At 70.0% G+C, this 57,671-nt stretch carries 52 protein-coding genes, 2 tRNA genes and 1 pseudogene (1 of these 55 running past the window's edge); 37 read left to right on the top strand and 18 right to left on the bottom strand.

The genetic code is table 11. From position 1 onward, the window contains the following. Positions 1–733 carry the 3' portion of a cytochrome P450 gene (locus AB0B61_RS41485; protein ID WP_358444430.1) on the top strand. Its footprint begins 443 nt before the window's first position, so 733 of the gene's 1,176 nt are visible here — the last part of the coding sequence; its start codon lies beyond the left edge, outside the window; it ends in the stop codon at positions 731–733. 3 nt (positions 734–736) lie between these two features. Here AB0B61_RS41485 and AB0B61_RS41480 read toward each other — a convergent pair whose 3' ends face one another. The 4 genes from AB0B61_RS41480 to AB0B61_RS41465 all read right to left on the bottom strand — a co-directional run bounded on the left by AB0B61_RS41480 (position 737) and on the right by AB0B61_RS41465 (position 5,576). Further along, the gene (locus tag AB0B61_RS41480; RefSeq protein WP_358444427.1) at positions 737–1,570 is read right to left on the bottom strand and encodes an NUDIX hydrolase; all 834 of its coding nucleotides are present in this window, start codon (positions 1,568–1,570) and stop codon (positions 737–739) included. After that, positions 1,563–3,623, bottom strand: a complete 2,061-nt coding sequence (locus AB0B61_RS41475; protein WP_358444424.1) for an RNA degradosome polyphosphate kinase — start codon at positions 3,621–3,623, stop codon at positions 1,563–1,565. Before AB0B61_RS41475 ends, AB0B61_RS41480 begins: the two co-directional genes overlap by 8 nt. A gap of 53 nt (positions 3,624–3,676) precedes the next feature. Continuing rightward, complete coding sequence (locus tag AB0B61_RS41470) at positions 3,677–4,543, bottom strand: TetR/AcrR family transcriptional regulator (protein WP_358444685.1); 867 nt, start codon at positions 4,541–4,543, stop codon at positions 3,677–3,679. A 94-nt stretch (positions 4,544–4,637) separates the two neighbouring features. After that, positions 4,638–5,576 carry an acyl-CoA desaturase gene (locus AB0B61_RS41465; RefSeq protein WP_358444421.1) on the bottom strand — a complete coding sequence of 313 codons (939 nt, stop codon included), beginning with the start codon at positions 5,574–5,576 and terminating at the stop codon, positions 4,638–4,640. Positions 5,577–5,808: 232 nt separating this feature from the next. Between AB0B61_RS41465 and AB0B61_RS41460 the strand changes: the two genes are divergently transcribed. The 13 genes from AB0B61_RS41460 (at position 5,809) to AB0B61_RS41400 (ending at position 17,728) form a co-directional block, all read left to right on the top strand. After that, positions 5,809–5,880: transfer RNA gene (locus AB0B61_RS41460), tRNA-Gln, on the top strand. Between the two features lie 119 nt (positions 5,881–5,999). Further along, positions 6,000–7,451: a bifunctional UDP-N-acetylglucosamine diphosphorylase/glucosamine-1-phosphate N-acetyltransferase GlmU gene (gene glmU / locus AB0B61_RS41455; RefSeq protein ID WP_358444418.1), complete on the top strand. Its 1,452-nt coding sequence runs from the start codon at positions 6,000–6,002 to the stop codon at positions 7,449–7,451. A 64-nt stretch (positions 7,452–7,515) separates the two neighbouring features. Continuing rightward, complete coding sequence (locus AB0B61_RS41450; RefSeq protein WP_225296325.1) at positions 7,516–8,493, top strand: ribose-phosphate diphosphokinase; 978 nt, start codon at positions 7,516–7,518, stop codon at positions 8,491–8,493. 92 nt (positions 8,494–8,585) lie between these two features. Then, positions 8,586–9,200 (top strand): 50S ribosomal protein L25/general stress protein Ctc, encoded by a 615-nt coding sequence (locus AB0B61_RS41445; RefSeq protein ID WP_358444415.1) that lies wholly within the window; start codon positions 8,586–8,588, stop codon positions 9,198–9,200. A 60-nt stretch (positions 9,201–9,260) separates the two neighbouring features. Next, positions 9,261–9,845 carry an aminoacyl-tRNA hydrolase gene (gene pth / locus AB0B61_RS41440; protein ID WP_225296328.1) on the top strand — a complete coding sequence of 195 codons (585 nt, stop codon included), beginning with the start codon at positions 9,261–9,263 and terminating at the stop codon, positions 9,843–9,845. A 199-nt stretch (positions 9,846–10,044) separates the two neighbouring features. After that, positions 10,045–11,397: a sugar transferase gene (locus AB0B61_RS41435; RefSeq protein WP_358444682.1), complete on the top strand. Its 1,353-nt coding sequence runs from the start codon at positions 10,045–10,047 to the stop codon at positions 11,395–11,397. Further along, positions 11,397–12,161: a 3'(2'),5'-bisphosphate nucleotidase CysQ gene (locus AB0B61_RS41430; protein WP_358444411.1), complete on the top strand. Its 765-nt coding sequence runs from the start codon at positions 11,397–11,399 to the stop codon at positions 12,159–12,161. Before AB0B61_RS41435 ends, AB0B61_RS41430 begins: the two co-directional genes overlap by 1 nt. A gap of 18 nt (positions 12,162–12,179) precedes the next feature. Next, complete coding sequence (gene cysD, locus AB0B61_RS41425) at positions 12,180–13,094, top strand: sulfate adenylyltransferase subunit CysD (protein WP_358444408.1); 915 nt, start codon at positions 12,180–12,182, stop codon at positions 13,092–13,094. 4 nt (positions 13,095–13,098) lie between these two features. Next, entirely contained in the window at positions 13,099–14,361 is a 1,263-nt protein-coding gene (gene cysN, locus AB0B61_RS41420) for a sulfate adenylyltransferase subunit CysN (protein WP_358444405.1), read from the top strand. Positions 14,362–14,607: 246 nt separating this feature from the next. After that, positions 14,608–15,516 (top strand): sulfotransferase, encoded by a 909-nt coding sequence (locus AB0B61_RS41415; protein WP_358444402.1) that lies wholly within the window; start codon positions 14,608–14,610, stop codon positions 15,514–15,516. Positions 15,517–15,661: 145 nt separating this feature from the next. Further along, positions 15,662–16,582: a glycosyltransferase family A protein gene (locus AB0B61_RS41410; protein ID WP_358444399.1), complete on the top strand. Its 921-nt coding sequence runs from the start codon at positions 15,662–15,664 to the stop codon at positions 16,580–16,582. Continuing rightward, positions 16,579–16,893, top strand: a complete 315-nt coding sequence (locus AB0B61_RS41405) for a hypothetical protein (protein WP_358444396.1) — start codon at positions 16,579–16,581, stop codon at positions 16,891–16,893. Before AB0B61_RS41410 ends, AB0B61_RS41405 begins: the two co-directional genes overlap by 4 nt. A gap of 40 nt (positions 16,894–16,933) precedes the next feature. After that, entirely contained in the window at positions 16,934–17,728 is a 795-nt protein-coding gene (locus tag AB0B61_RS41400; protein WP_358444393.1) for a WecB/TagA/CpsF family glycosyltransferase, read from the top strand. 313 nt (positions 17,729–18,041) lie between these two features. On the opposite strand, the gene AB0B61_RS41395 is transcribed toward AB0B61_RS41400, so the two are convergent. From AB0B61_RS41395 to AB0B61_RS41370, 6 genes are read right to left on the bottom strand one after another with little or no spacing between them, the layout of a single operon-like run. Next, entirely contained in the window at positions 18,042–18,938 is an 897-nt protein-coding gene (locus AB0B61_RS41395) for a sulfotransferase (protein ID WP_358444390.1), read from the bottom strand. Positions 18,939–18,987: 49 nt separating this feature from the next. Then, positions 18,988–20,259, bottom strand: coding sequence for a polysaccharide biosynthesis C-terminal domain-containing protein (locus tag AB0B61_RS41390; protein ID WP_358444387.1), 1,272 nt, complete (start codon positions 20,257–20,259; stop codon positions 18,988–18,990). Next, positions 20,247–21,092, bottom strand: a complete 846-nt coding sequence (locus AB0B61_RS41385; protein ID WP_358444679.1) for a sulfotransferase domain-containing protein — start codon at positions 21,090–21,092, stop codon at positions 20,247–20,249. Before AB0B61_RS41385 ends, AB0B61_RS41390 begins: the two co-directional genes overlap by 13 nt. Before the next feature lie 5 nt (positions 21,093–21,097). Next, positions 21,098–22,003, bottom strand: a complete 906-nt coding sequence (locus AB0B61_RS41380; RefSeq protein WP_358444386.1) for a hypothetical protein — start codon at positions 22,001–22,003, stop codon at positions 21,098–21,100. Further along, on the bottom strand, positions 22,000–23,277 hold the full coding sequence (locus tag AB0B61_RS41375) for a hypothetical protein (RefSeq protein ID WP_358444383.1): 1,278 nt from the start codon (positions 23,275–23,277) through the stop codon (positions 22,000–22,002). Before AB0B61_RS41375 ends, AB0B61_RS41380 begins: the two co-directional genes overlap by 4 nt. Further along, positions 23,274–24,566 carry a Wzz/FepE/Etk N-terminal domain-containing protein gene (locus tag AB0B61_RS41370; RefSeq protein WP_358444380.1) on the bottom strand — a complete coding sequence of 431 codons (1,293 nt, stop codon included), beginning with the start codon at positions 24,564–24,566 and terminating at the stop codon, positions 23,274–23,276. Before AB0B61_RS41370 ends, AB0B61_RS41375 begins: the two co-directional genes overlap by 4 nt. Positions 24,567–24,912: 346 nt before the next feature. On the opposite strand from AB0B61_RS41370, the gene AB0B61_RS41365 reads away from it, so the two are divergent. Then, a complete protein-coding gene (locus AB0B61_RS41365) occupies positions 24,913–25,956 on the top strand; it encodes a hypothetical protein (protein WP_358444377.1) in 1,044 nt (347 codons plus the stop codon). Here the strand turns inward: AB0B61_RS41365 and AB0B61_RS41360 are convergent. The 3 genes from AB0B61_RS41360 to AB0B61_RS41350 all read right to left on the bottom strand — a co-directional run bounded on the left by AB0B61_RS41360 (position 25,901) and on the right by AB0B61_RS41350 (position 29,051). Then, positions 25,901–26,782 carry a sulfite exporter TauE/SafE family protein gene (locus tag AB0B61_RS41360; protein WP_358444374.1) on the bottom strand — a complete coding sequence of 294 codons (882 nt, stop codon included), beginning with the start codon at positions 26,780–26,782 and terminating at the stop codon, positions 25,901–25,903. The genes AB0B61_RS41365 and AB0B61_RS41360 overlap by 56 nt on opposite strands. Continuing rightward, positions 26,779–27,990: an adenylyl-sulfate kinase gene (gene cysC / locus AB0B61_RS41355; RefSeq protein ID WP_358444371.1), complete on the bottom strand. Its 1,212-nt coding sequence runs from the start codon at positions 27,988–27,990 to the stop codon at positions 26,779–26,781. The genes AB0B61_RS41360 and cysC overlap by 4 nt, the downstream gene beginning before the upstream one ends. A gap of 344 nt (positions 27,991–28,334) precedes the next feature. Then, positions 28,335–29,051 (bottom strand): methyltransferase domain-containing protein, encoded by a 717-nt coding sequence (locus AB0B61_RS41350; protein ID WP_358444368.1) that lies wholly within the window; start codon positions 29,049–29,051, stop codon positions 28,335–28,337. A 62-nt stretch (positions 29,052–29,113) separates the two neighbouring features. Between AB0B61_RS41350 and AB0B61_RS41345 the strand changes: the two genes are divergently transcribed. From AB0B61_RS41345 to AB0B61_RS41255, 19 genes are all read left to right on the top strand, one after another. Then, the gene (locus tag AB0B61_RS41345; RefSeq protein WP_358444365.1) at positions 29,114–29,518 is read left to right on the top strand and encodes a signal peptidase I; all 405 of its coding nucleotides are present in this window, start codon (positions 29,114–29,116) and stop codon (positions 29,516–29,518) included. Positions 29,519–29,638: 120 nt separating this feature from the next. After that, positions 29,639–33,127, top strand: coding sequence for a transcription-repair coupling factor (gene mfd / locus AB0B61_RS41340; RefSeq protein WP_358444677.1), 3,489 nt, complete (start codon positions 29,639–29,641; stop codon positions 33,125–33,127). Positions 33,128–33,154: 27 nt separating this feature from the next. After that, entirely contained in the window at positions 33,155–33,766 is a 612-nt protein-coding gene (locus AB0B61_RS41335) for a SurA N-terminal domain-containing protein (protein WP_358444362.1), read from the top strand. A gap of 2 nt (positions 33,767–33,768) precedes the next feature. Next, on the top strand, positions 33,769–34,707 hold the full coding sequence (locus tag AB0B61_RS41330) for a MazG family protein (RefSeq protein ID WP_358444359.1): 939 nt from the start codon (positions 33,769–33,771) through the stop codon (positions 34,705–34,707). A 42-nt stretch (positions 34,708–34,749) separates the two neighbouring features. Then, a complete protein-coding gene (eno, locus tag AB0B61_RS41325; RefSeq protein WP_358444356.1) occupies positions 34,750–36,027 on the top strand; it encodes a phosphopyruvate hydratase in 1,278 nt (425 codons plus the stop codon). Between the two features lie 110 nt (positions 36,028–36,137). Next, positions 36,138–36,530 carry a septum formation initiator family protein gene (locus tag AB0B61_RS41320; RefSeq protein WP_358444353.1) on the top strand — a complete coding sequence of 131 codons (393 nt, stop codon included), beginning with the start codon at positions 36,138–36,140 and terminating at the stop codon, positions 36,528–36,530. A gap of 65 nt (positions 36,531–36,595) precedes the next feature. Next, a complete protein-coding gene (locus AB0B61_RS41315; protein WP_358444350.1) occupies positions 36,596–37,084 on the top strand; it encodes a DUF501 domain-containing protein in 489 nt (162 codons plus the stop codon). Next, entirely contained in the window at positions 37,075–38,019 is a 945-nt protein-coding gene (locus tag AB0B61_RS41310) for a Ppx/GppA phosphatase family protein (RefSeq protein ID WP_358444347.1), read from the top strand. Before AB0B61_RS41315 ends, AB0B61_RS41310 begins: the two co-directional genes overlap by 10 nt. Before the next feature lie 177 nt (positions 38,020–38,196). Next, complete coding sequence (locus AB0B61_RS41305; RefSeq protein WP_358444345.1) at positions 38,197–39,645, top strand: hypothetical protein; 1,449 nt, start codon at positions 38,197–38,199, stop codon at positions 39,643–39,645. A 94-nt stretch (positions 39,646–39,739) separates the two neighbouring features. Beyond that, positions 39,740–40,066: a PadR family transcriptional regulator gene (locus AB0B61_RS41300; RefSeq protein ID WP_358444342.1), complete on the top strand. Its 327-nt coding sequence runs from the start codon at positions 39,740–39,742 to the stop codon at positions 40,064–40,066. Further along, positions 40,063–40,914: a hypothetical protein gene (locus AB0B61_RS41295; protein WP_358444339.1), complete on the top strand. Its 852-nt coding sequence runs from the start codon at positions 40,063–40,065 to the stop codon at positions 40,912–40,914. The genes AB0B61_RS41300 and AB0B61_RS41295 overlap by 4 nt, the downstream gene beginning before the upstream one ends. 18 nt (positions 40,915–40,932) lie before the next feature. After that, positions 40,933–41,727: a uracil-DNA glycosylase gene (locus AB0B61_RS41290; protein WP_358444336.1), complete on the top strand. Its 795-nt coding sequence runs from the start codon at positions 40,933–40,935 to the stop codon at positions 41,725–41,727. Positions 41,728–41,822: 95 nt separating this feature from the next. Further along, positions 41,823–43,139, top strand: coding sequence for an NAD(P)/FAD-dependent oxidoreductase (locus AB0B61_RS41285; RefSeq protein WP_358444333.1), 1,317 nt, complete (start codon positions 41,823–41,825; stop codon positions 43,137–43,139). A 79-nt stretch (positions 43,140–43,218) separates the two neighbouring features. Next, positions 43,219–43,731 (top strand): ACT domain-containing protein, encoded by a 513-nt coding sequence (locus AB0B61_RS41280; RefSeq protein ID WP_357943970.1) that lies wholly within the window; start codon positions 43,219–43,221, stop codon positions 43,729–43,731. Next, positions 43,728–44,252: a peptide deformylase gene (locus AB0B61_RS41275; protein WP_358444330.1), complete on the top strand. Its 525-nt coding sequence runs from the start codon at positions 43,728–43,730 to the stop codon at positions 44,250–44,252. Before AB0B61_RS41280 ends, AB0B61_RS41275 begins: the two co-directional genes overlap by 4 nt. Positions 44,253–44,301: 49 nt before the next feature. Beyond that, positions 44,302–44,374: transfer RNA gene (locus tag AB0B61_RS41270), tRNA-Leu, on the top strand. A gap of 170 nt (positions 44,375–44,544) precedes the next feature. Continuing rightward, complete coding sequence (locus AB0B61_RS41265; protein ID WP_358444327.1) at positions 44,545–45,333, top strand: Bax inhibitor-1/YccA family protein; 789 nt, start codon at positions 44,545–44,547, stop codon at positions 45,331–45,333. Between the two features lie 167 nt (positions 45,334–45,500). Continuing rightward, positions 45,501–45,734 (top strand): DUF4287 domain-containing protein, encoded by a 234-nt coding sequence (locus AB0B61_RS41260; RefSeq protein WP_357943976.1) that lies wholly within the window; start codon positions 45,501–45,503, stop codon positions 45,732–45,734. A gap of 61 nt (positions 45,735–45,795) precedes the next feature. Next, on the top strand, positions 45,796–46,206 hold the full coding sequence (locus AB0B61_RS41255; RefSeq protein WP_358444324.1) for a PPOX class F420-dependent oxidoreductase: 411 nt from the start codon (positions 45,796–45,798) through the stop codon (positions 46,204–46,206). Between the two features lie 75 nt (positions 46,207–46,281). Here AB0B61_RS41255 and AB0B61_RS41250 read toward each other — a convergent pair whose 3' ends face one another. The 3 genes from AB0B61_RS41250 to AB0B61_RS41240 form a co-directional block, all read right to left on the bottom strand. Next, positions 46,282–47,499 carry an acetyl-CoA C-acetyltransferase gene (locus tag AB0B61_RS41250; RefSeq protein WP_357653679.1) on the bottom strand — a complete coding sequence of 406 codons (1,218 nt, stop codon included), beginning with the start codon at positions 47,497–47,499 and terminating at the stop codon, positions 46,282–46,284. Positions 47,500–47,697: 198 nt separating this feature from the next. After that, positions 47,698–49,041, bottom strand: coding sequence for a PQQ-binding-like beta-propeller repeat protein (locus tag AB0B61_RS41245; protein WP_358444321.1), 1,344 nt, complete (start codon positions 49,039–49,041; stop codon positions 47,698–47,700). 58 nt (positions 49,042–49,099) lie between these two features. Then, the gene (locus AB0B61_RS41240; protein WP_358444319.1) at positions 49,100–50,083 is read right to left on the bottom strand and encodes an SGNH/GDSL hydrolase family protein; all 984 of its coding nucleotides are present in this window, start codon (positions 50,081–50,083) and stop codon (positions 49,100–49,102) included. 129 nt (positions 50,084–50,212) lie between these two features. On the opposite strand from AB0B61_RS41240, the gene AB0B61_RS41235 reads away from it, so the two are divergent. Further along, positions 50,213–51,583 carry a cystathionine beta-synthase gene (locus AB0B61_RS41235; RefSeq protein ID WP_358444316.1) on the top strand — a complete coding sequence of 457 codons (1,371 nt, stop codon included), beginning with the start codon at positions 50,213–50,215 and terminating at the stop codon, positions 51,581–51,583. A 41-nt stretch (positions 51,584–51,624) separates the two neighbouring features. Here the strand turns inward: AB0B61_RS41235 and AB0B61_RS41230 are convergent, their stop codons facing one another. After that, on the bottom strand, positions 51,625–52,482 hold the full coding sequence (locus AB0B61_RS41230; RefSeq protein WP_358444313.1) for an NAD(P)-binding domain-containing protein: 858 nt from the start codon (positions 52,480–52,482) through the stop codon (positions 51,625–51,627). A 141-nt stretch (positions 52,483–52,623) separates the two neighbouring features. Here AB0B61_RS41230 and AB0B61_RS41225 point away from each other — a divergent pair. Further along, positions 52,624–53,778 (top strand): annotated as a pseudogene (locus AB0B61_RS41225) (BTAD domain-containing putative transcriptional regulator); the annotation flags it as partial. Between the two features lie 2,298 nt (positions 53,779–56,076). Here AB0B61_RS41225 and AB0B61_RS41220 read toward each other — a convergent pair. After that, entirely contained in the window at positions 56,077–57,216 is a 1,140-nt protein-coding gene (locus tag AB0B61_RS41220) for a histidine kinase (protein ID WP_358444310.1), read from the bottom strand. 183 nt (positions 57,217–57,399) lie between these two features. On the opposite strand from AB0B61_RS41220, the gene AB0B61_RS41215 reads away from it, so the two are divergent. Beyond that, on the top strand, positions 57,400–57,567 hold the full coding sequence (locus AB0B61_RS41215) for a hypothetical protein (protein WP_358444307.1): 168 nt from the start codon (positions 57,400–57,402) through the stop codon (positions 57,565–57,567). Positions 57,568–57,671: the final 104 nt, after the last annotated feature.

Below are 57,671 nucleotides of genomic sequence, written 5' to 3'. Positions count from 1 at the left end.
CTGCCAGCTGCTCGGCGTCCCCTTCGAGGACCGGGCCTACTTCAGCGGCGTCTCCAGCCGGATGGGCGACGTCGCGAACGAGGCCAAGGGCATGGCGGCGCGCGAGGAGCTGGGCGCGTACATGGCCGGGCTCATCGAGCGCAAGCGGCACGAGCCCGGCGAGGACGTCCTGTCGGATCTGGCCGGGGTGCTGGACGACGACGGCAGGGTGGCGCAGCTGGCCGGCGGGCTGCTGTTCGCCGGGCACGAGACCACGGTGAACCGCATCGACTACGGCGTGCTGTTCCTGGAGGCCAATCCCGACCAGCTCGCGCTGCTCAAGGCCGATCCCGGACGGGCGCCCGCCGCCGTCGAGGAGATCCTGCGCATGGCCTCGCCCAGCCTGCACGGCCTGCCCCGCTACGCCCACGGCGACATCGAGATCGGCGGGGTCACGATCCGCAGGGGCGAGGCCGTGCTGATCATGCCCGGCGCCGCCAACAGGGACGAGCGGATCTACCCCGACCCCGACACCTTCGACGTCGGCCGGAAGTCCCTGGACCCGCACCTGAGCTTCGGGTACGGCCCGCGCTACTGCATCGGCGCCAGCCTGGCCAGGGTCGAGCTCGAAGGCGTGTTCAGCCGCCTCTACCAGCGCTTCCCAGACCTGCGCGTGGCCGTGCCGCTCGATCAGCTCCGCCGCAACGAGGGCCGGATCACCGAAGGCGTCGCCGAACTCCCCGTCACGTGGTGACCCTCAGGTCGTGTAACGCTCCACACTGACGACCCGCTCGCCCAGCCGGTGCAGGACGGCGAACGCCCCCTTGCGCAGCTGCACGTCCTTGCCGCTGAGCGAGCGGATCAGGTCGGGCAGCACCTTGCCGTGGCTGGACACGGCCGCCGCCGTCCTGAGCTCCGTGACCAGCGCGGGCGTCTTGTCCGCGTCCTGGCCCTCCTCGCTGAGCAGCGGCTCGGTCCTGATGTCCCGGCCGTACGGCTGGAGCGTCTGTACGCATCGGAGACTGGGCGAGCTGACCAGGACCTCGGGCCGGTAGGCGGGCAGCACCCGGGCGATGGTCTCCGCCTGGGCCCTGCCGTCCGTGTCGAGGGGGCGCAGGGCGTCATCACGCTTCCACGCCTGCCTGGAGCCCGCGGAGCCATGCCGTACCAGGACAAGGGGGACGGTGTCGAGCGGCGCCGCCTCCAGAGAGTGGAGCAGGCCCGCGTCCCACTCCCAGGTCAGCAGCTCGCGGGCGCGGTCGAGCGGCAGCCAGCGCAGCTCGTCCACCTCGTCGTTGGGGGCGAACGCCACGCTCTCGGCCGTGGCCTGGGCCGCCCAGTAGTCGACCCGCTTGAGCCGGTCCGTGATCAGGTAGTGGACGGGCGGCAGGGCCCGGCCGAGCGTCGTGACCAGGCCGGTCTCCTCGCGCACCTCGCGCAGCGCGGCGGCGATCACGTGCTCGCCCTGCTTCAGCTTGCCCTTGGGAAAGGTCCAGTCGTCGTAGGCCGGGCGGTGGATGACGGCCACCTCGGGGTGGCGCTCGTCACCACGCCACACCACGGCCCCGGCCGCGCGGAGCGGGTCAGTCATCAACGCTCCTCCAGCGGCGGGTGCCGATCAGAATGTTCTGCAGGTCCTCGCCCGGATGCCGCACCCAGGTGCCGTCGGAGTTCAGCAGCCACGCGCTGGTCGTGTCGGCGGTGGCGCGGTCCATCAGGTCGATGAGGTACGCCCGGTGCTGCTGGCTGGTCACCTTGACCAGGGCCTCGACTCGGCGTTCCAGGTTGCGGCGCATCAGGTCGGCGCTGCCGATCCACACCTCGGGCCGCCGTCCCAGGCCGAACTCGTAGATGCGGGAGTGCTCCAGGAAACGCCCCAGCACCGACCGTACGCGGATGTTCTCCGACAGGTCCGGGATGCCAGGGCGGAGGGCGCAGATACCCCGCACCCACAGGTCCACCTGCACACCGGCCCGGGACGCGCGGTAGAGGGCGTCGATGAGCGGCTCGTCCACCAGGGAGTTCGTCTTGATCCTGATGCGCGCGGGACGGCCGGCCTCCTGGTGCGCGATCTCCCGCTCGATCCTGGCCATCAGGCCGCCGCGCAGCGAGTGCGGGGCGACGAGCAGCCTGCGGTAGGCGGAGTGGTTGGAGTAGCCGGTCAGGTGGATGAACAGGTCCGTGACATCCTCGCCGACCAGCGGGTCCGCGGTGAGCAGGCCGATGTCCTCGTAGTGCCTGGCCGTCTTGGGGTTGTAGTTGCCCGTTCCGATGTGGCAGTAGCGGCGCAGCTCGCCGGACGGCTCCTGCCGTACGACCAGGGCCAGTTTGCAGTGGGTCTTGAGCCCGACCACGCCGTAGACGACGTGGCAGCCGGCCTTCTCCAGCTTGCGCGCCCACTCGATGTTGGCGTGCTCGTCGAAGCGGGCCTTGATCTCCACCACCACGACGACCTGCTTGCCCGACTCGGCCGCGTCGATCAACGCGTCGACGATCGGGGACTTGCCGCTGGTCCGGTAGAGCGTGTGCTTGATCGCCAGGACGTTCGGGTCCTCGGCCGCCGCCTCGATGAAGCGCTGCACGCTGGTGGCGAAGGAGTCGTACGGGTGGTGCAGGAGCACGTCCCGCTCGCGCAGCGCCGCGAAGATGTCGTCGTCGGCCAGTACGGCCTCAGCGGGGACGAACGGCCGGTAGCTCAGCTCGGCCCGGTCCAGGTCGGCGAGGGCGTGCAGCCCGGTCAGGTCGAGCGGCCCGGCGAGCTGGTAGATCTCGTGCGGCGCGACTTCGAGCTCCTCGACGAGCAGGTCGAGCACCTCGGGCGTGATGGTGTCCTCGACCTCCAGCCGAACGGCCGGGCCGAAGCGGCGGTTCTTCAGCTCCCGCTCCAGCGCCTGCATGAGGTTCTCGGTGATGTCCTCGTCCACGTCGAGGTCCTCGTTGCGGGTCACCCTGAAAGCGTGGTGCTGGACGATCTCCATGCCCTTGAAGAGCTGGCCCAGATGGGCCGCGATGACATCCTCCAGCGGGACGAACCTGTCCTTGGAGGCGGTGACGAACCTCGGCAGCTGCGAAGGCACCTTGACCCGGGCGAACACCGTGTGATCGTCCACCGGATTCCGCACCAGGACCGCCAGATTCAGGCTGAGTCCCGAAATATAGGGAAAAGGGTGTGCGGGGTCGACGGCCAGCGGCGTCAGCACCGGCCGGATCCGCTCCCTGAACAGCTTGCGCAGCTCCGTGCGCTCCTCGCGGCCCAGGTCGTCCCATCTGACGATCTCGATGCCCTCGGTGGCCAGCTGCGGGCAGACCTGCTCGTGGAAGACTGCCGAGTGCCGCTTGGCCAGCGTGTGGGAGATCGCGGCGATCCGGGCCAGCTCCTCGCGCGGTTTCAGCCCGCTCTTCGTCCTGAGCAGCAGTCCGGTGGCCATCCGCCGTTTCAGCCCGGCCACGCGTACCCGGAAGAACTCATCCAGGTTGCTGGCGAAGATGGCGAGGAAGCGCACGCGTTCGAGGAGGGGGAGGGAGGAGTCCTCAGCCAGTTCCAGGACGCGTTCGTTGAACTGTAGCCAGCTCTCCTCACGGTTGAGGAACCTCTCCTGCGGCAGGGGAAGGTCACTCTCGGGATGAAGCGGTTCCGCGGACATATGAGAAATATGCCCCATTTGGTTGAACAGAACGTGAACTAAGCGGCAACGGCTTATTCCACCTGGTCAGGTTGCTCCAACCGAGCCGCGCGCTCGACCAGCCGGGCCTCCCGCTGGCGCAGCTTCTCCTCGCGCTCGCGGGCCTTCTCGGCCTCCTTCAGCAGCCGCTCGCGCTCCTTCAGCTCGCGGACCCTGGCCTTCTCCGCCTCTTTGAACTCCCGCTGACGGGCCTTCTCGGCCTCCTTGAGCTCCTTGTCGCGGGCCTTCTCCAGCTCGCGCAGCTCCTTCTCGCTGGCGCGCGGCACGGCGACGACCGGATGGGCGCGGCCCGTTGCGGTGATGGCCGGCTGCGGGTTGAGCCCGGTCAGGCCGTTCCAGGCCAGGTTCACCACATGGGCGGCGACCTCCTCGCGGCCCGGCTTGCGTACGTCGAGCCACCACTGACCGGTCAGGGCCACCATGCCGACGAGCATCTGCGCGTACATCGGCGCCAGTTTGGGGTCGTAGCCGCGGGACACGAACTCGTCGGCGAGTACGTCCTCGACCTGGCTGGCGATCTCGCTGATCAGGCTCGCGAACGTGCCCGTGCCCGAGGCGGCGTGCGAGTCGCGCACCAGGATGCGGAAGCCCTCGCTGCTCTCCTCGATGTAGTGGAGCAGTGCCAGGGCCGCCCGCTCCAGCTTGATCAGCGAGTGGGAGGCGGAGAGCGCCTCGGTGATCATGCTGAGCAGCTTCTGCATCTCCCGGTCGACCACGACCGCGTAGACGCCCTCCTTGCCGCCGAAGTGTTCGTAGACCACCGGCTTCGAGACCTGGGCCGTTGCCGCTATCTCCTCGATGGAGGTCCCGTCGAACCCCTTCTCGGCGAAGAGTGTGCGGCTGATCTGGATCAGCTGCTCTCTTCGCTCTCTGCCGGTCATGCGCCTGCGAGATCTGGGTTCGGTCACGGTTTCCATAATGGCGGTGCCCGAAGATGAGCCCGTCATCAAAGGACCGGTCAGCAAGGAGCCGGAATCAGCCAATGCGCTTCGCCGCCAGGCGTTCGGGGGTCGGCCAGCGCACGTCGTGGACCCAGCCGAGCCGCTCGAAGATCCGGATGACGCCGGCGCTGAGGTCGATCTGACCCTTCAGCGCGCCGTGCCTGGCGCAGGTGGGGTCGGAGTGGTGCAGGTTGTGCCACGACTCGCCGAAGGAGGGGATGGCCAGCCACCACACGTTGCGCGACTTGTCGCGGACCTGGAAGTCCTCCTCGCCGAACACGTGGCAGATCGAGTTGATCGACCAGGTCACGTGGTGCAGCAGGCCGATGCGGACCAGCGAGCCCCAGAACAGCGCGGTCAGCGCGCCCTGCCAGGACCAGGTGACCAGGCCGCCGAGGATGCCGGGCAGCAGGAGCGAGGTGAGGGCCAGCGGGCCGAACCACTTGTGCAGCTTGACGACGTCGTCGTCCTTGACCAGGTCGGGGGCGTACTTCTCCCGGTTGGTCCGGTCGGCGTCGAACATCCAGCCCATGTGCGCGTACAGCAGGCCCTTGGACAGCGACTTGAAGCCGGGCCCGAAGCGCCACGGCGAGTGCGGGTCGCCCTCCTTGTCGGAGAACTTGTGGTGCTTGCGATGCGTGGCCACCCAGTCCAGCACGGACATCTCCAGCGAGAGGCTGCCCGCGATGCCCAGCGCGATCTTCAGGGGCCGCTTGGCCTTGAACGAGCCGTGCGTGAAGTAGCGGTGCAGGCCGACGGTCACACCGAGCCCGCTCACGACATAGAAGACGAACGCGATGACGATGTCGCTCCAGCCGAGACCCCATCCCCACGCGAACGGCACCGCGGCCACGATCGCGATGAGGGGGAGTCCCACCACGAGGGCGAAGGTGACGAGTTCGGCCTTGGTCCGGGGCTCGGGTTCGACGTCGGGCTTCGGTCCTGGGGAGGTGCGCTCGGTGATAACGGTCATGGGCTACCTCTCACGACATGTATGAGGATGAATGTCCTGGCTACGCCACCGTAACCTACGCCATCGTAAGTTAGTAAGACCTAAGCGGCGAGTGTGGCGAAGGCGACTTCTGCCCTAGGAGAGGAGTAGCTTCTCTACCTTGTGGCTTTTCGGGCGGTCTGTTATGTGGCGCGCGCGAGGGCCAAGGATCGGTATCGTAGGAGTGCGTCGGACGCTCAGGTGTCCGATTTAGTCCCGGATCGTCTAATCGGCAGGACAAGTGGTTTTGGTCCACTTTGTAGGGGTTCGAGTCCTCTTCCGGGAGCTTGGAGGCACTCCCCGCCGCTAGAGCGCGAGTGTCGGTTGGGTATCCTCACGGTGTCGGGAGGGTGGCGGTGCGACAGCTGCCGCCCCGAACCGCCCAGCCACAGGGAGCCCCAGTCCGTGAGTGTGCCGCGCCCGGCCGCAGTCATCGTCCTCGCCGCAGGCGAGGGCACCCGGATGAAGAGCCAGACCCCCAAAGTCCTGCATGAGATGTGCGGCCGCACTCTGGTCGACCACATGCTCACCGCCGCTCGGGGCCTCGGTCCCGAACGGCTCATCGTCGTCATCGGCCATGCCTCCGAACGGGTCGGCGCGCACCTGGCGGAGACGAGCCCCGACGCGCGCGCCGTCGTCCAGCGTGAGCAGCGCGGCACCGGCCACGCCGTCCGCACCGTGCTCGAAGAGCTCGGCACGATCGCCGGCACCGTCCTCGTCACCTACGGAGACGTGCCGCTGCTGCGTACGGAGACCCTCGCCGAGCTGCTCCACCGGCACACGGGTGACGGCAACGCGGTCACCGTGCTGACGGCCCAGGTGCCCGACCCGACCGGCTACGGGCGCATCATCCGCGACCCCGGCGGCGCCGTGCTGGAGATCGTGGAGGAGAAGGACGCCACCCCGGAGCAGCGCGCCATCACGGAGATGAACTCCGGTATCTACGCCTTCGACGGGCTGTTGCTCGCCGACGCCGTCAAGCGGGTCTCGACCGACAACTCGCAGGGCGAGGAATACCTCACCGACGTGCTGTCCATCCTGCGGGAGGAGGGGCACCGGGTCGGCGCGCACATCGCCGCCGACTTCAGCGAGGTCGAGGGCGTCAACGACCGGGTGCAGCTGGCCTTCGCCCGCAAGGTGCTCAACCAGCGGCTGCTCGAGGGCCACATGCGCGCCGGAGTCACGATCATCGACCCGGCCAGCACGTGGATCGACGTCGGCGTCGAGATCGAGCCCGACGCGGTCGTCCACCCCGCCACGCAGCTGCACGGCCATACCGTCATCGAGGCCGGAGCGGAGGTCGGGCCGGGCTCCACGCTCACCGACACCAAGGTCGGCGCGGGCGCGGTCGTGCGCAACGCGGTCTGCGACCACGCCGTGGTCGGCCCGGAAGCGAGCGTCGGCCCCTACGCCTACCTGCGCCCCGGCACCGTGCTCGGGCACAAGTCCAAGGCGGGCACGTTCGTCGAGATGAAGAACACCCAGGTCGGCGACCGGTCGAAGGTGCCGCACCTGTCGTACGCGGGCGACGCCACGATCGGCGAGGACGTCAACATCGGCGCGGCCGTGATCTTCGTCAACTACGACGGCGTCAACAAACATCGCAGCACGGTGCGCGACGGCGCGTTCGTCGGCTGCGACTCCATGCTCGTCGCCCCCGTGACCGTGGGCGACGGCGCGTACACCGCGGCCGGTTCGGTCATCGACAGCGATGTCCCTCCGGGCGCGATCGGCGTGGCCAGGGCGCGACAGCGCAACATCGAGAAATGGGTCTTGCGCAGGCGCGCGGGCACGAAGTCGGCTGCGGCGGCCGAAAGGGCGCTGGCCGAGCAGGAACAGCAGGAGAGTGGGGCATGACCGAGCTTGCCGAGGTCATCAGTAACAACCGCACCATGGTCACGAGACCGGCGAAGGAGATCTCATGACCAGCATCAAGCAGCCGGGCGAGAAGAACCTCATGCTCTTCTCCGGCCGGGCCTACCCTGAGCTCGCCGAAGAGGTCGCCGAGCACGTCGGCGTCTCACTCACCCCCACCAAGCTGATCGACTTCGCCAATGGCGAGATCTACGCCCGCTACCTCGAATCCGTCCGCGGCTGCGACGCCTTCGTGATCCAGAGCCACACCGGTCCCATCAACCAGTGGATCATGGAGCAGCTCATCATGGTCGACGCGCTGAAGCGGGCCTCCGCCAAGCGCATCACCGTGGTCATGCCGTTCTTCGGCTACGCCAGACAGGACAAGAAGAGCCGCGGCCGCGAGCCGATCACGGCCAGGCTGATGGCCGACCTGTTCAAGACCGCGGGCGCCGACCGGCTCATGTCGATCGACCTGCACACCTCGCAGATCCAGGGCTTCTTCGACGGCCCGGTCGACCACCTGTTCGCCATGCCGGTGCTCGAGAGCTACCTGAAGAACCGCCTCGACCTGGCCAACACCACGGTCGTCTCGCCCGACACCGGCCGGGTCCGGCTGTCGGAGCGCTGGGCCGACACGCTCGGCACGCCGCTGGCCTTCATCCACAAGCGCCGCGACCTCGACGTGGCCAACTCGGTGAAGGTCAGCGAGGTCGTCGGCAAGGTGCAGGGGCGCACCTGCGTGCTGATCGACGACATGATCGACACCGCGGGCACCATCTGCAAGGCCGCCGACGCCCTCTACGAGCAGGGCGCCACCAACGTGATCACCGCCGCCACCCACGCGGTGTTCTCCGATCCCGCGGTCGACCGGCTGAAGAACTCCCGGATCTCCGAGGTCATCGTCACCAACACCCTGCCGTTGTCCCAGGCCAACAGGTTCGACAAGCTCACCGTCCTGTCGATAGCGCCGCTGATCGCGCGTGCGATCACCGAGGTGTTCACCGACGGGTCGGTCACCAGCCTGTTCGAGGGCGACACCTGAGCCGGTAGACTTTCACGGTTGCGTTCGTAACGCCTTCCGCTAGGGCGGGTGAGGGGGAACGCAAATCCCGCAAAGCATCCCTAGGAGATGTCGTGTCTGAAGTACGTATCGCCGCCGAGCCGCGCACCACGTTCGGCAAGGGCGCCGCTCGCAAGATCCGTCGTGACAACAAGGTGCCCGCGGTCCTCTACGGCCACGGCACCGACCCCAAGCACCTGACGCTGCCCGGCCACGAGGTGCTCCTCGCGCTCCGCACCGCCAACGTGCTGATCCACCTCAAGGGCGACGGCGTCGACGAGCTCGCGCTGCCCAAGGGCGTTCAGCGCGACCCGATCAAGGGCTTCGTCGAGCACGTCGACCTGCTCCTGGTCAAGCGGGGCGAGAAGGTCACCGTCGACATCCCGGTCACCACGGTCGGCGACGTCAACTCCGAGGGCCTGCTCGACCAGCAGCTCGTCTCCGTCTCGATCGAGGCCGAGGCCACCCACATCCCGACCGGCGTCGAGGTCGACGTCGAGGGTCTGGTGATCGGCACCGTGGTCACGGCCGCCGACCTCAAGCTGCCCCAGGGCGCCACGTTGATCGCCGAGGGTGAGACCGTCATCCTCCAGGTCATCGCCAAGCCGGTCGAGGAGCCCACGGAGGCCGAGGCCGAGGCTGCTGAGGCCGCCGCGACCGCCACGGTCACCGAGGAAGCCGGCGAGTAACAACCGCTGTTCGGCGACGGGGCAGCCGGTAGGCTGCCCCGTTTCGCTTGAGGGAGACATATGGACCGCTGGTTGATCGTCGGGCTCGGCAATCCGGGCGCCGAATACGCCGGCAACAGGCACAACGCGGGCTTCATGGTGCTCGACGAGCTGGCCGCCAGGGCCGGCGGGCGGTTCAAGGCGCACCGGAGCCGGGCCGAGGTCCTGGAGTCCAGTCGCGCGGTGCTGGCCAAGCCGCTGACGTACATGAACCTGTCGGGCGGCCCGCTCAAGGCACTGTCCGACTTCTACAAGCTCGGCCCCGACCGGCTGATCGTGGTCCACGACGAGCTCGACGTCCCCTACGGCGCGCTGCGCGCCAAGCTCGGCGGCGGCGACAACGGCCACAACGGGCTGAAGTCGATCACCAAGGTGCTCGGCACCCGCGACTACCTGCGGGTCCGCTTCGGCATCGGGCGCCCGCCCGGCCGCATGGACCCAGCCGCCTACGTGCTCAAGGACTTCGCCACGGCCGAGCGCAAGGACCTGGCCTTCCTGGTCGACCGGGCGGCCGACGTGGTGGAGTCGCTGATGGAACGTGGGCTCGAGACCACGCAGAACGAGTTCCACCGCGCCGATCTCCACATTTCCGGCCCTCCACGCTGACCATCGCATAGAGGCGTTCGCGGTTTCCCGCGCCTCACTCAACGCTACGATCTGGTGACTGTCTGTTGATCAACGGTCACGTGGAGGATTCGTGCGCGACGGCGATGGGCTGCTGACCGCTGTCCGGTCCGGCCACGCCAGGTCCGGGCGGCTCAGTCCGCACCTGCCCCCCTGGATACGCGCCTACCGTGTGCGCGCCATGCTCGGCGACTTCCTGTGCGCGGGGGCCGCCTCCGGGTTCGCGTTCTTCGCCAGGTTCGGCGGTTTCACCGCCTACTCCGCGCCGTACCTCATGGTCAGCCTGGCCCTGCCGGTGCTGTGGATCTGCACGGTCGCCTTCAACCGGGCCTACGAGCCCCGTATGCTCGGCATCGGCTCCGAGGAGTTCCGCCGCGTCGTGCAGTGCGGCGTCGCGCTGACCGCCGCGACGGCCATCGGCTCCTACGTGACCAAGACCGACATCGCCCGCGGCTACGTGGTCCTCTCCCTGCCGCTGGTGACACTCCTCACTCTTTTCTGCAGGTACGCCCTGCGCCGCTCGCTCCACCGGCGCCGAGCGGCGGGCGCGTGCATGCGCAAGGTGGTGGCCGTCGGGCACGCCTCCGCCATCGCCGAGCTGGTCCACCTGTTCCGCAGGGAGCCCTATCACGGCATGGAGGTCGTGGCCGCCTGCCTGCCCGACGACGCGCCCGGTGAGCGGGTCGGGGAGGTGCCGGTCGCGGGCGGCTTCAGCGACGTGTCGATCGTGGTCGACCAGTCCGGCGCCGACACCGTGGCGGTGCTGGCCTGCCCCGAGATGGACGGTCAGGCGCTGCGGCGGCTGGCCTGGCGGCTGGAGCGCACCCGGACCGACCTGGTGGTCGCCCCGGCGCTGATGGACGTGGCCGGGCCGCGCACGATGATCCGGCCGGCCGCCGGGCTGCCGCTGCTGCACGTCGAGCACCCCGAGCTGGCGGGGGTCAGGCAGCTGGTCAAGAACGGCTTCGATCGGGTGGTGGCCGCCCTGCTGCTGGTGTGCCTGGCTCCGTTGCTGGGCGGGCTGGCGCTGGCCGTACGCGTGAGCAGTCCCGGGGCGGCGCTGTTCAGGCAGATCAGGGTCGGCAAGGACGGCCGGCCCTTCATGATCGTGAAGTTCCGCACGATGCGGCGCGGCTCGGAGCAGCAGAAGATCACCCTTGTCAGCGACAGCGACGGTGTGCTGTTCAAGGTCCGCAACGATCCCCGGGTGACGCCGCTCGGCACGCTGATGCGGCGGCACTCGCTCGACGAGCTGCCGCAGCTCATCAACGTGGTGCTCGGGCACATGTCGCTGGTCGGACCCCGCCCGCCGCTGCCGGAGGAGGTCGCCCGCTACGGCGACGACGTCCGCCGGAGGCTGCTGGTCCGGCCGGGGCTGACCGGCCTGTGGCAAGTCAGTGGAAGATCCGACTTGTCCTGGGAGGAATCGGTCCGCCTCGACCTGCGTTACGTGGAGAACTGGTCTCTCATGCTGGATCTACAGATTCTTTGGAAAACCTGGTCGGCCGTCGCCCGCGGGCAAGGAGCTTATTGATGACGATTCGGGACGACCATGCCCTCGCTGCCGATCTGGCGACGGAGGCTGGCGAGCGGTTGCTGGAGGTTCGCCGGCGTACCGGTTTCGCCGACGCGTCCGCGTTGCGGGCCGAGGGCGACCGTAGCGCGCACGTCTTCCTGATGGAGTCGCTGGCCCGGCTGCGGCCGAGCGACTGCGTGCTCTCCGAGGAGGCCACCCGCGAGGAACGCCTCGACCCGCGCAGGCAGAGCGCCTCACGGGTGTGGATCGTCGACCCGCTCGACGGCACCCGCGAGTTCTCCGAGGAGGGCCGGTCCGACTGGGCCGTCCACGTGGCGCTCTGGGAGCGGGGCGCGCTGAGCGCGGGCGCGGTGGCGCTGCCCGCCCAGGGCCGCACCCTCTCCACCGCCGAGCCGCCCACGCTGCCCACCTTCGACAAGGGCCGCTTCCGCATCGCGGTCAGCCGTACCAGGCCGCCCGAGTTCGTGCAGAAGCTGGCCTATCTGGTCGGCGCCGACCTCGTGCCGATCGGGTCGGCCGGGGCGAAGATCTCCGCCGTGCTCACCGGCGAGGTCGAGGCGTACGTGCACGCCGGCGGCCAGTACGAGTGGGATTCGGCCGCGCCCGTCGCCGTCGCGCAGGCGGCCGGGGCCCACGCCAGCCGCATCGACGGCTCGCCGCTGACCTACAACCAAGCCGACCCCTCACTACCGGATATCCTTGTTTCCCTACCTGACTTGGCGTCTGCCCTGCTCGCCGGGATTCGGGACCTGCATCGCTGAAGGCCGGAGGAAGCCCCTATGCTCCAGCGCGACTACACGACGTCGCAGCTCGACGTACTCGAAGCCGAGGCCATTCACATCATGCGTGAAGTGGCGGCGGAGTTCGAGCGTCCCTGTCTGCTCTTCTCGGGCGGCAAGGACTCCATCGTCATGCTGCGGATCGCCGAGAAGGCGTTCTGGCCGGCACCGATCCCGTTCCCGCTGATGCACGTCGACACCGGCCACAACTTCGACGAGGTCATCGAGTTCCGCGACCGCCGTTCCGAGGAGCTGGGCGCCCGCCTGATCGTGGCCAGCGTGCAGGATTCGATCGACGCCGGACGTGTGGTCGAGGAGACGGGCCGCCGCGCCTCGCGCAACCGCCTGCAGACCACCACGCTGCTCGACGCGATCGAGGACCAGGAGTTCGACGCCGTCTTCGGCGGCGCCCGGCGCGACGAGGAGAAGGCCCGCGCCAAGGAGCGGGTGTTCTCCTTCCGCGACGACTTCGGCCAGTGGGACCCGAAGAACCAGCGCCCCGAGCTGTGGAACCTCTACAACGCGCGGATCCGCAAGGGCGAGCACATCCGGGTCTTCCCGCTGTCCAACTGGACCGAGCTCGACATCTGGGACTACATCCGGCGCGAGGGCATCGAGATCCCGTCCATCTACTTCTCCCACACCCGCAAGGTCTTCGAGCGTGACGGCATGCTGCTGCCCGACTCCGAGGTCGTCAAGCGGGGCGACGACGAGCCGCTGTTCGAGGCGGTGGTGCGCTATCGCACGGTGGGCGACATGACCTGCACCGGGGCCGTGCAGTCCGCGGCCGCCACGGTGGAGGAGATCATCGAGGAGATCGCGGTCACCCGGATCACCGAGCGCGGGGCCACCAGGGCCGACGACCGCGCCTCGGAGGCCGCCATGGAGGATCGCAAGCGGGAAGGCTACTTCTAAACCCATGGACATTCTGCGTTTCGCCACGGCGGGAAGTGTCGACGACGGCAAGTCCACCCTGATCGGCCGCCTGCTCTTCGACTCCAAGGCGATCTTCGAGGACCAGTTGGAGGCGGTCGAGCGCACCTCGCGCGACCGCGGCACCGAATACACCGACCTGTCGCTGCTCACCGACGGCCTGCGGGCCGAGCGGGAGCAGGGCATCACGATCGACGTGGCCTACCGCTACTTCGCGACGCCGCGCCGCAAGTTCATCATCGCCGACACGCCCGGGCACATCCAGTACACCCGCAACATGGTCACCGGCGCCTCCACCGCCGACCTGGCGATCATCCTCATCGACGCGCGCAAGGGCGTCCTGGAGCAGTCGAGGCGGCACGCCTTCCTGACCACGCTCCTGCGGGTGCCCCACCTGGTCCTGGCCGTCAACAAGATGGACCTGGTCGACTACTCCGAGGAACGCTTCGAGGAGATCCGTGAGGAGTTCACGGCCTTCGCCTCGAAGCTCAACGTGGCCGACCTGACGTTCATCCCCATCTCGGCGCTCAACGGCGACAACGTGGTCTCGCGCTCCGAGAACATGCCCTGGTACCACGGCTCGTCCCTGCTGCACCACCTGGAGAACGTCCACATCGCCTCCGACCGCAACCTGGTCGACGTGCGCTTCCCCGTCCAATACGTGATCCGCCCGCAGCGGGCCACCGACCACGCCTTCCACGACTACCGCGGTTACGCGGGTCAGGTGGCGGGTGGCGTGCTCAAGCCCGGCGACGAGGTCGTCCACCTCCCCTCGGGCCTGGCCACCCGGATCGCCTCGATCGACACCTTCGACGGGCCGGTGGAGGAGGCGTTCCCGCCCATGTCGGTGACGCTCCGCTTCGAGGACGACATCGACATCTCGCGCGGCGACATGATCGCCCGGCCCAACAACCAGCCGCAGGTGGCGCAGGAGATCGACGCCATGATCTGCTGGATGGCCGACAGCGCCAAGCTGGCACCGCGCTCCAAGCTCATGATCAAGCACACGACGCGGACCGCTCGGGCGCTCGTCCGCGACCTGCACTATCGGCTCGACGTCAACACGCTGCACCGCGACGAGACGGCCACCTCGCTGTCGCTCAACGAGATCGGGCGGGTGTCGTTGCGGATCACCCAGCCGTTGTTCGTCGACGACTACTCGCGTAACCGGCTGACCGGTGGATTCATCCTGGTGGACGAGTCCACGAACTCGACCGTCGGGGCCGGCATGATCATGGACCTGCGGTAGTCGACTGATTCGATGCGGGCGCCCGGCGAGCCGGGCGCCCGCATCGGCGTGCCCGGCGCTGAGGGATTGGCGCAGACGTCCGGCGAGCGGGGCGCTCGCATCCACGCGTCCATGCCTGAGTGCTTGGCGTAGGTGGCTTGTGGCTCGGGGCCTTAGGTAGATCCTTTGTCGTTTCGCGGATGGGATGATTACTCTCCGCGCTAGCCTCTCCACGTTCCGTATCCGTGACGTGAAGGCCATTCCCCCGTGACGCACCGTTCGACCGCCTACCGGGTGGTCTACCTGGGCGGCCTCGGCCGTAGCGGCACCACGCTGCTCGAGAGACTGCTCGGCGAGATCCCCGGCGTGGCACCCCTCGGCGAGGTCGTACACCTCTGGGCCCGAGGCGTGCTGGCCGGCGAGCCATGCGGCTGTGGCGAGCCCTTCCCGGCCTGCGCGTTCTGGCGCCAGGTCGGCGAGACCGCGTTCGGCGGATGGACGCAGGCCCTGGCCGAACGCGTCCTCACCCTGCGGCACCGCGTCGACCGCACCCGCAGGATCCCCCGCATCGCCCACCCGGAGCTGGCGGAGTACGCCGGCACCTACCAGCGCCTCTACGAAGCCGCGGCCCAGACCGCCGGCGCCACGGTCGTGATCGACTCCGGCAAACACGCCTCCCTGGCCTTCTGCCTGGCGGCGGCCGGGGTGGACGTGCACGTGGTCCACGTGGTCAGGGACCCCCGGGCCGTCGCCCACTCCTGGCGCAAGACCGTCGAACGCCCCGAGGACGGCAACCCGATGACCCGCTGGGGCCCCGCCCGCACCGCCGCCCACTGGACGGCCCAGAACCTCGCCCTGGACCTCCTCGCCACTCGCGGGGTCCCGGTGACGAGACTCCGCTACGAGGACCTCCTGGCCGACCCAGCGGGCGCGCTGGCGACATTGGCCGACATCCTGGGCCTGGGCACGGCGCTGCCGTTCCTGACCGGCACGACCGCCCACCTGACCACCGCCCACACCGCCTCGGGCAACCCCATGCGCTTCACCGTCGGCCCGGTCGAACTGCGACGGGACGACTCGTGGCACTCCGGCCTCCCACGCCACCACCGGCGCCTGGTGACGGCACTCACCTGGCCGCTCAGGTCGCGGTACGGCTATGGGGAGGCGGCGGCATGATCGGGTCTCGTGCGGTCACGCCCCGTGCGGACGGATCTCGGGCGGCCGGGTCCCGGTTTGGTACGGCCCGGCCCCGGGCGGTCGGGTCTCGTGAATCGGTTGCCGACGCCGCGGCGTGGGCCGTACCTCTCGAAGTGGGGGTCGCATGAGTGCGTCCGTCGGCGTGGTGATCCCCACTCGGGGCGACCGGCCGGAACAGCTGCGGGCGGCCGCCCGAGCCGTCCTGACCCAGGACTACCCCGGCCGGATCTCGCTGGTCATCGTCGTCGACGGTGGCGATCCCGCCGCCGTCGCCGAGCAGATCGCCGATGTGGTGACGCCGGGCGCCGCCACGAACGCCCGCCACCGCGTGCTCGTCCTGCCCAACGCCCTCAGCGCCGGGCTGCCGGGCGCGCGCAACACCGGCATCTCCGCGTGCGACACCGATCTGATCGCCTTCTGCGACGACGACGACGTGTGGCTGCCGGGCAAGCTGGCCGCGCAGCAGCAGGCGATCGAGGAGGGCGCCGAGTTCGTCAGTTGCGGCATCGAGATCGAGTACGGCGTACGCCGGGTGCCGAGGCTCGCGGGCAGCGACACGGTCACGGCGGCCGACCTGGTGCGTTCGCGCATGGTGATGGTGCATTCGTCGACGTTCCTGTTCAAGCGTGGGGCCCTGTGGGTGGACGAGAGCGCCCCGGCCGGCCAGAACGAGGACTGGGACCTGGCCCTGCGCGCGGCCAAGCGGCATCCGATCGCGAACGTCGATCGCCCACTTGTACGTATCCGTTGGGGCAATTCCCACTATGTCGCCTGCTGGGCCGACCGCATCGCCGGGCTGGAGTGGATGCTCGCCCGGCACCCCGAACTGGCCGTGGATCCGCGCGGCGCGGCGCGGGTCTACGGCCAGCTCGCCTTCCACCACGCCGCGCTGGGCCGGCGTCGTGAGGCCGGTCGCTGGGCCCTGCGCACGTTCGCCGAGCGCATCGGCGAACCACGCGCCCCGATCGCCCTCGCCGTCGCCGCCGGGCTGATCTCCGCGCCAGCGGTGCTCGCCCTGCTCCACGATCGGGGGCACGGCATTTGAGCGTCGTCACGGCGGACCTGGTCGCCGCAGGCGTGGTCACGGCGGGTGTCGTTACGGCGGGTGTCGTTACGGCGGGTGTCGTTTCGACAGGCGCGGTTTCAGCGGACGCGGTCTCGGCGGACATGGTCACGGAGTACGTGGTCTCGGCGGGCGTCGTTACGGCGGGTGCCGTCACGGTGGGTGCGGTTACGGCAGGTGTCGTCATAGGGAGAGCCTGCGCGGGGTTCGGTGTGGGGAGTCCCGACGCGGGGCTCGTCACAGGGAGCCCCGACGTCGACCCCGCCACACGGGGTCCGGATACCGGGGCTTGACACGGGTGGGTTCACGGGGGCGTTGAGAGAGAGGCCGGGGATGGCTGGGGAGCAGGCGAGGCCGGTGCGGGTACTGGTCGGGGGCGTTGCCGTCGATCCACTGACCGAGCGCCAGGTCGTCGAGCACGTGGACGGTGAGCTGGGGGCTGGGAGGGGCGGGCGGATCGTGACGCCGAACGTCGACATCTGCCGCGCCGTCGCGAAAGACGTCAAACTCCGTCACCTCGTCAACTCCGCGGACCTCGTCGTGGCCGACGGGATGCCGCTGGTGTGGGCGTCGCGGCTGCTCGGCACGCCGATACCCGAGCGGGTCACCGGGGCCGACCTGATCTGGTCGCTGAGCAAGCTGGCCGCTCGCCGGGGCTGGCCCGTCTATCTCCTGGGTGGTCCGCCGGGGGTGGCCGTGTCCGCCGCCCATGAGCTCACCGCCTGCTATCCCGCGCTTCAGGTCTGTGGTGTGGACGCGCCGCCCTACCGGTTCGAGAGCGGTGATGGTGAGCGTGAGCGGGTGCGGCGGAAGGTCTTGGGGGCGGAGCCGAAGATGGTGTTCGTCGGGCTCGGGTTTCCGCGACAGGACCGGCTGATCGCACGGCTGAGCAAGGATCTGCCGGGGACGTGGTTCGTGGGGTGCGGTTCGGCGATCGCGTTCGCCGCCGGTACGGTGCCCAGGGCACCCGAGTGGATGCGGGGCGCGGGGCTGGAGTGGGCGTACCGGCTGGTGAGCGAGCCAGGTCGGCTGGCCAGGCGCTACCTGATCGACGACCTGCCGTTCGCGGCCCGGTTGCTGGGCGACTGCCTGAGAGCACGGGCCTCGTCGGGAAGCACCCGCGAGTAGGCCGGCTGCCGACGATCGCGCGCCTCCTCGAGGACCCGCCCAGGCTCGCTCAGGCCCGCCCAGATTCGCCTAGGCCCGCCTGGGCGTGCCCGGATTAGCCCAGGCCAGTCCAGCCCAGGCTTGTCTCCGGCTCTCCCGAGAACCTGTCCAGCCCGGATCCGCCCAGACTCGTCTCAGGCCCGCCCGGACCCGTTCAGACTCGTCCAGGCCGGTCCGGCCCAGGCTCGTCCCCGGCTCTGCCCAGACACGTTCAGACTCGTCCAGGCACGTAGCCCCGCAGACCCGTGCCCGTAGCCCGCAGACCCGTCCAGGCTCATCCAGCGGAGGTGAGCTCCCGTACTCGGGCCGCTTCCGCCCGTGTCAGGCCGAGGGTCGCCGTTTCGAGGGCGCGGCGTGAGTTCATGGGCCGGAAGGCTGTGCGTGACAGGCCCGACCAGGCGAAAGCGCTCCCTGTGCCCACGGGGGCCGTGCATGCGCGGGTGATGCGGCGCTCGGCCGCGGGTGACCAGGCGAGGCCCGCGTACGCGTACAGCTGCCGGAAGCCCGGGACCGGTGCGGCGGCCAGTTCGTCGTAGGAGGTCAGCAGGATGCCGGGGGTGCGGGCGAGGATCGCCTGCGTGACCCGCCACAGCGCCGCCGTCTTGGCGATGCGGTCCTGGGAGCCGACCAGGGCGCGGAGGTCCAGGAGTTCGGGGTGGTCGCGGACGAGCAGGGGCTGTTCGAGGAGTTCGTGGAAGTAGACGGTCCAGCCCAGGCGCTGCCAGCTGGCCACGAACGCCACTGGGTCCCGGGTCAGCGCGATCACCTTGCAGCCTAGGCGTGTGGCGAACCAGCCTGCCGAGAGCACCGCGAACGGGTCGTCGAGCAGGGCCTGCCGCCCCAGCAGGCGGCCGAGCGTGAAGGCCGTGCCGTAGCGGGTCATGCGGGCCAGATCGTACGGCGAGCGGTTGGTACGCAGTTCGGCCAGGTAGCGGTAGCGAAGTGCGACCGTGTCCCGGAAGGCGGGCAGCCAGTCGGCGGCGTTGTCATCGCAGATGTACTGGAAACGGTGGGTGACCTGGGCACGCAGGACGCCGGGACAGCGGCCGGGCGGATGCTGGGGGTTGAGCGGCTCGTTGACGTAGACGAGGTCGCCCCCGGCCGCCAGCATCTTGCCCGTCCAACTCGTGCCGCTCCTGGGCAGGCCCGTCACCAGGATGGGACCGCTCATGCCGCCGCCACCACCGAGGAGCGTGAGAAGGGCCGCGGGACGGGGCCGGTCATGCTGTGGTCCAGGAGCGGAAGCGGAGTGCCGGGAGGCTGTGGCGGCCGAAGGGGTGCAGGCCGTAGCGGTGGTGCAGTTGCCAGAGTGGGAGCAGGTTCTTGGCGATCATCCCGCCCGCCCAGCCGAGCACCGCGCCGAAGGCGCCGTGGGCCGGGATGAGCGCCACGTCCAGCGCGACCGTGCAGGCGATGGCCGTCACCAGGTTGAGCAGGCTGGCCGTGGTGTGTCCGGCGGCGGTCAGGACGACGTCGACCATGCCGCACGCGGTCGCCAGCATCATCGTGCCGGCCAGCACCAGCGCCACCGGCACGGCGGCGCCGTAACCCGGCCCGAACAGGCGCAGCAGCCACGGCGCCAGCGCGGCGTACCCGAGCCAGATCGGCCAGGTGAGCAGCACCAGCCAGATGGTCGCCGCCTGGTACAGCTCCCGCGCCCGCGCCAGCTCGCCGTCGGCCAGCGCCCTGACCAGGCGCGGTTGCACGGCCTGCGCCAGCCCCTGGTTGGCGAGCTGGCCGACGACCTTGAACCGGGTGGCGGCGGTGTAGACGGCCGCCTGCACCGGGCCGCCGAGCAGCGCGACGACCACGATGTCGAGCCGCTGGAACACCGCCTGGATGGCACCCGCCACCGAGCGCGGCGCGGTGTAAAGCCACAGGTCGCGGGCGGTGCCCGGCAGGTACGGCGTACGCGGCAGGCGTTCGCGCAGCTGGATCGCGGCGAGCAGCGCCACCGGCAGGTACGGCAGCGCCCACAAGAACGGCAGCCACTGCGGCCTGGCGGCGACGGCCGCCGCGGCGACGAGCAGGAGCTGGAGCACGGGCAACGCCATCCCGTCGAGCAGCACCGTGGGCCGCATGGCGCCGAAGCCGCGGGTGGCGGCCAGTACGAGGTCGGCGGCGACCATCACGGGCAGGGCCGCCGCCAGCAGGCCGAGTCGCGGGTAGAGGACCGCGCCGCAAGCGGTGGCGAGCAGGACCGCCGGAACGAGAGCTACCCGGATATATCCGGAAATGCCGTGGTAGTCGTAGGTCTTGGCGCGGGCGATGAAATAGATGAGGCCGTTGCCCGCGTCGAGCTTGGCCACGCCGGCCACCATGAGGGCCAGGGCGGTGGCGGTGAAGAAGGTGCCCGCCTGGTGCGCGGTGAACGCCCTGGTGACCACCACGACCAGCAGGAATTGGGCCCCCGCGCTGATGACGGCGCCGGTGATGCCCGCGATGCCGCCCCTGGCCACCTGACCAAGTGGCCCCGAGGTCAGCGACGCCACGACGGGTCACCGCCCAGCCAGCGGGCGAGCCGCGTGTCGTACACCTCGAAGTGGTCTGTGAGCCGCTGCCTGACCGAGCCGGGCAGGGGCCGGGGCAACGGTCGCCCGTTGTGGCGCTCGAACACCGGGTAACCCAGGTGGGGCAGGTCGAGGAAGTCCAGGACCCGGTCGTACGTGCGCTCCGGCTCGGCGAAGAAGCGGTGGCTGTCGAGGACCAGGACGCGTTCGCGGCCGAACAGCGGCTCCAGCCGGTCGAGTTGCTCCGCGTAGCGTCCGCGCGCCAGGTAGGCGTGGTGGCGGTGCGCGTGGTGGACGGCGTGGGGCCGCTCGCGGATGCTCCGCTCGGCGTCCGCCAGCCGTCGCTCCTCCAGCTCCAGGGCCCGCTCGAAGTCGGACTCGGTCTCGTAGCCCCTGGCCAGCTCGTGGGCGTGCGCGGAGCACGCCCGCTCGACCGGGTCGCGTACCAGCACGATGAGCTTGACCCCGGGCAGGTCGGCCGCGATGCGCTCCCCGGCCAGCGGATGGAACAGGTAGTAGGGCGACGACTCGAACGCCTGCGGCTGCGTGCCATGGCGGCGAGCGAGCCGCGCGGCGGCCGCCCGGAGCGGAAAGTGCCCCTGGTACCAGGACAGGCCGCGCCCGTAGTCGGCGTCGAAGTAGTGGACGCCCTTGTGCAGCACCGGTTTGAGCAGCAGCGGGTGCCGCGCCAGAGCCCGGTAGAGCGACGTGGTGCCGCACCGCTGCGCTCCGGCGATCAGGAACGACGGCAGCATCCGTACGCTCGACGTGAACCTCCCGGTGGTCCGGGAGACGGACAGGACCGACTGCTTCATCGTGTTCACGTCAGCGGCTCCTGGTGATCGACGAGGGGGTTGAGCCATGTGTCGGGAGGCCCGAGGGGTTCGTGGCCGTCGGCGGCGTGCCGGTCGGCCAGCGCGATGAGGTAGTGCAGGGTCGTCCGCCTGGCCTGCGCGGCCGACAGCCCGAGCGGGGCGAGCACGGGTACGGCCTGCGCCAGGCAGGCCCGCGCGGCCATGGGCGGGTCCATCCGCCGCAGCGCGCGCTGGAAGAAGTGGTGCACGGCGTCGAACCCGTAGGGCACGCCGACCGCGTAGCGCTCCCAGTCCCAGACGAGCAGCCGCCCGTCACCGGAAGGGGCGATGTTCCAGGGCGACAGGTCGCCGTGCCAGGCCGCTCCCTCGGGACCGCCGGTGCCCGCGATCTCCTTGACGGCCTCGGTGAGCAGGGCGGCGGGGACCCGGCCGCGCCTGATCGGCAGCGGCGACAGGGCCAGGACCGAGAACTCGCCCCACCGCCCGTGGCGGAGCACGGTCGGCGCGACGACCGTCTTGAGCGCCAAACCGCCCAGCTTCTTGAGCGTCGCGGCCTCGCCGTCGACCAGCTCGCGGGCGCGCGGCGTGTCGCCGATCTTCACGAAGGCCAGGCGGGAGCCCTCGCCGTACGCCTCCAGGATGGGCTTGCGGTTGGCCCGGCGGGCCGGCCGTACATGGAGGACGGTCTCGACGGGGACGCCGAGGATGTCGCTCAGGTACGTCTCGATCGAGCCCTCGACCGGCACCACGACCGGACGGCCCAGCAGCCCGTGCCATCGGCGCCGGGGCGTCAGGCGGCGCGGCAGCAGCCGGTGCGGCAGCACGCTGTAGGCGCGCGGCGAGCCGGGGCCGGGGTAGAGCGCCCGCACGGTCTGATCGAGGTAGCGCAGCCGCAGCTTCGCGTCGTTCACGCGGCCTCCCCGGTGTTACGCCACAGGAGGGCGAAGGAGATGAGGTAGAGGCTGAGCGGCGTGACCAGGCCGTCGTACACGAACATGTAGAGCAGCACGAGGATCATGACGAGCACCCCCGCGAGCCCGATCGGGCTGCGGTCGGGCCAGTGGCGCCGGATCGCGCCCAGGAAGAAGGCCACATAGAGCGCCGCGCCCACGAACCCCTGGGTGATGATCAGCAGCCAGAGCTGCCCGTCGCTGCCCAGCGGTGGATGGCCGCAGCCGCCGCACCACTCGGTCTTGCCGGTGGTGATCGTGCGGTGGTTGCCCATGGCGTTGCGGGTGTTGCCGTAGCCGATGATCGGCGAGTGCGTGGCCGCCGAGATGGTCGCCGACACGGTGAAGGCCCTGATGTCGTTGGAGTGCGGGTTGTCCAGGCGCTGGCCGACCAGCGAGGCGAGCGGGCTGAGCGCGAAGGCCAGCGTCGCCGCCACCGCCGTGGCGCACAGGGCCAGCCTCGTGCGTCCGCCGACCCGGACGATCAGGTAGAGCCCGGCCAGCCCGAGGCCGATCCAGAGGCCGCGGTTGAGCGAGTAGACGATCGGGATGGCGGCCACGGCGGTCAACGCGATGGCCACCGCCTTGCGACCGCCTCCGCCGTAGACCCACCAGCCGACCACGAACCAGATGAGCAGCACCGACACGTTGCTGCCCCACGCGTTGGCCCACTCGAACGGCGCCTCGGGGCGGGGCGAGGCGTAGCCGAGCACCTTCTGGGTCTGGGCGGCCGTGGGGTGGATGAGGTTCTGGACGAAGGCGTTGTCGCTGATCCACCCCGGCAGCACCATCTCCAGCGGCGAGGTGAACTCCAGCCGGGGGAAGAACACGCCGAGCAGCCCGCCCGCCACGGTCGTCACGAACAGCACCCCGAGCATCCGCACGAGCCTGAGCTGCGGCAGCTCCCGCTCGGTCAGGTTGCCCAGGTAGAGAACCATGATCAACAGCGCCACGTAGAGCGCGAACCGGATGAGGTAGCCGATGACCCGCCCGGCGTTGAACGCCCCGTACGTGTCGGGCGGCATGTCGGCCAGCATCAGCGCGCTCACCGCGTAACCGGCCAGCAGCAGCAGCCACAGCCCGAACCCGCGGGGCACCCGGATCGGCCGGCGCCGCCAGAGCACGACGGCCATGGGCACCGCCACGACGATCACCGACAGGCCGCCGAAGCCGAGCGCCCACCACACGGGATAGCCGAGGAGGAGCGCGCCGATCGGCCACGCCGGACCTCTCATGCCGAGGTGCCCGGCGGGCGGGGGAGCGAGGTCATGGGAGCCGCCTCGCCGGGCTCCAGCTCGCCGCTGGCGACCAGCTTGCCGAGCGGGTTGCCGTCGACCGGCTCGGGTCTCGGCGTCAGGTCCGTCGTGGTCACCACACCGATGATCGGTACGTTGTGCCTGCCCAGATGGCGCACGGCGGCGGCCACCTGCGTCGAGGTGGCCCGGCGGAGCCCCACCAGCAGCAGGGCCGCGTCGGCCCGGGCCAGGTCGCCCACGTCGGAGCCGGTCAGCAGCGACAGCGGGGCGGTGCCGGCCAGCGGCACGACCACCGGTGTCGCGCCGAGCTCCGCCGGGATGGCCCTGACCAGCAGCCGCTTGCCCGGGCAGGCGGCGATCACGGCCGAGGCCAGGTCGTACGGCACGCCTTGGCGGAGCGGGTCCGACAGGTCGCCGAGCACGGGCAGCCCGGTCAGCCGTTCGACGTCGGCGGCGCTGCGCAGCCGGGTGTCGAGCCGGTCGCGGGCGTAGGCGGTGGCCGTGCCGAGGAGCAGGCCGATCATGAGCCCGGTGCCGAGGTAGAGCGGCAGGCTGGGCGAGCTCGGCACGGTCGGCGGCGTGGCCTGGCTGATGACCGACCCGGGAGTGATGGCGACGGTCCGCAGCGCGTCGTACTTGAGCGTGAGGCTGTAGGCCTGCCGGTTGAGCACGCTCTGCCGGTGCGTGGCGATCGTGTGCTCGATGGTGCCCTTGCCCGCCAGGGCGAGCTCCTTGATCACGGCGTCGAGCGCGGTGTTGACCTGCTTGAGCTTGACCAGCATCGCCTTCTGCTGCGCGGTCATCGTCGCCTGCGCGCTCTCGGTGCGGTTGGCCAGGTACGCCTGCGCGTACGCCCGCGACTGGGCCGCCGCGACGGCGGGGTCGGCGGCGGTGACGGAGATCCACAGCACGGCCGAGTTGGGCGGCACCGAGACCTCGACGGGCTCGGGTGTGCTCGTTTTGAGCTCCTTGGCGGCCTTGTCCGCCACCACGGACGACTGGGCGATCTGCGCTTCGGTGTCGAGGTTGAGCGGCTCGCGCTGCCGGTTGGTCACTTGGTTGCTCTGGTCCTGTACGCCCACGGGCGCGACCAGGACCTGGGTGGTCGCGGTGTAGGCGGCCGGGGTGAACCGCAGCAGCGCCAGCCCCGCCGTGCCGCCGACCAGCAGGAACCCCAGGAACAGCAGCCAGCGCCTGCGCACCAGCGACAGATGGTCCGCCAGGTCGGTGCCGGGGCGGCGGCCCGGAAAGTCCGGCGACAGGCTCATTGGAGCGGATCTCCTTCGAGTGTGTGCGCGGTGTCGCCGATCGGCGACTGTGCGTCACAAGTCGCGGCGTCCGCCCACTATAGGCCGGACAGATATTACCCAGGTTGAATCCAGAAGATTTTCTCTGGTACGCCCAGCAATTCACCCCACGATAGCCCGAAATAATATGAAATTGAGGGCCGGTCGGATGCTTGCTGAGCTGGTGATACACCCGCTCCGGCTGAAGTTCTGGGAATGGCATGGCATGGTTCAGGTTTGATAGGACGGGGGTCCTTGTTGAAGGGGTTGAACGGCCTTGAACCGGTGGGGAATTTCTCATAAAGCGGTAAATATCAGCGTCAAAGGTGTGGCGCTGTTGGTCGTCGCCGTGCTCGCGGGCTGCTCAGCCGTGCAGGGTTCGGGGAGTCCGGCGCAGGTCGCCCAGCCGAGCGCCAGGCCGAACGTGGAGACCTCGCCGGCCTGCGCCGTCACCGCCAGGCTCATCCCGTCTTGTGGTGCCTGGTGGGGGATCGCCCCAGAGGTCTTCACCGGCACGGGCATCGAAAGGTCGCTCCACGGTGCGGAAAGCCGCGTCGGCGGCACCGCCGACGTGCTGCACGTCTATCACCGGGGCAAGGAGGAGTTCCCCACCAGCGAGGAGGTCGCGCTGGCCCGCGACCCGGTCCGGCCCAGGCTGCTGCTCATCAACTGGAAGCCGTCGCTCGACTACACCTGGGCGCAGATCGCCCGCGGCGCCATCGACCGCAGGATCGACCGGCTGGCCGACTACATCAGGCGCACCTTCCCCGAGCGGTTCTTCCTCACCCTCCACCACGAGCCGGAGAACGACGTCGACGCCGCCCCCGGCTCGGGCATGCAGGCCACGGACTACGCGGCCATGTACCGCCATGTCGTGCTCAGGCTGCGCGAGGAGGGCGTGAAGAACGCGGTCACGGTCATGACGTACATGGGCGCGCCCAACTGGGCGGCCAAGCCCTGGTTCGAGCAGCTCTATCCGGGTGACGACGTGGTCGACTGGGTGGCCCTCGACCCCTATGCCGACAGCCGGGTCCGCGACTTCGACGGCCTGGTCAACAAGACCCGGCCCGACTTCGACCAGTGGCCGGGGTTCTACCGGTGGATGCAGTGGCGCTTTCCCGGCAAGCCGGTCATGGTCGCGGAATGGGGCGTGTTCGAGCGGGCCGACGACCGTACGGCCAAGCGGTCGTTCTTCGAGTCGGTGCGTACGCAGATCCAGCGCTATCCGCAGATCAAGGCGCTGATCTACTTCGACTCGCCGCACGCGCCGCGCGGCGACACGAGCTTCGACTCCGATCCCGCCGCCGGGCGGGCGTTCAGCGAGCTCGCGCGAGATCCTTACTTTCACTCGACGCCCGTGCCGCGGCCCTGACGCGCCAGCGCCAGCCCACGACGGTCGCGACCGCGGCGCCCGCCAGCGCCCACACCGTCACCGTGTTGCTCACGTCGAGCAGTTTGAGCGCGGAGGCGAGCAGGACGATCCCGAGCAGCGCCCTGATGAGGCCGCCCGGCGCCCTGGAGGAGATCCGGGCGCCGAGGTAGACGCCCGGGATCGAGCCGATGAGCAGCGAGACCGTCAGAGTGAGCTGGAAGTCGCCGAAGAGCAGGTGGCCGAGCGCGGCCGAGGCGACGAGGGGCACCGCCTGCACCAGATCGGTGCCGACGAGCTGGTTGGCCTTGAGCGCCGGATAGAGGGCCAGCAGGGCCACGATGATCAGGGAACCCGAGCCGACCGAGGAGCTGCCGACGATGAGTCCGCCTACCGTACCGACCAGTACGGTCGGGATTGGGCGCACGACAATGTCGCGGGCGCTCGACGAGCCGCCCTTCCCGGCCAGGAACGTCTTGGCGACCAGGCCCGCGACGGCGAGCAGCAGCGCCACGCCGAGCGCGTACTTCACCGCGTCGCCGACCGCGAACGCGCGCGCGATGAACACCCCGCAGAACGCCGCCGGCACGGAGCCCGCGCAGAGCCAGCCGACCAGGCGCAGGTTGACGGTGCCCCGGCGCAGGTGGACCGCGCTGCCGACGGGTTTCATCACGGCGGAGGCGACCAGGTCGCTGGAGACCGCGGCCAGCGGCGGGACGTTGAAGAACAGCATCATCATCGGCGTCATGAGCGCGCCGCCGCCCATGCCGGTGAGCCCGACGACGATCGCGACCAGAAAGGACCCGGCGATCAGGGGGAAGTCGATCAACGAACCCAGCCTCCGCTCCGCAGCGCCCCCAGCACCTGGGTGACGGCCGCCTCGATAGAGATATGCGTCGTGTCGATGATCAGATCGGCGTCGTCCGGCTCCTCGTAGGGGTCGGAGACGCCGGTGAACTCGGGGATGAGCCCGGCGCGGGCCTTGGCGTACAGGCCCTTGCGGTCGCGGCGCTCGCACTCCTCCAGCGGGGTGGACACGTGCACGAGCAGGAAGTCGGCCCCGACCGACTCGACCATCTCGCGCACCTCCTCGCGGGTGGCCGCGTAGGGGGCGATGGGGGCGCAGATCGCCAGCCCGCCGTGCCGCGCGGCCTCGGCGGCGACGAACCCGATGCGCCGGATGTTGAGGTCGCGGTCGCTCTTGGAGAAGGTCAGGCCCTTGGACAGCAGGTGGCGGACCACGTCGCCGTCGAGGTAGGTGACCGGGCGGGTGCCCAGTTCGAGCAGCGAGTCGCGCAGGCCGCGGGCGATCGTGGACTTGCCGGAGCCGGACAGGCCGGTGAAGAAGACCACCAGCCCGCGCCGGTGCGGCGGTCCGGGGATGCGCACCGGCTCGGGGCCCGCCAGGTGCTCGGTCGCGCCGTAGGCGGTGGCGACGTGCTCGCGCAGCTCCAGGTCGATCTCGGGCTCCTCGCGCGGCGCCAGCGGCACCGAGACCACCAGGGTGCCCTCGGGCAGTTGCTCCTTGGCGCGTAGCGCGGCGCGTACGACGGCCGGGCCCGTCTCGCCGTACGAGAGGGGGAGCAGCACGATCACCGCGTCGAGCTCCTTGGCGGTGGCGACGATCTCGGTGAGGTCGTCGAGCGGTCCCCGCATGGTGACGGCGAGCGCGGCCCGGCCGTCGAGCTCTTCGCGTATCTGCGCCGGAGTACGGCGAAGCCGGGCGAACGGCCCGTGCTCCGGGGCGCCCAGGCCCTTGATCGGGCCGGAGGTCAGGCCGTCGGGCTCGCGCTCGGCGACGGTGAGCACGGCCAGCGGCACGCCCTCGGGATCGAGCAGTGTGACCTCGTCACCGGGAGCCGCTTCCGGCAGGTGGAGTGTGACGGGCGCCGGCCACGGGGTGCCGTCGGCGAGGGTGCCGCGCTCATGCACCGTGTGCAGGTCGTCATGCCCGAGGAACCCGCTCAGCGGCTGGAACGCGCCGGAGAGCAGCAACTCCAGGTCGGCCAGCTCGTACGCCCCTGGGGTCCACTCCACGGTCTGCCATCCCAACTATTCCGATTGACTTGGTAGGAAAGGAGTCTAGCCTTTGGTACAAGTGTGTCGCTAGTGCGGGGTTCCCGAGCCTTCGCCGGACATTCCGTTGTTCCACTCCTGCGACGGGGATGTCCCTTTATGGGAACCCGTGTCTCGGCGGGCCGTCGTCTTCCGCTCCCGCGATGGGGGGCGTTCCTCCACGGGGCATTGTCTGCTTCCGCTTCCCCGGAGGGGGCCTCTACGGGGACCTCAGTCACGATGGACCGTTTCTCTCGTCGCCCCCGGAAGGGTTTCTCTCCCAAGGACCCCGGCCACGACGGACCGTCACACGGGCCGAGACACGCCTAGATGAGTCGCGCGAAGTGGTTCTGCGGCTTTTTGATGACCATGGCGATCTCATCATGCGTGGACGGAAACCGGTCGCGGGTCAGCTTGGCCGTCAGCCTGACGGCCACGCGGCCGACACGCCCCATGGCCGGACCGCTGGTCGCCGTGTAGTCGTCGGTGATCATGAGCCCGCGCGTCAGGCAGAAGGTGTGGATCCCGTCGCGCGAGGTCACCGGCCCGTAGACGGCCGGGAGCGGACCCGGCGTGCCCGCCGACACCAGGTGCGGCCAGATCAGCCGCCGCAGCCACCACGGGGTGATCCGGTCGAGCAGACCGTAGGCGGATTTCCGGTCGCGCATACGCAGCAGGATGAGCCCGCCGGGGCGCAGCGCCTGCAGCAGCCGGTCGAAGACCAGCTCGGCGTGCTGGATGCGCTCGAGCAGGAACGACAGCTGGATCACGTCCACAGACCTCGGAGGCAGGGGGACGCAGCGCAGGTCGCCCAGTGACCACATGGCGAGGTCGGCTCGCTCGCCGACCACCCTCCTGATCGGGGGCAGGTCCTCGTCGACGCCGGTGGCCCTGGTGTCGATCCGGTCCAGGACCAGTGGCTCGTCGTGCGCGCATCCGGCGATGAGCACGTCGAGCCGCCTGCCGAGCCGTCCGGCCCACTGCTCGCGGATGCGCTGACCAAAGAGATCGCCCCTTGGGGCTACCGACCGCACCTCAGACATGTCACCCAGAGTAATCAATCGACGCCAATTAGTAAGCCATTTCCCTGCTAGCGTCCTGCGCCGTGAGCGATCTCGTGTACGTGGGCAACGCGAATGTCGACGCCGCGACGGACCATGGCTGGCTGCTGGGCCATTTCAAACCCTATGGCGACCCGAGGCACAGCGACGGGGTGGAGATCAAATGGGGCACCCACTCCCCGGGTGACGAACGCGCCGAGTGGGTGCGCGGCGAGGAGCGTACGGCGCTGCTCATCCTGATCTCGGGTCGCTTCCGCGTCGAACTACCGGGCAGGAGTGTCCTGCTCGCCGAGCAGGGCGACTACGTGGTCTGGGGCAAGGGCGTGGACCACTCCTGGCACGCGGAGGAGGAGTCGGTGGTCCTGACGGTCCGCTGGCCATCCGTCCCGGGCTACAAGGTCCCGCGGCCGGACACGGTCCTGGAGTCGGACGAGGTCCTGGAGCCGTAGAAGGTCCCGGAGCCGGACGAGGTCTCGGAGCCGGACGGGGGCGTGCGGTAGATGCGAATAGGCTTGTAGCACAACCCCCACGCCCGCCGGCTGGGGGTAATCGTCGTGGGGCTGTCGAAAATGAGTCTGTCCGGGCTGCTTGATCTTGTCGTCACCGATCCCAAGCTGACCGCCGCTCTCGAAGAGGGCGGCGACATCGCGCTGGTGGCGCCGTCCGCGCTGCGGCCGTTCGGGGTGGCCGCGCTGGCCGGGCACGATCAGCGGACCGTGCTGGCGATCACCGCCACCGGCCGCGAGGCGGAGGACCTGGCGAGCGCGCTGACCAGCCTGATGGAGCCCAGCACGGTGGCCGTCTTCCCCGCCTGGGAGACGCTGCCGCACGAGCGGCTCTCCCCGCGCAGCGACACCGTGGGGCAGCGGCTGGCCGTGCTCAGGAGGCTCGCGCACCCGGTGAAGGACGATCAGGCGGCCGGGCCGCTCAGCGTGGTGGTCGCGCCGGTCAGGGCGCTGCTCCAGCCGATCGTCAAGGGCTTGGGCGACCTGGAGCCGACCCGCCTGCGCGCGGGCGACGACGCCGACCTCGACGGGGTCGTACGGCGGCTGGTCGACAACGGCTACCACCGGGTCGACATGGTGGAGAAGCGGGGCGAGGTGGCGGTCCGCGGCGGCCTGCTCGACGTGTTCCCGCCGACCGAGGAGCATCCGCTGCGGCTGGAGTTCTGGGGCGACACGGTCGAGGAGATCCGCTGGTTCAAGGTGGCCGACCAGCGCTCGCTGGAGGCCGCCGACGGCGGCCTGTTCGCGCCGCCCTGCCGCGAGCTGCTGCTGACCACGGAGGTCAGGGAGCGGGCGCGCGAGCTGGGCCGGGAGCACCCGGCGCTGGCCGAGGTGCTCGACCAGCTCGCCGAGGGGACGCCGGTCGAGGGCATGGAGGCGTTCGCGCCCGTGCTGGCCGGGGAGATGGACCTGCTGCTCGACCACCTGCCCGGCAACGCCGCGGTGTTCGTCTGCGATCCCGAGCGGATCAGGGGCCGGGCCGAGGAGCTCGTCCGCACCTCGCAGGAGTTCCTGGAGGCGTCGTGGATCAACGCGGCGGCCGGCGGCGAGGCGCCGATCGACCTCGGGGCGGCGGCGTTCCGCTCGCTCGAGGACATCCGCGACCACGCCGACGTGCTGGGGCAGGCGTGGTGGACGATGGCGCCGTTCGGGGCCGGGATCGAGCTCGACGCGCAGGACTCCGAGGCCTACCGGGGCGACACCAGGAAGGCGCTCGAAGACGTCAAGGGCTATCTGGCCGAGGACAAGGCGGTCGTGCTGCTGAGTGAGGGGCACGGCCCGGCCGAGCGGATGGTCGAGGTCCTCAAGGGCGTGGACGTTCCCGCCCGGTTGGTGAAATATCTGGATAAGTCGCCAGAGGCGAAGGTCGTCCATGTGTCGACGGGGTTGATCGAGCACGGGTTCATCACCCCCAACCTGGCCGTGCTCACCCACCTCGACCTGGTCGGCCAGAAGGCGTCCACCAAGGACATGCGCCGCCTGCCCTCCCGCCGCCGCAACATGGTCGACCCGCTCCAGCTCAAGATCGGCGACAACGTGGTGCACGAGCAGCACGGCGTCGGCCGCTACATCGAGATGGTGCAGCGCACGGTCCAGGGCGCGACGCGCGAATACCTGGTCATCGAGTACGCCAAGGGCGACCGCCTCTACGTCCCCACGGACCAGCTGGACGAGGTCACCCGCTACGTCGGCGGCGAGGCCCCGACGCTCAACCGGATGGGCGGCGCCGACTGGGCCAAGGCCAAGACCAGGGCGAAGAAGGCGGTCAAGGAGATCGCGGGCGAGCTCATCCGCCTCTACTCCGCCCGCATGGCCTCGCCCGGTCACGCCTTCGCCGCCGACTCCCCGTGGCAGCGGGAGATGGAGGACGCTTTCCCGTACGTCGAGACCGGCGACCAGTTGGAGGCCATCGACGAGGTCAAGCGCGACATGGAGCGCGGCGTCCCGATGGACCGGCTGATCTGCGGCGACGTCGGCTACGGCAAGACCGAGATCGCGGTGCGGGCGGCGTTCAAGGCCCTCCAGGACGGCAAGCAGGTCGCCGTGCTGGTGCCGACGACGCTGCTGGTGCAGCAGCACATGTCGACGTTCACCGAGCGGTTCTCCAGCTTTCCCGTCTCGCTCAGGGCGGTCTCCCGCTTCCAGACCGACGGCGAGGTCAAGGGCACCCTGGAGGGCCTGCGCACCGGCGCCGTGGACCTGGTGATCGGCACCCACCGGCTGCTCAGCCCCGAGGTCCGGTTCAAGGACCTGGGACTGATCATCATCGACGAGGAGCAGCGGTTCGGCGTCGAGCACAAAGAGGCCATGAAGCACCTGCGTACCCAGGTCGACGTGCTGGCCATGTCGGCCACGCCGATCCCGCGCACGCTGGAGATGGGCCTGACCGGCATCAGGGAGATGTCGACCATCCTCACCCCGCCGGAGGAGCGGCACCCGATCCTCACCTTCGTCGGACCGTACGACGAGAAGCAGATCGGGGCCGCCATCAGGCGCGAGCTGATGCGCGACGGCCAGATCTTCTTCGTGCACAACCGGGTGGCCTCGATCAACCGGGTCGCCGCCCGGATCAGGGAGCTGGTGCCCGAGGCGCGCATCGCGGTGGCGCACGGGCAGATGAACGAGCACCAGCTGGAAAAGATCATGGTCGGCTTCTGGGAACGCGAGTACGACCTGCTGGTCTGCACCACGATCGTGGAGTCCGGGCTCGACGTGCCCAACGCCAACACGCTGATCGTCGACCGGGCGGACAACTACGGCCTCTCGCAGCTGCACCAGCTCAGGGGCCGCGTCGGGCGAGGCAGGGAGCGGGGTTACGCCTACTTCCTCTACCCGCCGGAGAAGCCGCTCACCGAGACCGCCCACGAGCGGCTGGCGACGATCTCGCAGCACACCGAGATGGGCGCGGGCATGTACGTCGCGATGAAGGACCTGGAGATCCGCGGCGCGGGCAACGTGCTCGGCGCCGAGCAGTCGGGCTTCATCGCGGGCGTCGGCTTCGACCTGTACGTCCGGCTCATGGCCGAGGCCGTGCAGGAACAGAAGGCCAAGCTGTCGGGCGCGGAGGTGACGGAGGAGCACCCCGACGTCAAGGTCGAGCTGCCGATCAACGCGCACATCCCGCACGACTACGTCACCTCCGAACGTCTGCGCCTGGAGGCGTACAAGCGGATCGCCACCATCTCGGCCGAGATCCACATCGACGAGGTACGCGCCGAGCTGACGGACAGATACGGCAAGCCGCCCGTAGAGGTGGAGAACCTCCTGGCCGTCGCCCGCTTCCGCATCAGCGCCCGCCAGGCCGGGCTCACCGATGTCACACTGCAGGGCCAGAACATCAAGTTCGGTCCGGTCCGGCTGCGGGAGTCGCAGCAGGTACGCCTCGACCGCCTGTACAAGAAGGCCATCTACAAGCAGGCGGCGGAGACGCTGCTGGTGCCCGCGCCGAAGACCAAACCCCTGGGCGGGCAGCCGTTGCGCGACCTCGACCTGCTCAAATGGTGCGGTGACCTGGTCGAGGCCATGTTCTTGGAGCCCGCGAGGGTAAGCTAGCCGCGGTTTTGTCGGGAAAGGACGCACGTGAAGTCGATTCGAGTGGCTGTGGCCGCTGCCGTGGTGGGTGTCGCGCTGACCGCCTGCTCCTCGCCTATGGAGGCCGGAGCCGCGGCCGTCGTGGGCAGTGAGCGGATCTCGTCGCGCGATCTGAACAAGAACGTCCAGGAGTACGAGGCCGCGCTGCGGAAGGTCAACATCGAGCCGTCGCAGCTCGGTGTGTCGGTCAACCAGTTCGTTCTGTCCAGGATGGCGGAGCAGAGCCGGCAGCAGCAGCTGGCCGACAAGTTCGGCGTACAGGTCAGCGACTCGGAGATCGACGCCGCGGCCCAGGACAAGGGCGAGCAGCAGTCGGCCGAGATGAACCTGCTGTCCAAGGCCGTCGCCCCGGCCAACCCGCGCGGTTACCTGCGGGCCATGATCGGCGTGAACAAGGTGCTGGAGAAGCTCGGCGGGCCGCAGAACCAGCAGGCCGTGGAGAAGTTCAAGGCCGCCTACAACGCGATCGCCCCGGTCTTCAGCCCGCGCTACGGCTCGATCAGTCAGCAGGGCTTCGTCGACGCCGGCCGGTTCGGCAAGCCGTCGGCGACCACGGAAGAGGCCGGCCAGGCCCAGCAACAGCAGCAGTCGCAGGGCTAGCCGTGCCGCTGATCGTCGTCACCACCTCACCGCGGGTCGCGCCGGGTCTGCTGAGCCACCAGGCGTGGCAGGCGTTCGGCTCGGGCCGCGTGCTGACCGGGTCCGCGGATCATCCGCAACTGCCCTACCTGGCCGAGGCCGGGGTCGAGGTGGCCGTCGTCACGCCTGTTCCCGCCGAGCTGGCGCGGCGGGCGGTGACGGAGACGGTGGTCTGGCTGGCCGCCGAGGACTCCGAGGACTTCATGCGGGCGGTCGGCCACGCGGCCGTCGTGATGGCCGAGCCGCCGCTGATCGAGGTGGTGCCGGGCTCCTACGACCTGCCGGGCGCGCGGGTGCTCGACCTGGTCGCGGTGATGGAGCGGCTGCGTACCGAGTGCCCGTGGGATCGCAAGCAGACGCACGAGACCTTGGTCCCGTACCTGCTCGAAGAGGCCTACGAGGTGCTGGAGACGATCGAGCAGGGCGACTACCCGGCGTTGCGCGAGGAGCTGGGCGACCTGCTGCTGCAGGTGGTCTTCCACGCGCGGGTGGCCGACGGGTTCGACATGGACGACGTGGCCGAGGGCATCGTCGAGAAGCTGGTGCGGCGGCATCCGCACGTGTTCGGCTCGGTGCGGGCGGAGACGGCCGACGAGGTGAACGACAACTGGGAGGCGATCAAGGCGGCCGAGCGGGCGGCGAAGGACGAGCGTCCGTCGGTGCTCGACGGGGTGCCGATGGGGCAGCCCGCGCTGTCGCTGGCCGCCCAGCTGGTGCGCCGCGCCGAGCGCGGCGGCGCCCCCGACGGGCTGGCCGCCGCGATCTCGCAGGGGGTGGGGCGCGAGCTGTTCGACCTCGTACGCCGTGCTCAGGAGGCGGGAGTCGACGCCGAAGCCGAGCTCCGCGCCGCCGCCCGCGCCTACCGTGACCGCGTGCTCCGCTGGGAGTCGGAGCACCGATAGGCTCTGAAGGCATATTGCCTTTCGATTTAGGAGCGCAAACCCGTGGCTACCATCGAGGTCGTATACGCGCGCGAGATCCTCGACTCCCGGGGCAACCCGACCGTCGAGGTCGAGGTGATCCTCGACGACGGCGGCAGGGGGCGCGCGGCGGTGCCCAGCGGCGCGTCGACCGGCCAGTTCGAGGCCGTGGAGCTGCGTGACGGAGACGAGCGCTACGGCGGCAAGGGCGTGGAGAAGGCCGTGCTCGCCGTCACCGACGAGATCTTCGAAGAGATCAACGGCATCGAGGCCGAGGACCAGCGGATCATCGACCAGATCATGATCGATCTGGACGGGACGCCCAACAAGGCCAAGCTGGGCGCCAACGCCATCCTGGGCGTCTCGCTGGCCGTGGCCAAGGCCGCCGCCGACAGCGCCGACCTGCCGCTGTTCCGTTACCTGGGCGGCCCCAACGCCCATCTGCTGCCCGTGCCGATGATGAACATCCTCAACGGCGGCGCCCACGCCGACACCAACGTCGACATCCAGGAGTTCATGATCGCGCCGATCGGCGCGAGCACGTTCCGCGAGGCCGTGCGCATGGGCACCGAGGTCTACCACGCGCTCAAGGGCGTGCTGAAGGAGAAGGGCTACGCCACGGGGCTGGGCGACGAGGGCGGCTTCGCGCCCAACCTGCCGTCCAACCGCGACGCCCTCGACCTGATCCTGGTCGCCATCGAGCGGGCCGGTTACACGCCGGGCGACGACGTCGCGCTGGCGCTCGACGTGGCCGCCTCCGAGTTCCACAAGGACGGCGTCTACACGATCGACGGCAAGGGCGTGTCGGCCCAGGAGCTCATCGCCTTCTACGCGGACCTGGTCGACAACTACCCGCTCGTCTCGATCGAGGACCCGCTCGACGAGGAGGACTGGGCCGGCTGGAAGGCCATCACCGAGGCCATCGGCGACAAGGTCCAGCTGGTCGGCGACGACCTGTTCGTGACCAACCCGGAGCGGCTCGGCCGCGGCATCGCCGAGGGCACCGCCAACGCGCTGCTGGTCAAGGTCAACCAGATCGGCACCCTGTCCGAGACCCTCGACGCGGTCGACCTGGCCCACCGCAGCGGCTACCGCTGCATGATGAGCCACCGTTCCGGCGAGACCGAGGACACGACGATCGCCGACCTGGCCGTGGCGGTCAACTGCGGTCAGATCAAGACCGGCGCCCCCGCCCGCTCGGACCGGGTGGCCAAGTACAACCAGCTCCTGCGCATCGAGGAAATTCTCGACGACGCCGCTCGCTACGCGGGTCGCGCGGCTTTTCCGCGTTTCCAGCGCTAGTTTCGGGTACGGCTCGCGGCATGGCGGGTATGCCGCGAGCCGGTCAGAAGGGTGCAAATAGCACCATCCGCTAAGTTCGGCTACTGAACTGGACACGGAGGTGTGAACCATTGGCGAAGAGGCCACAGCTGACCGGGCGGGCCGCCATCCTGGCGATCGTGGTGTGCGCGATCGCGATGAGCCTGGCCTACCCTGTACGCGAGTACATCGCGCAGCGCCGCGGCATCGCGGAGCTGCGGGCGGAGAAGGCGCGGGTCGAGGCCGACCGCCAGGTGCTGGCCGAGCAGGCCGAGCAGATCCGCGATCCCAACTGGATCAAGCGGACGGCCAAGGAGCGGCTGCACTACTGCGGGCCGGGCGAGAAGTGCTACGTGGTCATGGACGCCAAGCCGGACAAGACCACGACGACGGTCAAGCAGCCCGCCGCGACGCCGCCGTGGTACCAAACGCTGTGGGAATCGGTCGAAGCCGCCGACACGGGCCAGGGCCGCAAGGCCGGATGAGCACCGGCTCGGGCCACAACCGCGCACCGGCGCGGGGAGCGTCGGCGGCGTGTGAGGGGAGAGCGTTGGACAGCAGAGACGTCGACGCGGTGCAGCGACAGCTGGGCCGCCCGCCGAGAGGGCTGCGCGAGGTGGCGCACCGCTGCCCGTGCGGCAACCCCGACGTGGTGGAGACCGCGCCGCGGCTGCCCGACGGCTCGCCGTTCCCCACGCTCTACTACCTGACCTGTCCCAAGGCGGCCTCGGCGATCGGCACGCTCGAAGGCTCGGGGCTGATGCGCGAGATGCAGGCCAGGCTGGCCACCGATCCGGAGCTGGCCGCCGCCTACCAGGCCGCGCACGACGACTACGTGGCCAGGCGCGACAAGGCGGCGCAGGAGCAGGGCACGGAGCCGCTGCCGCGTGACATGCAGAGCACCGGCGGCATGCCGCTGCGGGTGAAGTGCCTGCACGCGCTCGTCGCGCACGAGCTGGCCGTGCCAGGATCCAACCCGTTCGGCCGGGAGGCGCTGGATGCCCTCCCCGAGTGGTGGAGTGACGGACCATGCGTGTAGCCGCCGTTGACTGCGGCACCAACTCCGTACGCCTGCTGATCGCCGACGTCGGCGACAACGACCTCACCGAGATCGAGCGGCGGATGGAGATCGTACGTCTGGGCGAGGGGGTCGACCAGACGGGACGGCTGGCTCCCGAGGCGCTGGAGCGGACGTTCGCCGCGATGCGGACCTACCGCAAGCTCATCGACCAGCACGGCGCCACGGCGACCCGGGTGGTGGCGACCAGCGCGACGCGCGACGCCGCCAACAGGCAGGAGTTCGTCGACGGGGTGCGCGAGATCTTCGGGGTGGAGCCCGAGGTGGTGACGGGCGCGGAGGAGGCCGAGCTGTCGTTCGTCGGCGCGACCAGGGGGCTGGTCCGGCTGTCGCGGGAGACCGGGGTGCCGCAGGGGCCGCTCCCGCCCTACCTGGTCGTCGACATCGGGGGCGGCTCGACCGAGTTCGTGGTCGGCTCCGAGCACGTCATCGGCGCGCTGTCGGTCGACATCGGCTGCGTACGCCTGACGGAGCGGCACCTGCGCGACGCGGGCGATCCGCCGTCGGCGCGGGCGCTGGAGGCCGTGGTGGCCGACATCGAGGCCGCGCTCGACCGGGTCGCCGAGGCGGTGCCCGTCCACGAGGCGCACACGCTGGTGGGTCTGGCCGGCTCCGTCACGACCGTGGCGGGCATCGCGCTCGAGCTGCCCGCCTACGATTCGGAGCGGATCCATCACTCGCGGATGACCGCCCAGCAGGTCCACGAGGTCACGCGACGGCTGCTCGCGATGACCCATAGTGAGCGTTCACAGATTCCAGTGATGCACCCAGGTCGCGTTGACGTGATTGGCGTGGGTGCCCTGATTCTGGACCGCATCGTGCGGCGTTTCGAGTTTCCGCAGGTCGTCGTAAGTGAACACGACATCCTCGACGGAATCGCCTACTCCATGGCCTGATTTTTCCGTCGAAAATCGGACAATTCTGGGATTCGGCTGTGTTGAGTGTGCAATCAGTTTTATGCTTAGGTAAAGGGGCATTGCGGGGGCTTTGTCATATTGCCGGACACGGGTGGTGTCGGCGTGGCGACCGTTCCCGGAGCGCATCTCTTCCCTAACGGAATGGAGCACTCTCACATGAACTCATCTCGTCCATTAGCGCGTAAGGCGGCGGCGTTCGGCGCCTCCGCCGCCGTGCTGGGCGCCATGGTCGCGGGGCTGGCAGCCGCTCCCGCGCAGGCGTCCACCCAGGCCACCGCGGGCAAGGCCGGCGCCGCGGCGGCCTCCACCAAGGCCAGGCCCAAGGTCTCGGTTTCCACGCCCAAGGCGTCGAGCCGCGACAACGACGGTTCCTGCCCGGTGAAGGTCGACATCTCGGCCAACATCAACGTCAAGCTCGACGGCAAGACCGAGCTCGCCTACCGCTGGCTCCACGGAGACGGCTCCAAGGGCAAGGTCAAGGTGCTGAAGCTCAAGGGCCACGGCACCAAGTCGGTCAAGATCGGCCAGACGCTCACCTTCAACGAGGAGGTCAAGGGCTGGGAGGCCGTGCAGGTCCTCGGTCCGCGCAAGGTGACCTCCAAGAAGGGCTACTTCTCGGTCACCTGCCAGGACGCCGTCGTCATCGACGGTGACCAGCTCGACGCGAAGAAGATCTCGGTCAGCGCCTGGGCCGACCCGAGCTCGTACGTCGGGCCCTGTACCCCCGGCGACAAGGTCAACTTCCTTGGCCGGATCAAGGTCAACGACCCGACGTGGGTCAAGTACCGCTGGGTGCTGAACGGTCGCGTCGTCGACTATGGCCGGACGAAGGTCTACCACTCGAAGACCGTCTCCTTCGGCTACTCGCCGCGTGAGAGCCAGCGGGGCTACGCCGTCCTGCAGGTTGTCGGGCGCGGCGGCGGCTCCTCCTCCGACCGGGCCTACTACAAGGTCTGGTGCAAGGACGAGGCTCCGACCCCCTCGGCGCGGGTTTCGGCCACCAGCCTGGTGACCGCGACCAACAACGACGGCTGCAAGGTCGGCGCGCACGCCAACATCAACTCGACCGGCCGCGCGCGGGTCGAGTACACGTGGTACGTCAACGGCCAGTCCGTTGACCGTGGTGAGGTCGGATTCGGCCGCGAGGGCTCGCGTACCGTCGAGCTGTCGGACCGCGTTCTCTCCGGTTCCGCGACGAAGGGCGGCCGGGTCACCCTGTCCGTCTCCGGGCCGAGGAACAACGACTCCATCAGCCAGTCCTACGCCGCCTGCGAGGCGCCGAAGCCGAAGATCTCGGTCTCGAGCCTCTCGGTCTCCGGCCAGCGCAACGAGTTCTGCGCCGACAAGCGTGGCCCCGGCGTCGACTTCAAGGCGACGATCTCCAGCACCGCCCCGACCACCGTCAAGTACTACTGGGTGATCGACGGCAAGCGTGAGAACCCGGACCTTGAGCGTCAGGTCAACGGCAGTGTCGATGTGACCTGGGGCATCGCGGGCGCGCAGAGCGCCAGCGAGACCAAGGGTTCCGTCCAGCTCGTTGTCACCAGCCCCGACTCGGCTTCTGCTTCCACCAGCTTCTCGGTGAGCTGCCCGAAGGGCGCCTGATCAGTTGAGTTGAGTTGAACCGGGTGGTGCCCTCGTGGCGCCGCCCGGTTTTTCTGTTTGCCACTACTGCGCTTTGCATAGTAGTGTGCATCGCGTGGATAGCAGCCAGCTGCTCAAGGGTGTGCTCGATCTGGCGGTCCTCGCCGTGCTCGACGAACGTGACGGCTACGGCTACGACGTCGTCCGCAGGCTGAGGGAGGCGGGGCTCGACGACGTCGGAGACGCCTCCGTGTACGGCACACTGCGCCGCCTGTTCAAGGCCGGCGCGCTCAACTCCTACGTGGTGGCCTCCGACGAGGGACCCCACCGCAAGTACTACGGGCTCAACGAGGTCGGCAGGAGCATGTACGCCTCGTCGGCCAAGACCTGGACCTCTTTCGCGGCCACCATGGCCTCCCTGCTCAAGGAGGGGCAAGCATGATCACGCCCGAACAGTACGCGCAGGCCGTACGGGGTGCCCTGGCCGATCATCCGGAGCGCGAGGAACTGCTCGAAGACCTGGACGATCACCTGGCGGAGATCGCGGCCGAGTCCGACGCGCCGCTGGAGGAGCGGCTGGGGCCACCCGCCGCCTACGCCGAGGAGCTCGTGGCCGCCTACGGGGGCCGGCCGGAGAGCGGCCGGAAGCCCCGCCGCCGGACGAAGGAGCGGATCGCGACCGTGCACTCCCGGCTCCTGCGACAGGCGCCCTACCGGGGCCTCACGGGCTTCCTGCCCGAGTTACGGCCCGGGTGGTGGGTGCTGCGCGGCTACCTGGTGGCCATGGTGCTGCTGAGTGTGGCCATCGATGGCCGGCTCGTGCCGCAGACCCTGACCGACTGGGTGGTGCTGGCCGTGTGCGTCTGGGCCTCGGTCTGGCTGGGCAGGCGGTCGAGGGGGCGGCTGGCGGCGACGACCGCCTTCGCCGCCAACCTGGCGGCCGTGCTCGCGCTGGCCGCCGGGTTCGTGGCGGCGCAGTCGGTCGAGTCCTCCTCGCCCGTCAGCTACGCGGTGGCCGACGCCCCCGTGATCGTGCAGAACATGGCGCGGTCGGACGGGTTCTACAACATCAAGCCGTACGCCAAGGACGGCACCCCACTGACCGACGTCTACCTGTACGACCAGGACGGCAACCCGATCATCACCCACCCCGAGGAGAACGGCTACATGGTCGACCGCTCATGCGGCGAGCCGATTCTCAACCGCTACCCGCTGCCGCTGGTCGAGGTCGCCCCCGAGACGCAGACCGCCGCCCCGTGCCCCAGCCCGAGTCCTTCGGCCACCAAGTGATCGGGCACCATCGGTGCCATGAGCTTCGTACCTCCAGGCACCGGTTGGCCCGGCGACCCGGCGACCGCTGACACCCCGGTCGCCCACGACCCCGCGGACGTGCGCCGCCTCGCCGCCGCCGGCAGCACCCTGGCGGAGCTCACGGCCGCGCAGTCCGTCTGCCGGGCCTGCCCGCGCCTGGTGGAATGGCGCGAGGAAGTGGCCGAGGTGAAGCGGCGCGCGTTCGCGGAGGAGACCTACTGGGGGCGGCCGGTCGCCGGATGGGGCGACGACCGGCCGCGCGTCCTGCTCGTCGGCCTGGCCCCGGCCGCGCACGGGGGCAACAGGACCGGGCGGATCTTCACGGGTGACCGCAGCGGAGACTGGCTGTTCGCCTCGCTGTACCGCGCCGGACTGGCCGTACAGGAGACGAGCACGCACGCCGCTGACGGGCAGCGGCTGATCGGCGCCCGGATGGTGGCCTCAGTGCGGTGCGCGCCACCCGCGAACAAGCCCACGCCCGAGGAGCGGGCCACCTGCTTCCCGTGGCTGTCGCGGGAGCTCACGCTGACCGCGCCGAGCGTGCGGGTGGTCGTCGCGCTGGGCGGGTTCGCCTGGCAGGCCATGTGGCCTGCCCTGAAGGACGCGGGCTACACGCTGCCGCGCGTCAGGCCGCCGTTCGGGCACGGCGTCGAGGTCCAGGTCACGTACGGGCAGGAGCCGGTGACCCTCATGGGCTGTTATCACCCCAGCCAGCAGAACACCTTCACCGGCAGGGTGACCGCCCAGATGCTCGACGACGTCTTCGTCAGAGCCAGGGCGCTGGGGGTGTGACGCGTCGCACGACCTGGGGATTGGCTTTATGGGGTGCCCTTGACGTAGCCTTGTGAATAGTTTCACAAGCGCTCCCATGGGATGGGGAACCGAGGATGAACAAGCACATTCTGATCGTCGGCGGCGGTTACGTCGGCCTCTACACGGCATTGCGGCTACAGCGCACGCTCCGCTCGGAACTGCGCGACGGCGACGTGCGCATCACCATCATCGACCCCCACTCGTACATGACCTACCAGCCGTTCCTGCCCGAGGCGGCGGCGGGCAACCTCTCCCCGCGGCACGTGGTCGCCCCGCTGCGCCGGGTCCTGCCCAAGGTGCGCGTGCTCAACGGCAGCGTCACCGCCGTCGACCACGACGAGCGGACCGTCACCTTCCAGCCGGTCGAGGGCGAGCCGCGCGAGATCGCCTACGACGTCATCGTGATGGCCGCCGGCTCGATCTCGCGGACGCTGCCGATCCCCGGCCTGACCGACATCGGCATCGGGTTCAAGACCGTGGGCGAGGCCATCGCGCTGCGCAACCGGGTCCTGCACCTGCTCGACGTGGCCGAGTCGACCGAGGACCTGGAGGCGCGCCGCCGGGCGCTCACCTTCGTGGTCGTCGGCGCGGGCTTCGCGGGCGTCGAGGCGCTGGCCGAGCTCGAGGACATGGCCAAGGACTCGACCCGCTACTACCGCAACATCGAGCCGTCCGACATCCGCTGGGTGCTGGTGGAGGCCACGAACCGGGTGCTGCCCGAGGTCGGTCCCGAGATGGGCAAGTGGACGCTGGAGCAGCTGCGCGAGCGCGGCATCGACGTGAAGCTCGACACGCGCCTGGAGTCCTGCGAGGGCGGCCACGTGGTGCTCTCCGACGGCTCGAAGTTCGACGCCGACACCCTCGTGTGGACCGCGGGCGTCAAGCCCAGCCCGGTGGTCAACGACGGCGGCCTGCCCCTCGACGAGCGCGGCCGGATCAAGACCACCACGAGGCTGACGGTCGCGGGCGTCACGGACGCCTTCGCCGCCGGTGACGCGGCGGGCGTCCCCGACGTGACCAACCCCGGCCAGTACTGCGCGCCCAACGCCCAGCACGCCGTACGCCAGGCCAAGGTGCTCGCCGACAACCTGGTCCGCCATCTGCGAGGGCAGGAACTGGTCGACTACCGCCACAAGTATGTCGGATCGGTCGCCGGTCTCGGCCTGCACCAGGGGGTCGCGAACGTCTATGGCGTCAAGCTTCGCGGATTCCCTGCGTGGTTCATGCACCGCACTTACCATCTGTCGCGGGTGCCGACGCTGAACCGCAAGGTCCGTGTCGTCGTCGACTGGACTCTGGCCCTGTTCTTCAAGCGGGAGACCATCTCTTTGGGCGAGATGGAGCACCCGCGCGACGGGTTCAGAGCCGCCGTGGCGACGACCCGCCGCTAGCCCGTGTACAGCAGCGCCCCGGTGCGGCCGCATCGGGGCGTTTCGGCATTCTCGATCTCAATCGAGAGGGGATCCACGAGTGGGGCTCTCAGCGGTGACGGTGCTCGGCGTGGACCGGCCCGGCGTGATCGCCGCGGTCACCGGCTCGCTCGCCGACTGCGGGGCGAACATCCAGGACTCGACCATGACGCTGCTCGGCGGCCATGTCGCGATGATGCTGCTGGTCTCGGGCGACCTGAGCGCCGACGAGCTCACCAAGCACCTGTGCGCGCCGGACCTGGTGGTGACCGCCTCGGCCGTCGAGGCCCGCCGCTACTTCGGCGGCCGGCCGACCGGGCTCGGTTACGTCCTGACCGTCCACGGCCCGGACCGGCCGGGCATCATCTCGGCCATCAGCGCCGAGCTCGCCTCGGTGGGCGGCAACATCACCGGCATGAGCACCCGGCTCACCGGCCGGCTGTACGTCCTCATCGCCGACGTCGAGCTGCCCGAGGAGGTCGACGTGGCCGGGCTGATGCGCGGGCTGGCCACGGTCGGCTCGGGCCTCGAGTCCGAGATCACCTTCCGGCCCGTTGAACCGGACCTGTTGTGACCCCGCCGGACGGGATCGCCCGCGGAGTGCTCGACGCTCCGCACCCGCTCCTGTCCGCCCGGGCCCAGCAGGTGGATCCCACCGACCCCCGCGTGGTGAGCGCGGCGGCCGATCTCCTCGCCACCCTGCGCGGCGAACCGGGGACCGCGGGCCTGGCCGCCCCCCAGATCGGGCTGAGCTGGCGGCTGATCGCCTTCGACGCCGCCGGGCACCCAAGGGGTAGGTCGTGGGCCGGCGAGCTCGTGGTGGTCAATCCACGGCTCGCTGAGGCGTCTCACTGGTGCGTCGGGCGGGAAGGCTGCGCCTCGATCGCGGGTTTGACCGCTGACGTACGGCGAGCGACGCGTATCACAGTGCTTGGCAACTTGCCTGGCACGGGAGATCCCGTCACCATCGAGGCGGATGCATTCGAAGCTAGGTGCATTCAGCATCAACTGGACCATCTCGACGGCGTTCTGTTCCTGGACAGAGTGTCAGGAGCCCTATCACTTCACCGCAGACTTCACAGTTGTGACGCCTGATACGAAGTTGTGCTCCTCGGAAGCATGGTCCGTTTCGTATGATTGCGGCGCCCCCGTAGCCCAAAGGCAGAGGCAAACCCCTTAAAAGGGTTGTAGTGCGGGTTCGAATCCCGCCGGGGGCACCCGCATCTACCAGAGGAAATGCCTCACTAAACAACCCTCAGTAACCGCGGGAACTCAGGAACGGATCCGTTCGTTGTCCACCTGCTGAAGTCTCGAAACCACATAGATCTGAGTGCGGGTTGACCTAGGTGACGCCGCGTCCAATAAGCTCGGCGCACAGGAGGCAGCGATGGAGAGCAAGAACCCCGTTTTCAACCGGTCCAGGCAGGCCGGCGGGTGGCAGGGCACGACGCCCACCCCCGGGCAACTACAGAACATGTACGACTCCCCGTCGTACGCGCCCCCGGCCCCGTCCGCCTACCGGACGATGACGATCGACGACGTCGTGGTGCGCGGTTTCATGACCCTGGGCACGCTCGTCGTGGCCGCGGCCGCCGCCTGGTACCTCAACGTCCCTCTGGGTGTGGCCGTCGGCGCGGCCATCGTGGCGCTCGTCCTGGGGCTGATCGCCTCGTTCAGGATGAGCACCAACCCGGCGTTGATCCTCAGCTACGCCGCGTTCGAAGGAATCTTCCTCGGCGCGCTCAGCAGCGCCTACGAATCCCTCTACAACGGGATCGTGCTCCAGGCGGTGCTCGGCACCGCGTTCGCTTTCGGCGGAGTCCTGACCGTCTACGCGCTGCGCGTCGTCAGGGTGACACCGAAGTTCGTTCGGTTCGTGGTGGCCGCCGGCTTCGCGGCCCTCGGTCTGGTGCTCGTCAACCTGATCGCCGGGATCTTCATCCCAGGCGGCCTCGGGCTGCGCACCGACTCCCCGATCGGGTGGATCTTCAGCGTCGCGATGATCCTGATCGGCTGCTTCTTCCTGCTGCTCGACTTCAACTCGATCGAGGAGGGCGTCCAGCAGGGCGCCCCGGAGAAGTTCGCCTGGCAGTGCGCCTTCGGGCTGACGCTGAGCCTGGTGTGGATCTACCTCGAGGTGCTCCGGTTCATCAGCATTTTCACGCGTAGCGACTGACCGTTCGCCTCCTGGACCCCCTCTGGACCCCGCCGATCCGGCGGGGTCCTTCTCTTTGCGCGACCGAAAATCTACCCGCCGTTACAAAAACCTCGGTGGTTGGGGCTTGTCATTCCGGGGGACGTGTTGCAGTGTCGAGCAAAGGACCTTAATCCGTGGAGGTGCCCATGTCCTTGAACCACTCACCGGAGACGCAGACGAAGCTGATCGCAAGGGTCCCAACGATAACGGGACGCGAACTCCCCGAGTGGTTTCAAGCCATCGACAACGGCCCGTCCTTTCTGAGGTGTGACGAGCGGGCCAACTGGCTCGCCGACGAGCACGGGCTGTCCCATGGCTACGCCGCCGCCATCGTGCACGAACACGAGCGGTACCGCCATAACCGTATGGGCTTCCTGTAGAGCCCACACTCCGACCCGACCCGCGCCCGTGCCTTCGGTACGGGCGCGGAATCATGGGTGGATGGACCTAGACGAAGCACGAGACTTCCTGCGGCACAACCACCGCGCGGTGCTCCTCACCAGGCACGGCGACGGCCGCCCGCAGATGTCCCCGGTGTCGGTGGGCGTGGACGACGAGGGCTACCTCGTCATCAGCACCAGGGAGACGGCCGCCAAGACGCGCAACATCCGGCGCGACAGCAAGGTGACGATCTGCGCCTTCACGGACGCCTTCTACGGGAACTGGATCCAGGTGGAGGGCGAGGCGGAGATCATCTCCCTGCCCGACGCCATGGACCACCTGATCGCCTACTACCGGGGGATCTCGGGCGAGCATCCTGACTGGCCGGACTACGAGGCGGCGATGGTCCGCGACAAGAGGGTCCTGGTCCGCGTGACCCCGACCAAGGCGGGTCCGGACCACCACGGCTGAGGCGAGCTCACCGACGTTCAACGGCCCTGGAACGCCGGGCCGTTGAACGTCGGTGGTGAGACGTCGGTGGTGAGACTAGGAAAGGCGTTCGAGGACCATCGCCATGCCCTGCCCGCCGCCCACGCACATGGTCTCCAAGCCGATCGACTTGTCGTGGTGGCGGAGGCTGTTGATCAGCGTGGAGGTGATGCGCGCGCCCGTCATGCCGAACGGGTGCCCGACGGCGATCGCGCCGCCGTTGACGTTGAGGCGGTCGAGGTCGATGCCCAGATCCCGGTAGGACGGGATGACCTGCGCCGCGAACGCCTCGTTGATCTCCACCAGGTCGACGTCGTCGATCGCCATCCCCGCGCGCGACAGCGCCTGCTTCGACGCCTCGACCGGGCCGAGGCCCATGATCTCGGGGGACAGGCCGGTGACGCCGGTGGAGACGATGCGCGCCAGCGGTGTGATGCCCAGTTCGGCCGCCCGCGTGTCGCTCATCACGATGACGGCCGCGGCGCCGTCGTTCAGCGGACAGCAGTTGCCGGCCGTGACCGTGCCGTCGGGGCGGAAGACCGGCTTCAACCCGGCCACCCCCTCGTACGTGGTCCCGGCCCGCGGCCCGTCGTCCTTGCTGACCACGGTGCCGTCAGGGAGCGTCGCCGGGGTGATGTCCTTCTGCCAGAAGCCGTCGGCCAGCGCCTTCTCGGCCAGGTTCTGGGAGCGGACGCCGAACTCGTCCTGGTCGCGCCGGGTGACGCCCTTGATCTGGGCGAGGTTCTCGGCGGTCTGGCCCATCGCGATGTAGACGTCGGGGATCGTGCCGTCCTCGCGCGGGTCGTGCCAGCTGTGCCCGCCCTCGGCGGACGCCTTGCTGCGCGCGATGGCGTCGTCGAAGACCTGGTTCTGTGTCTCGGGCAGCGAGTCGGAGTTGCCCTTCACGAACCGCGACACCATCTCCACGCCCGCGGACACGAACACGTCGCCCTCGCCCGCCTTGATCGCGTGGAAGGCCATCCGGGTGGTCTGCAGCGACGACGAGCAGTAGCGGGTGACCGTGGTGCCCGGCACGTTGTCGAGGCCGAGCAGCACCGACACCACGCGGGCCATGTTGAAGCCCTGTTCACCGCCGGGGAGACCGCAGCCGAGCATGAGGTCGTCGATCGTCGTCGGATCGAGCTGTGGCACCTTGGCGAGCGCGGCCTGGATCATCTGCACGGTGAGGTCGTCAGGACGTATGTCCTTCATCGAGCCCTTGAAGGCTCGCCCTATGGGTGAGCGAGCGGTAGCGACGATCACAGCTTCAGCCATCTTCATCCTCCTGTGTCGGCCGTTAGAACTATATTCCAGTCCTGGCGGCGGAGCACGGAGGGGCCCGGCCGCCGTACGCGCGTGGCGCCCGGCCAGGGGTCGGGCGCCGTGACCTGCGCGTACTTGGCGGCTTCGAGGGCGTGAGGGATAGGCGGTCAGCTCGTGGGGGATGGGCCGTCAGCTCGTGGGGAGGGGCCGTCAGCCGTACATGCCGGGCGCCGTGGCCGTGCCGTCGTTGAGCGCGTGGACGGCGCCTTTCTCGTCACGCCAGAGGCGCCAGCCGTCCTGGCTGCCGGTGAACCAGGGGGGCGGGGCCGTCGTGGACGCGAGTCGCTTGCCGGTCGCGAGGTCGTACTCGCAGACGGCGGCTATCGAGTAGAAGCCGGGGGCCTGGGCGCGGAGCGGGAGCGGTTTGGGGTCCGTGACGCAGAAGGACCAGCCGCGCTGGTCCTCGACCGGGACCGGCCCGCCCGTCGTCAGGTCGAAGGCGGCGCCCTTGGCGTCGTGCTTGAGGAAGCCGAGCTTCTCCATGCGGTCGGGGAAGGCCAGCCACCAGCCGGAGCCGGGCACCTCGGAGGCGGGGATCTGGCCGACGACCCGGCCGCTCTCGGAGTCGAGCCGGGCGAAGCCGCCGTAGGTGCCCTGCCGGTCGACCGGGCGCACGACGGGAGCGTAGCCGGGGCTGCCGCTGGGGTAGACGCGGACGACCGAGGGACGCATCCAGTTGATCGTGCCGTCGCCGGTCTTGATGGAGAACAGGCCGAAGGTGGAGGCCTTCTTCGTCCGCGGGTTGGTGTAGGGGGCGACGTAGCCGATCAGGTTGTCGCCGGTCGAGCCGAAGGCCCACCCGCCCGACATGTCGATGCCGGGGCCGAGCGCCTGCTCGATCGGCTGCTGCCACTGCAGCTTGCCGGTCTTGAGCTCGTACGACTCGATCATGGGGTTGGCGGCCAGGCGGAGCAGCAGCACCCGGTCGGGATCCGACCACTCGACCTCGGCGATCCCGGGCAGCTTCCACAGCTGCTTGCCGCTGGCCGGATCGAGCACGACCACGCGGGCGGTGGAGAGCGCGGTGTGCTCCGAGAGGCAGATGTAGGACCCGCAGCGCTGCGGGCCGAACGTCGAATGCACCGGCCGCGTCCACTTCTGCGCGCCGGTGCGCGCGTCGCGGGCGACGATGGCGGCGTTCCAGCGGCCCTTCTTGGCCGGGTCGACCGCCACCACGACGGCCTGGCCGGGGGCCGTCTCGACGATGGCGGGCGCGGAGACCCCCATGCCGGGCAGCCGGCCGGCCATGGTGGCCGGCTGGGCCCAGAGCTTGTTGCCGTGGGCGAGGTCGACGGCGACGGTCTCCAGCGTGCCGTCGGGCTTCATGGAGGTGGTGGTGACGACCCCGCCCGCGGCCGACATCCGGCTGACCGCGTCGATCTCGTCGTTGTGCCAGGTCGGGAAGTGGACCGTGGCCGCGCCGCTGTCGGAACAGCCGGCCAGGGCCAGGATCCCGGCGAGAGTGAGGGCGGCGTTCGCGAGGGGCCGAAGCACGAGCAATCCACTCCAAAGGGACGAGGAGTGACGGCTTCGGTTCGGAGGGTGACCGGGATCAGGCGTCGTTAGGCGTCTCTCCCAGCCGGCGGCGGAACAACGTCGCCCACTTGCCGTGGAGACCCGTCGCCCGCCCGGCGACCGTGGTCGCGGAGACCTCGGTGCCGGGCTCCTCCGCGGCCGTAGCCGCCGCGAGGTAAATCGGTTGCAGTCCTTCGCCGCGCGCGGGTCGAGGTTCTGGCCACAATCCCAACGCAGCGCATACAGAAGGTAGCACTGCGTAAGCTGCCTGTGCGTAACCTCGGGCAGATGGGTGGAAACGATCGGGTCCGAACATCTCGCCCGGATTTGTCGCGAAATCCGGGCCCAGGACGTCGGCGAACGAGACCGTACGCCCGCCCGCGTCGACCACCGCGACCGTCTGGGCCGCGGCCAGCTGGCGGCTCCAGCGCCGCGTCACCCAGCGCAGCGGCTGCGCGATGGGCCGTACGGTGCCGAGGTCGGGACAGGTGCCCACGACCACCTCGGCGCCCGCCTCGCGCAGGCGGCGCACGGCCTTGCTCAGGTGGCGTACGGCGACCGCGGGCGGGGTCTGGGTGGTGACGTCGTTCGCGCCGACGAAGATCACCGCAAGTTGGGGCTCCGCCTTCAGCGCCCGGTCGACCTGGTCGGCGAGTTCGGCCGACGGGGCTCCCGACTTGCCGACCACGCGGAGGCGTACGGGGCGTTCGGCGACGGAGGCAAGCCCGTTCGCCAGCAACACGCCCGGGGTCCCGGCCGGGTCGGTCATCCCCAGGCCGACGGAGAGGGAATCGCCCAGCAAGACCATGGTGAGCGGGGTGCCGGGGAAGTCGCCGTAGACGCCGTCGGAGGGTGGCCCCTCCATGCCGTGGGGGCGGCCGATCATCTTCCTGGCCAACAGGCTCTCGGCCATCAGCAGGCCGTACGCGGTGGCGCCGAGAGCCGTCAGCCCGCCGCCGCCGAGTGCCGCCGCCGTCGCGATCTTGCGCGCCGCCCGCGCCGTGCCCGCTGCCCAGACCACGTGCGTGCTCCTCTCGGCCGAACACGGCGGTAGCGTTTGCCTTGAAAACTAGCCGAGTGCCCGCCACCCCCACGGGAGCTCGGCCCTCGGCAAGCTGACCAAGCTTCGGCAAAGAAGGTGAACACCTCGGTGCGCGTTTACGATTCCCTGGTCGAGTTGATGGGCAACACCCCGCTCGTCAGGATGCACAAGGTCTCCGCAGGCCTCCCCGCCCAGGTGCTCGCCAAAGTCGAGTACTTCAACCCGGGCGGCTCGGTCAAGGACCGCATCGCGGTCCGCATGATCGACGCGGCGGAGGCGTCGGGGGAGCTCCGGCCCGGTGGCGTGATCGTCGAGCCGACGTCCGGCAACACGGGCGTGGGCCTGGCCATCGTGGCCCAGCAGCGGGGCTACAAGTGCCTGTTCGTGGTGCCCGACAAGGTGGCCCAGGACAAGATCGCGGTGCTGCGCGCCTATGGCGCCGACGTCGTGGTCTGCCCGACCGCCGTGTCGCCCGACCACCCGGACTCTTACTACTCGGTGTCCGACCGGCTGGCCCGCGAGGTGCCCAACGCCTGGAAGCCCGACCAATACTCCAACGTCAACAACCCCGATTCCCACTACTACTCGACCGGTCCCGAGGTGTGGGAGCAGACCGAGGGCCGGGTCACCCACTTCGTGGCGGGCATCGGCACCGGGGGCACGATCAGCGGCGTCGGTCGCTACCTCAAGGAGATCTCCGACGGCCGCGTGAAGATCATCGGGGCGGACCCCGAGGGCTCCGTCTACTCGGGCGGTTCGGGCCGCCCGTACCTCGTGGAGGGTGTCGGCGAGGACATCTGGCCGGCCACCTACGACACGAAGATCTGCGACGAGATCATCGCGGTGTCCGACAAGGACTCCTTCAACATGACCCGGCGGCTCGCCCGCGAAGAGGCCCTGCTGGTCGGCGGCTCGTGCGGGATGGCCGTGGTCGCGGCGCTGGAGGTGGCTGCCAAGGCCGGGCCCGAGGACGTGGTGGTCGTCCTTCTGCCCGACGGCGGGCGCGGCTACCTGTCCAAGATCTTCAACGACGACTGGATGGCCGACTACGGCTTCCTGACCACGTCGTCCGAGGAGGGCCTGGTCCGTGACGTACTGGCCCGCAAGGGGGCGGGCCTGCCGGAGTTCGTGCACGTGCACCCGCACGAGTCGGTCGGTACGGCCATCGCCATCATGCGCGAATACTCGGTGTCGCAGCTTCCGGTGATGAAGGAGGAGCCGCCGGTCATGGCGGCCGAGGTGGTCGGCTCCATCGTCGAGCGCGACCTGCTCGAGGCCCTCTACCGCGGCCGGCTCTCCTCCGAGGACACGATCGCCGAGCACATGTCGTCGCCGCTGCCGATGATCGGCAGCGGCGAGTCGGTGGCGCACGCGGTGGAGGCGCTGGAGAAGGCGGACGCCGCCGTGGTGCTGGAAGACGGCAAGCCGGCCGGGCTACTGACCCGCCAGGACCTGCTCGCCTTCCTCGCCAACCACTAGGGCCTTAACCACTAGGGCCTTAACCACTAGGGCCTTAACCACTAGGGCTTTCTGATCGACTCGATCACGGTGCCGAGCCCCTCCGAGCCGCGCCCCTCGGCGTCGGCCCGTTCGAACAGCTCCTTGAGCGCGTTCGGCACCGTGGTCTCCAGCCCGGCGTCCTTCAGCGCGTGGACGACGTGGTCCATGCCGACCGCCTGCATGTGCAGGGAGTTGAGCTCACCCGGATACACCCGGGCTTCGGTCTCCTCGGCGAGGATCTTGGCGAACCCCATCGGTCCGTCGCCTCCGAGTTGCGTGAACGTCTCCCTGGCGAACGGCAGGAAGTCCCGGGGCGGCACCCCAGCCGTGCCGAGCAGCGAGAGCGCGTGCATGTAGCTGGTCAGGCTGGACCAGAAGATCAGCAGCTGCGCCTGGTAGTACATCATCGCCAGGCCCTGGTCCTCACCCACATAGGTGATCGTGGCCAGCGCCTTGAGCGTCTCGGCGTGCCGGTCGACGGTCTCCTTCGGGCCACTGTAGAAGGTGTACGCCATGGGCAGCCCGATGGCGGGCGGCGGCACCATGATCCCGCCGGTGACGAGTGTGCCGCCCCGCCCGGCCACCCACTCCGCCGCCGCGCGCAGCTCCTCCGGGGTCCCCGAGCTGAGGTTGACCAGCACCTTCCCGTCCAGCCGCGCATCGCTCAGACTGTCGTACATGGCCTGGTAGCTCACCTGGCTGATGACCAGCAACTCGCCTTCGGCCGCTTGGTCCGCTCGCCGGGCGCCTCTGGCCACGAGCGGGTCCGTCTTGCTCTTGGTACGGTTCCAGACGGTCACCTCGTGGCCCGCCGCGAGGAACGTCTCCGCCATCTTCGACCCCATCGGGCCCATTCCGATCACTGTCACTCGACTCATGAGCCCCACCATCGAACGTCCCCCTACGGAAATCCTTCCGCCTCGCTACGGGTTGTCCTTGACGTGGTGAGTTTCGGGGTGCTCGGGCCGCTGGCGGTCTGGACGGACGACGGCCGCCCGATCCAGGTGACGGAACCCAGGATGCGGGCGCTGCTGGCCGACCTCCTGGCCCACGGGGGCGGGCCGGTCTCGATGGACCGGCTGATCCACGACCTGTGGGGGGAACGGCCCTCCCGCAATCCCGTCGGCACCCTCCAGGCACGCGTCTCCCAGCTCCGCCGCGCCCTCGGCGACCCCGGCTCGATCGTCCACACCCCGGCCGGCTACCGCCTGGCACACGCCGCCCCCTCTCGGGCCGGAGGCTCCGGTGCCGCGCTGGACGCGGACCGGTCTCTTGCGGCGCTGGGGGAGGGTCGTTTTCGTGTCGCGCTGGACGCGGACCGGTTCCGCGAGCTCGTCGGCGAGCGTGCCGCGGATCCGCGTGAGCGGGCCGCTCAGCTCCACGAGGCGCTGAGCCTGTGGCGCGGTCCCGCGTACGCCGACCTCGCCGACGAGGAGTTCCTCCGTCCGGAGATCGCGCGTCTGGAGGAGCTGCGCCTGGCCGCCCTCGAAGAGCAGGCGGAGGTACGGCTCGCCCTGGGCGAGGACGTGGACCTGGCCGATCTGGTCTCCCGGCACCCGTTGCGCGAGCGCCTGCGCGCCCAGCACATGACGGCCCTGTACCGGGCCGGACGGCAGAGCGAGGCCCTGGCCAGCTACGGCGAGCTGCGCGAGCGATTGGCGGAGGAGCTGGGCCTGGACCCCACGCCCGAGCTGGCGGCACTCCAGGCGGCGATCCTTCGGCAGGACCCTTCGCTCGTCCGGCAGGCCCCTTCGCCCGCTGCCCAGCCGCCCCGCTCCAACCTGCCGTCGCCGCTCACGGAGCTGATCGGCAGGGACGCGGAGGTCGCCCAGGCCCGCGACCTGCTGGACGCCGCCCGCCTGGTGACGCTCACCGGTCCCGGCGGCGTGGGCAAGACCCGCCTCGCCCTGGAAACCGCCCGTTTCCTCCTCGAGGAAAGCACCGCCCCCTTCGACGAGAGCACCGCCTTCCCCGACGGGGTGTGGCTGGTGGAGCTGGGCGGGATCACGGACGTGGCCGAGGCGGTCGCGGACGTGCTCGGCGTACGGGACGACGACGCCGCGCCACTGCCGCCGAGGCTGGCGACCGCCCTGGCCGCCAAGCGCGCGTTGCTCGTGTTCGACAACTGCGAACACCTGGTGGAGGAAGCGGCGGAACTGATCTCCGCACTGCTACGGGCCGCCCCAGGGTTGCGGATCCTGGCGACCAGCCGGGAACCGCTCCGGGTGACCGGCGAACGCGTCCATGTCGTACCACCGCTGACCGAGCCCGACGCGGTACGCCTCTTCACGGTCCGCGCCGGAATCAAGCTGAACAAGCCGAACGCCACCACCACGGGCGCGACCGTCACGAATGCCACCACCACGGACGCGACCGGCGGTCCGAGTAAGTCGAACGAGGTGGGGGAGGCGGTCGCGACCATCTGCCGGCGGCTCGACGGACTGCCGTTGGCGCTGGAGCTGGCCGCGACACGGGTGCGGGCGTTGGGTGCGCGGGAGGTGGCCGAGCGGCTCGACGACCGGTTTCGCCTGCTCAGCTCCGGCATGCGTGATGCCCCATCGCGCCAGCGCACGCTCCGGGCGGTGATCGACTGGAGCTGGGACCTGCTGTCCGGTCATGAGCGGGTCGTGCTGCGGCGGTTGGCCGTACACGCGGACGGGTGCTCGCTGGAGGCGGCCGAGGCGGTCTGCGCCGAGCCCGGCGTGGACGTGGTGGACGTGCTGGCCCGTCTGGTCGACCGCTCGCTGGTGGTGGTGTCCGCCGGGCCCAGGTACCGGCTGCTGGAGTCCGTCGCGGTCTACTGCGCCGAGCGGCTGGCCGAGGCGGGCGAGCACGGGCAGATCGCCGTACGTCACGCCCGCTACTACACGGCGCTGGCCGAACGGGCGGATCTGCGCGGTCCAGGGCAGAGACAGTGGCTCGAACGCCTGGACGCCGAGACCGCCAACCTGAGGCTCGCCCTGTCGGGTCCGGAGCCGCTCCGCCTGGTCAACGCGCTGGCCTGGTACTGGTTTCTACGCGGCCGCATGGGCGAGGCCCGCCGCTCGCTGGCCGCCGCCCTGTCCAGCGCCGCCCCGGCGCCTAGGGCCACTCTGGTGTCCGGAGTCGCTCCGGAGTTGGGGGTTGCCTCGGTGTCCGGGGTCGCCGCCCTGTTCAGCGTTGCCCCGGCATCTAACGCCACCCCGGTGTCCGGAGTCGGCCCGGCGTCCGGAGTCACCTCGGCTGTGCCCGCCACCGATCCGAGCGTCGGGCGGGCGGCTGTGGCGTCGGTGTGGTTGGCGGGGATGGCGTTGTCCGTCGGGGAGGTGGCGCCGCCTGTGCGGGTGGCTGGGCTCGATGCCGGAGGGCGGGCGCTGGCCGACTGGTTCCTGACCCATGTGCGCTGGGCGTACGGCGATCATGGCGCCCACGAGGCGGCGGCGAGTCGGGCGCTGGGCGCGTTCGAGGCGCTTGGCGACCGTTGGGGGATCGCCGCCGCGCTCAGTCTGCGCGCGAAGCTGGCCGTCGGGCGGGGGGATCTGGCCGCGATGGAACGGGACGGACGGCGGAGTCTGGAGCTGTTCGGCGAGCTGGGGGATGCCTGGGGGCGGTTGGAGGCCATGGACGCGCTCGACCGGCTGGCCGAGATACGGGGTGACTACGCCGAGGCCGCCAGGTTGCGCGAGGAGCAGTTGCGGCTGGCGGAGGAGCTCGGCTTCGAGGTCGCGTTCAAACTGGCCGGACTGGGCCGTGTGGCCCTCCTGGCGGGCCATTATGGGCGGGCCGACCACTACCACGAGCGGGCCAGACTGCTGGCCGTGGAGCAGTCCTACAAGGCCGCGGAGGAGCATGCCGTGCTCGGGCTGGCACTGAGCGCCAGGCGACAGGGCGACTACGTGCGGGCGGAGGGGCTGCTGACGCCGTGGCTCGGCTGGCTGCGTGAGGTGCGGGGGACGCCCGGCATCGCGTTCGTGCTGGCCGAGCTGGGGTTCGCCGCCGAGCAGCGCGGTGACGCCGGGACGGCGCTGGCCAGGCAGCGCCAGGGCTACGAGGCGGCCCGAGCCACCGGGGACCCGAGAGCGGTCGCGCTCGCCTTGGAAGGGCTGGCGGGCGCGCTGTCACTCACGGCCGAGCACCCCGGGGAGGGACAACAGGCCGAGCAGACCAGGAACGGACAACAGGCCGAGCAGACCGGGAACGGACGACGGGCCGAGCAGACCGGGAAGGGGCTACAGGTCCGAGGGAGTCGTTCCGGCGGGTACAGGGAAGCGGCGGGGACGCCCGGCTGGAGCCGTTCCGAGGAGTACTGGGAGGCGGCGGGGATGCTCGGCGTGGCGGCCGCGCTCAGGGAGGCGGCCGGGATGCTCGGCATGGCCGCTGCGCTCAGAGAGGCGGTGGGTGTGCCGTTGCCCGCCCCCGAGCGGGCCGACGTCGACCGGATCACCGCCAGGCTGCGCGCCGCGATGGGTGCGGAGTACGACGCCGCGCACGCCTCAGGACGTCGGAAACTCCGCGACCACTTCCCAGGCACCGTCGGAGCCGGGCCCGGCGTAGAGGCGGCCGCCCAGTGCCTCCACCCGCTCGGCCATCCCGACCAGCCCGAACCCGCCGCCCAGGCGCGAGAGCCGGGGGTCGGCGGCTGAGCCGAAGTTGCGGATGCGCAGCAGTACGAGCTGGTCGAACCGGCGTAGCTCGGCCTCGACCCAGTCGGCCCCCGGCGCGTGCTTGCGGATGTTGGTGAGCGCCTCCCGCAGCACCCGGTGGACCGTCGTCATGACCTCCGGCGCCAGGGTGTGGTCGTCGATGCCGGACCCGATCTCGAACGCGACGCGCGGCCCGTTCGCCGAGAACCGTTCCGTCAGCAGCCGCAGATCGGCCAGCGACGTGCCGGGGGTCCTGGCGGCCTCGTCCTCGGCGCGCAGCACGCTGACCAGGCGCCGCATCGAGGTGAGCGCGTCCGTCCCGGCGCCGGCGATGGCGTCGAGGGCGGGCAGCACGGCTTCTGGCTTCATGGCGGCGACCGTGCGGGCGGCCTGGGCCTGTACGACGATGCCGGTGATGTGGTGGGCGACCAGGTCGTGCAGCTCCCTGGCCACCTCCAGGCGCTCCGCACGCCGTACGGAATGGACGGCCTCCTTGCGGCGCTCCTGCTGGAAGCGGAGGTAGCCGCCGACGGCGGCGGTCATCGTCCACGCGGTGAAGAGGATGAAGGAGAAGACCAGCTTGTTCTGGGGATCGCGCGAGGCGCCCTCCGCCATGAGGACGACCAGCGCGGTGCCCCCGAACACCACGGCCCGCTTGATCGGCTCGACGTGGCGCAGCACGCCGAGCGTCAGGATGATCAGCGCGCCGGTCTCCGCCGCCCCGGGCACGCCCACGAACCCGCTGAGGGCGATCACCATCGAGGTGGCGAGCGAGAGGGCCAGCATGACGACGAACGTCTCGACCCGGAAGCGGCGCCGCAGGATGGCGGCCGCGATGCCCGCGACCCCGCAGATCGGCACGAGCCACTGGACGCCGCCCCTGGTCCCGGCTATCGCGAGGTCCATGAGGAGCATCATGGCCAGCCAGCCGACCGCCGCGATGTCGCTCAGCCGGCGGATCCAGTAGACGACCTGCTTGGCTTCCCCCACTCCTAGGAGCCTAAGCCGCAAGTCGGATGGTGGGCATCGACCGTTCGGCTGAGGGGGCTCGCCGAGGACCAGCCCTTCAGCGGAGGCGGCGGCGGGGGGCCGTCGGCGATGCTGATACATGTCCGGAAGGGGGACGGGAAAATGATTGTCCTTGGGTTCGTACTACTGGGTATCGGGTTGGTCGTGGGTCTGCTGCTGGCGCTGGCCGACCCGGTGCTGCTCTCCCGCATCAACGGGGAGCACGCGGAGGGCGGCAGCGGCCGCCACATCCAGGTGCCCGCACGCGACGCCGACGTTATACCGCTGGCGACGAGGGCAGGCGGCGACAGGAAGAAGCCGCGAGCAGCCTGAGACCTGGCTTGCGCGGGGCATGACGCGCGAGTCACGCGGGCGCGGTTGGGGACGGCGCCCGCCTCGGCCCGCGGTCCGTTGGGGAACGGCCCGCGGCCCGTTCC

It is taken from the genome of Nonomuraea sp. NPDC049158 (genome assembly GCF_040648335.1).
Classification (GTDB): Bacteria; Actinomycetota; Actinomycetes; order Streptosporangiales; family Streptosporangiaceae; genus Nonomuraea.
Note: the sequence above shows the minus strand (reverse complement) of the source record. Positions and strands in the feature narration are given on the sequence as shown.

Coding starts and splice junctions, on each gene's coding strand:
- AB0B61_RS41480 (WP_358444427.1), bottom strand. CDS start 1,570: ATGACTGACCCGCTCCGCGCGGCCGGGGCCGTGGTGTGGCGTGGTGAC.
- AB0B61_RS41475 (WP_358444424.1), bottom strand. CDS start 3,623: ATGTCCGCGGAACCGCTTCATCCCGAGAGTGACCTTCCCCTGCCGCAG.
- AB0B61_RS41470 (WP_358444685.1), bottom strand. CDS start 4,543: ATGACCGGCAGAGAGCGAAGAGAGCAGCTGATCCAGATCAGCCGCACA.
- AB0B61_RS41465 (WP_358444421.1), bottom strand. CDS start 5,576: ATGACCGTTATCACCGAGCGCACCTCCCCAGGACCGAAGCCCGACGTC.
- AB0B61_RS41450 (WP_225296325.1), top strand. CDS start 7,516: ATGACCAGCATCAAGCAGCCGGGCGAGAAGAACCTCATGCTCTTCTCC.
- pth (WP_225296328.1), top strand. CDS start 9,261: ATGGACCGCTGGTTGATCGTCGGGCTCGGCAATCCGGGCGCCGAATAC.
- AB0B61_RS41435 (WP_358444682.1), top strand. CDS start 10,045: ATGCTCGGCGACTTCCTGTGCGCGGGGGCCGCCTCCGGGTTCGCGTTC.
- AB0B61_RS41430 (WP_358444411.1), top strand. CDS start 11,397: ATGACGATTCGGGACGACCATGCCCTCGCTGCCGATCTGGCGACGGAG.
- cysD (WP_358444408.1), top strand. CDS start 12,180: ATGCTCCAGCGCGACTACACGACGTCGCAGCTCGACGTACTCGAAGCC.
- cysN (WP_358444405.1), top strand. CDS start 13,099: ATGGACATTCTGCGTTTCGCCACGGCGGGAAGTGTCGACGACGGCAAG.
- AB0B61_RS41410 (WP_358444399.1), top strand. CDS start 15,662: ATGAGTGCGTCCGTCGGCGTGGTGATCCCCACTCGGGGCGACCGGCCG.
- AB0B61_RS41400 (WP_358444393.1), top strand. CDS start 16,934: ATGGCTGGGGAGCAGGCGAGGCCGGTGCGGGTACTGGTCGGGGGCGTT.
- AB0B61_RS41395 (WP_358444390.1), bottom strand. CDS start 18,938: ATGAGCGGTCCCATCCTGGTGACGGGCCTGCCCAGGAGCGGCACGAGT.
- AB0B61_RS41385 (WP_358444679.1), bottom strand. CDS start 21,092: ATGAAGCAGTCGGTCCTGTCCGTCTCCCGGACCACCGGGAGGTTCACG.
- AB0B61_RS41375 (WP_358444383.1), bottom strand. CDS start 23,277: ATGAGAGGTCCGGCGTGGCCGATCGGCGCGCTCCTCCTCGGCTATCCC.
- AB0B61_RS41370 (WP_358444380.1), bottom strand. CDS start 24,566: ATGAGCCTGTCGCCGGACTTTCCGGGCCGCCGCCCCGGCACCGACCTG.
- AB0B61_RS41350 (WP_358444368.1), bottom strand. CDS start 29,051: ATGTCTGAGGTGCGGTCGGTAGCCCCAAGGGGCGATCTCTTTGGTCAG.
- mfd (WP_358444677.1), top strand. CDS start 29,639: ATGAGTCTGTCCGGGCTGCTTGATCTTGTCGTCACCGATCCCAAGCTG.
- AB0B61_RS41310 (WP_358444347.1), top strand. CDS start 37,075: ATGCGTGTAGCCGCCGTTGACTGCGGCACCAACTCCGTACGCCTGCTG.
- AB0B61_RS41305 (WP_358444345.1), top strand. CDS start 38,197: ATGAACTCATCTCGTCCATTAGCGCGTAAGGCGGCGGCGTTCGGCGCC.
- AB0B61_RS41295 (WP_358444339.1), top strand. CDS start 40,063: ATGATCACGCCCGAACAGTACGCGCAGGCCGTACGGGGTGCCCTGGCC.
- AB0B61_RS41290 (WP_358444336.1), top strand. CDS start 40,933: ATGAGCTTCGTACCTCCAGGCACCGGTTGGCCCGGCGACCCGGCGACC.
- AB0B61_RS41285 (WP_358444333.1), top strand. CDS start 41,823: ATGAACAAGCACATTCTGATCGTCGGCGGCGGTTACGTCGGCCTCTAC.
- AB0B61_RS41265 (WP_358444327.1), top strand. CDS start 44,545: ATGGAGAGCAAGAACCCCGTTTTCAACCGGTCCAGGCAGGCCGGCGGG.
- AB0B61_RS41260 (WP_357943976.1), top strand. CDS start 45,501: ATGTCCTTGAACCACTCACCGGAGACGCAGACGAAGCTGATCGCAAGG.
- AB0B61_RS41255 (WP_358444324.1), top strand. CDS start 45,796: ATGGACCTAGACGAAGCACGAGACTTCCTGCGGCACAACCACCGCGCG.
- AB0B61_RS41250 (WP_357653679.1), bottom strand. CDS start 47,499: ATGGCTGAAGCTGTGATCGTCGCTACCGCTCGCTCACCCATAGGGCGA.
- AB0B61_RS41230 (WP_358444313.1), bottom strand. CDS start 52,482: ATGAGTCGAGTGACAGTGATCGGAATGGGCCCGATGGGGTCGAAGATG.